The sequence below is a fragment of the Mesorhizobium sp. WSM4817 genome (assembly GCF_055811135.1).
In genome coordinates this window covers 117,200-163,424 of record NZ_JBVVQQ010000016.1, presented here as the reverse complement: position 1 = coordinate 163,424, position 46,225 = coordinate 117,200, and the positions used below count along the sequence as shown (strand labels likewise).

At 62.6% G+C, this 46,225-nt stretch carries 41 protein-coding genes and 1 pseudogene (1 of these 42 only partly in view); 18 read left to right on the top strand and 24 right to left on the bottom strand.

The window, feature by feature from the left end; all coding sequences use genetic code 11:
* Positions 1 to 73: 73 nt before the first annotated feature.
* Both gltA and gltX read right to left on the bottom strand, forming a co-directional pair.
* Positions 74 to 1,402: a citrate synthase gene (gltA, locus tag AC0L2K_RS21945; protein WP_031255684.1), complete on the bottom strand. Its 1,329-nt coding sequence runs from the start codon at positions 1,400 to 1,402 to the stop codon at positions 74 to 76.
* Positions 1,403 to 1,582: 180 nt separating this feature from the next.
* Positions 1,583 to 3,007 carry a glutamate--tRNA ligase gene (gene gltX, locus AC0L2K_RS21940; protein ID WP_128168159.1) on the bottom strand — a complete coding sequence of 475 codons (1,425 nt, stop codon included), beginning with the start codon at positions 3,005 to 3,007 and terminating at the stop codon, positions 1,583 to 1,585.
* Between the two features lie 101 nt (positions 3,008 to 3,108).
* Here gltX and AC0L2K_RS21935 point away from each other — a divergent pair, with 101 nt between their 5' ends.
* Positions 3,109 to 5,565, top strand: a complete 2,457-nt coding sequence (locus AC0L2K_RS21935; RefSeq protein WP_287173749.1) for a ComEC/Rec2 family competence protein — start codon at positions 3,109 to 3,111, stop codon at positions 5,563 to 5,565.
* On the opposite strand, the gene lexA is transcribed toward AC0L2K_RS21935, so the two are convergent.
* From lexA to AC0L2K_RS21905, 6 genes are all read right to left on the bottom strand, one after another.
* Positions 5,559 to 6,296 carry a transcriptional repressor LexA gene (gene lexA, locus AC0L2K_RS21930; RefSeq protein ID WP_128172416.1) on the bottom strand — a complete coding sequence of 246 codons (738 nt, stop codon included), beginning with the start codon at positions 6,294 to 6,296 and terminating at the stop codon, positions 5,559 to 5,561. The two genes, AC0L2K_RS21935 and lexA, sit on opposite strands and share 7 nt — an antisense overlap.
* Positions 6,297 to 6,400: 104 nt before the next feature.
* Positions 6,401 to 7,606 (bottom strand): molybdopterin molybdotransferase MoeA, encoded by a 1,206-nt coding sequence (locus tag AC0L2K_RS21925; RefSeq protein ID WP_287173747.1) that lies wholly within the window; start codon positions 7,604 to 7,606, stop codon positions 6,401 to 6,403.
* Positions 7,606 to 8,103, bottom strand: a complete 498-nt coding sequence (gene moaC, locus AC0L2K_RS21920) for a cyclic pyranopterin monophosphate synthase MoaC (protein ID WP_128172418.1) — start codon at positions 8,101 to 8,103, stop codon at positions 7,606 to 7,608. The genes AC0L2K_RS21925 and moaC overlap by 1 nt, the downstream gene beginning before the upstream one ends.
* 66 nt (positions 8,104 to 8,169) lie before the next feature.
* Positions 8,170 to 9,021 (bottom strand): indole-3-glycerol phosphate synthase TrpC, encoded by an 852-nt coding sequence (gene trpC, locus AC0L2K_RS21915; protein WP_128172419.1) that lies wholly within the window; start codon positions 9,019 to 9,021, stop codon positions 8,170 to 8,172.
* Positions 9,022 to 9,025: 4 nt separating this feature from the next.
* Positions 9,026 to 10,036 (bottom strand): anthranilate phosphoribosyltransferase, encoded by a 1,011-nt coding sequence (gene trpD / locus AC0L2K_RS21910; protein WP_023801239.1) that lies wholly within the window; start codon positions 10,034 to 10,036, stop codon positions 9,026 to 9,028.
* On the bottom strand, positions 10,033 to 11,925 hold the full coding sequence (locus AC0L2K_RS21905; RefSeq protein ID WP_287228156.1) for a SurA N-terminal domain-containing protein: 1,893 nt from the start codon (positions 11,923 to 11,925) through the stop codon (positions 10,033 to 10,035). Before AC0L2K_RS21905 ends, trpD begins: the two co-directional genes overlap by 4 nt.
* 146 nt (positions 11,926 to 12,071) lie before the next feature.
* Between AC0L2K_RS21905 and tpiA the strand changes: the two genes are divergently transcribed.
* From tpiA to AC0L2K_RS21865, 8 genes are all read left to right on the top strand, one after another.
* Positions 12,072 to 12,839 (top strand): triose-phosphate isomerase, encoded by a 768-nt coding sequence (tpiA, locus tag AC0L2K_RS21900; protein WP_091593810.1) that lies wholly within the window; start codon positions 12,072 to 12,074, stop codon positions 12,837 to 12,839.
* A gap of 306 nt (positions 12,840 to 13,145) precedes the next feature.
* On the top strand, positions 13,146 to 13,604 hold the full coding sequence (gene secG / locus AC0L2K_RS21895; RefSeq protein ID WP_023801242.1) for a preprotein translocase subunit SecG: 459 nt from the start codon (positions 13,146 to 13,148) through the stop codon (positions 13,602 to 13,604).
* Positions 13,605 to 13,815: 211 nt separating this feature from the next.
* Entirely contained in the window at positions 13,816 to 14,928 is a 1,113-nt protein-coding gene (locus AC0L2K_RS21890; RefSeq protein ID WP_128168166.1) for a L,D-transpeptidase, read from the top strand.
* Positions 14,929 to 15,065: 137 nt separating this feature from the next.
* Positions 15,066 to 16,703 (top strand): CTP synthase, encoded by a 1,638-nt coding sequence (locus AC0L2K_RS21885; RefSeq protein WP_084833810.1) that lies wholly within the window; start codon positions 15,066 to 15,068, stop codon positions 16,701 to 16,703.
* Between the two features lie 33 nt (positions 16,704 to 16,736).
* Positions 16,737 to 17,276: a DUF1697 domain-containing protein gene (locus AC0L2K_RS21880; RefSeq protein WP_128168167.1), complete on the top strand. Its 540-nt coding sequence runs from the start codon at positions 16,737 to 16,739 to the stop codon at positions 17,274 to 17,276.
* Between the two features lie 403 nt (positions 17,277 to 17,679).
* Entirely contained in the window at positions 17,680 to 17,931 is a 252-nt protein-coding gene (locus tag AC0L2K_RS21875; protein ID WP_023798583.1) for a type II toxin-antitoxin system Phd/YefM family antitoxin, read from the top strand.
* On the top strand, positions 17,928 to 18,362 hold the full coding sequence (locus AC0L2K_RS21870) for a type II toxin-antitoxin system VapC family toxin (RefSeq protein WP_128168168.1): 435 nt from the start codon (positions 17,928 to 17,930) through the stop codon (positions 18,360 to 18,362). The genes AC0L2K_RS21875 and AC0L2K_RS21870 overlap by 4 nt, the downstream gene beginning before the upstream one ends.
* A 296-nt stretch (positions 18,363 to 18,658) precedes the next feature.
* The gene (locus tag AC0L2K_RS21865; protein WP_473532299.1) at positions 18,659 to 18,961 is read left to right on the top strand and encodes a DUF982 domain-containing protein; all 303 of its coding nucleotides are present in this window, start codon (positions 18,659 to 18,661) and stop codon (positions 18,959 to 18,961) included.
* Between the two features lie 94 nt (positions 18,962 to 19,055).
* On the opposite strand, the pseudogene AC0L2K_RS21860 reads toward AC0L2K_RS21865, so the two are convergent.
* Positions 19,056 to 19,217: pseudogene (locus AC0L2K_RS21860) on the bottom strand (winged helix-turn-helix domain-containing protein); the annotation flags it as partial.
* Between the two features lie 83 nt (positions 19,218 to 19,300).
* A complete protein-coding gene (locus AC0L2K_RS21855; RefSeq protein ID WP_245277644.1) occupies positions 19,301 to 19,984 on the bottom strand; it encodes a TetR/AcrR family transcriptional regulator in 684 nt (227 codons plus the stop codon).
* A 131-nt stretch (positions 19,985 to 20,115) separates the two neighbouring features.
* Between AC0L2K_RS21855 and AC0L2K_RS21850 the strand changes: the two genes are divergently transcribed.
* The 3 genes from AC0L2K_RS21850 to AC0L2K_RS21840 are packed head-to-tail and all read left to right on the top strand — an operon-like array spanning position 20,116 to position 23,057.
* Positions 20,116 to 21,141, top strand: a complete 1,026-nt coding sequence (locus tag AC0L2K_RS21850; RefSeq protein ID WP_287173736.1) for an efflux RND transporter periplasmic adaptor subunit — start codon at positions 20,116 to 20,118, stop codon at positions 21,139 to 21,141.
* Positions 21,142 to 21,147: 6 nt separating this feature from the next.
* A complete protein-coding gene (locus tag AC0L2K_RS21845; RefSeq protein WP_287228155.1) occupies positions 21,148 to 22,389 on the top strand; it encodes an ABC transporter permease in 1,242 nt (413 codons plus the stop codon).
* Positions 22,386 to 23,057: an ABC transporter ATP-binding protein gene (locus tag AC0L2K_RS21840; protein WP_023798577.1), complete on the top strand. Its 672-nt coding sequence runs from the start codon at positions 22,386 to 22,388 to the stop codon at positions 23,055 to 23,057. Before AC0L2K_RS21845 ends, AC0L2K_RS21840 begins: the two co-directional genes overlap by 4 nt.
* A 69-nt stretch (positions 23,058 to 23,126) precedes the next feature.
* Here the strand turns inward: AC0L2K_RS21840 and otsB are convergent, their stop codons facing one another.
* The 4 genes from otsB to AC0L2K_RS21820 all read right to left on the bottom strand — a co-directional run bounded on the left by otsB (position 23,127) and on the right by AC0L2K_RS21820 (position 29,066).
* Positions 23,127 to 23,888, bottom strand: coding sequence for a trehalose-phosphatase (gene otsB / locus AC0L2K_RS21835; protein WP_023798576.1), 762 nt, complete (start codon positions 23,886 to 23,888; stop codon positions 23,127 to 23,129).
* Positions 23,885 to 25,645 carry an alpha,alpha-trehalose-phosphate synthase (UDP-forming) gene (locus tag AC0L2K_RS21830; protein WP_287228153.1) on the bottom strand — a complete coding sequence of 587 codons (1,761 nt, stop codon included), beginning with the start codon at positions 25,643 to 25,645 and terminating at the stop codon, positions 23,885 to 23,887. Before AC0L2K_RS21830 ends, otsB begins: the two co-directional genes overlap by 4 nt.
* A 152-nt stretch (positions 25,646 to 25,797) precedes the next feature.
* Positions 25,798 to 27,960 (bottom strand): amylo-alpha-1,6-glucosidase, encoded by a 2,163-nt coding sequence (locus AC0L2K_RS21825; RefSeq protein WP_473532298.1) that lies wholly within the window; start codon positions 27,958 to 27,960, stop codon positions 25,798 to 25,800.
* Positions 27,961 to 28,004: 44 nt separating this feature from the next.
* Complete coding sequence (locus AC0L2K_RS21820; RefSeq protein ID WP_473532297.1) at positions 28,005 to 29,066, bottom strand: glycosyltransferase family 4 protein; 1,062 nt, start codon at positions 29,064 to 29,066, stop codon at positions 28,005 to 28,007.
* 188 nt (positions 29,067 to 29,254) lie between these two features.
* Here AC0L2K_RS21820 and AC0L2K_RS21815 point away from each other — a divergent pair, with 188 nt between their 5' ends.
* On the top strand, positions 29,255 to 29,557 hold the full coding sequence (locus AC0L2K_RS21815; protein ID WP_473532296.1) for a DUF982 domain-containing protein: 303 nt from the start codon (positions 29,255 to 29,257) through the stop codon (positions 29,555 to 29,557).
* Positions 29,558 to 29,679: 122 nt separating this feature from the next.
* Here the strand turns inward: AC0L2K_RS21815 and AC0L2K_RS21810 are convergent, their stop codons facing one another.
* Positions 29,680 to 30,420: a helix-turn-helix transcriptional regulator gene (locus AC0L2K_RS21810; RefSeq protein ID WP_473532295.1), complete on the bottom strand. Its 741-nt coding sequence runs from the start codon at positions 30,418 to 30,420 to the stop codon at positions 29,680 to 29,682.
* 246 nt (positions 30,421 to 30,666) lie between these two features.
* Here AC0L2K_RS21810 and AC0L2K_RS21805 point away from each other — a divergent pair, with 246 nt between their 5' ends.
* On the top strand, positions 30,667 to 32,418 hold the full coding sequence (locus tag AC0L2K_RS21805; RefSeq protein ID WP_473532294.1) for a PAS domain S-box protein: 1,752 nt from the start codon (positions 30,667 to 30,669) through the stop codon (positions 32,416 to 32,418).
* Between the two features lie 57 nt (positions 32,419 to 32,475).
* Here AC0L2K_RS21805 and AC0L2K_RS21800 read toward each other — a convergent pair whose 3' ends face one another.
* The gene (locus AC0L2K_RS21800) at positions 32,476 to 33,150 is read right to left on the bottom strand and encodes a LuxR C-terminal-related transcriptional regulator (RefSeq protein ID WP_128244923.1); all 675 of its coding nucleotides are present in this window, start codon (positions 33,148 to 33,150) and stop codon (positions 32,476 to 32,478) included.
* Between the two features lie 373 nt (positions 33,151 to 33,523).
* Between AC0L2K_RS21800 and AC0L2K_RS21795 the strand changes: the two genes are divergently transcribed.
* Entirely contained in the window at positions 33,524 to 34,210 is a 687-nt protein-coding gene (locus AC0L2K_RS21795) for a N5-glutamine methyltransferase family protein (protein WP_473532293.1), read from the top strand.
* Positions 34,211 to 34,294: 84 nt separating this feature from the next.
* Here AC0L2K_RS21795 and AC0L2K_RS21790 read toward each other — a convergent pair whose 3' ends face one another.
* Both AC0L2K_RS21790 and AC0L2K_RS21785 read right to left on the bottom strand, forming a co-directional pair.
* The gene (locus AC0L2K_RS21790; RefSeq protein ID WP_198032602.1) at positions 34,295 to 34,570 is read right to left on the bottom strand and encodes a hypothetical protein; all 276 of its coding nucleotides are present in this window, start codon (positions 34,568 to 34,570) and stop codon (positions 34,295 to 34,297) included.
* Positions 34,571 to 34,682: 112 nt separating this feature from the next.
* Positions 34,683 to 35,540, bottom strand: a complete 858-nt coding sequence (locus tag AC0L2K_RS21785) for a beta-keto acid cleavage family enzyme (RefSeq protein WP_473532292.1) — start codon at positions 35,538 to 35,540, stop codon at positions 34,683 to 34,685.
* A gap of 95 nt (positions 35,541 to 35,635) precedes the next feature.
* Here AC0L2K_RS21785 and AC0L2K_RS21780 point away from each other — a divergent pair, with 95 nt between their 5' ends.
* On the top strand, positions 35,636 to 36,958 hold the full coding sequence (locus AC0L2K_RS21780; RefSeq protein WP_473532291.1) for an aspartate aminotransferase family protein: 1,323 nt from the start codon (positions 35,636 to 35,638) through the stop codon (positions 36,956 to 36,958).
* A gap of 12 nt (positions 36,959 to 36,970) precedes the next feature.
* On the opposite strand, the gene AC0L2K_RS21775 is transcribed toward AC0L2K_RS21780, so the two are convergent.
* The gene (locus tag AC0L2K_RS21775) at positions 36,971 to 37,843 is read right to left on the bottom strand and encodes a MurR/RpiR family transcriptional regulator (RefSeq protein WP_198032801.1); all 873 of its coding nucleotides are present in this window, start codon (positions 37,841 to 37,843) and stop codon (positions 36,971 to 36,973) included.
* 117 nt (positions 37,844 to 37,960) lie between these two features.
* On the opposite strand from AC0L2K_RS21775, the gene AC0L2K_RS21770 reads away from it, so the two are divergent.
* The gene (locus AC0L2K_RS21770; RefSeq protein WP_023798563.1) at positions 37,961 to 38,944 is read left to right on the top strand and encodes a TAXI family TRAP transporter solute-binding subunit; all 984 of its coding nucleotides are present in this window, start codon (positions 37,961 to 37,963) and stop codon (positions 38,942 to 38,944) included.
* A 72-nt stretch (positions 38,945 to 39,016) separates the two neighbouring features.
* Positions 39,017 to 41,620 (top strand): TRAP transporter permease, encoded by a 2,604-nt coding sequence (locus tag AC0L2K_RS21765; RefSeq protein ID WP_473532290.1) that lies wholly within the window; start codon positions 39,017 to 39,019, stop codon positions 41,618 to 41,620.
* A gap of 44 nt (positions 41,621 to 41,664) precedes the next feature.
* Here the strand turns inward: AC0L2K_RS21765 and AC0L2K_RS21760 are convergent, their stop codons facing one another.
* From AC0L2K_RS21760 to AC0L2K_RS21740, 5 genes are all read right to left on the bottom strand, one after another.
* Entirely contained in the window at positions 41,665 to 42,714 is a 1,050-nt protein-coding gene (locus AC0L2K_RS21760; protein WP_473532289.1) for an L-idonate 5-dehydrogenase, read from the bottom strand.
* Positions 42,711 to 44,117, bottom strand: coding sequence for a TRAP transporter large permease (locus tag AC0L2K_RS21755; RefSeq protein ID WP_473532288.1), 1,407 nt, complete (start codon positions 44,115 to 44,117; stop codon positions 42,711 to 42,713). The genes AC0L2K_RS21760 and AC0L2K_RS21755 overlap by 4 nt, the downstream gene beginning before the upstream one ends.
* Before the next feature lie 3 nt (positions 44,118 to 44,120).
* On the bottom strand, positions 44,121 to 44,693 hold the full coding sequence (locus tag AC0L2K_RS21750; RefSeq protein WP_473532287.1) for a TRAP transporter small permease: 573 nt from the start codon (positions 44,691 to 44,693) through the stop codon (positions 44,121 to 44,123).
* A gap of 79 nt (positions 44,694 to 44,772) precedes the next feature.
* Positions 44,773 to 45,747, bottom strand: coding sequence for a sialic acid TRAP transporter substrate-binding protein SiaP (locus tag AC0L2K_RS21745; protein WP_473532286.1), 975 nt, complete (start codon positions 45,745 to 45,747; stop codon positions 44,773 to 44,775).
* Between the two features lie 60 nt (positions 45,748 to 45,807).
* Positions 45,808 to 46,225 carry the 3' portion of a FadR/GntR family transcriptional regulator gene (locus AC0L2K_RS21740; RefSeq protein ID WP_473532285.1) on the bottom strand. 302 nt of this gene lie beyond the right edge of the window, so only the last 418 of its 720 coding nucleotides appear in the window; its start codon lies off the right edge, out of view; the stop codon is at positions 45,808 to 45,810.

Below are 46,225 nucleotides of genomic sequence, written 5' to 3'. Positions count from 1 at the left end.
TATTCACTATTCACTATTCACTATTCACTATTCACTATTCACTATTCACTATTCACTATTCACTATTCACTATTCACCGTTTAGCAATCGGCACGTAGTCGCGTTCCGGCGCACCTGTATAGAGCTGGCGCGGGCGGCCTATCTTCTGGTGCGGATCCTCGATCATCTCCTTCCACTGCGCGATCCAGCCGACGGTGCGGGCGACCGCGAACAGCACGGTGAACATGGTGGTGGGGAAGCCCAGCGCCTTCAGCGTGATGCCGGAATAGAAATCGACGTTCGGATAAAGCTTCTTCTCGATGAAATAGGAATCGGTCAGAGCAATCCTCTCCAGTTCCATGGCGATGTCGAGCAGCGGATCGTCCTTGATGCCGAGTTCGCCCAAAACCTCATGTGCGGTCTTCTGCATGATCTTGGCGCGTGGATCGTAGTTTTTGTAGACGCGATGGCCAAAGCCCATCAATCGGAACGGATCGTTCTTATCCTTGGCGCGGGCGATAAATTCCGGGATGTGGTCGACTTGGCCGATCTCACCCAGCATGTTCAAGGCTGCCTCGTTGGCGCCGCCATGGGCCGGTCCCCACAGGCAGGCGATGCCGGCGGCGATGCAGGCGAACGGATTGGCGCCGGACGAGCCGGCGAGGCGAACGGTCGAGGTCGAGGCGTTCTGCTCGTGATCGGCGTGCAGGATGAAAATGCGCTCCATCGCACGCGCCAGCACCGGGTTGATCTTGTATTCCTCGCACGGCACGGCAAAGCACATATGCAGGAAGTTGGCCGCGAAATTCAGCTCGTTCTTGGGGTAAATGAAGGGCTGGCCGATGTGGTATTTGTAAGCCATCGCCGCGATCGTCGGCATCTTGGCGATCAGCCGCATCGATGCGACCATGCGCTGGTAGGGGTCCGAGATGTCGGTGGAATCGTGATAGAAAGCTGACAGCGCACCGACCACGCCGCACATCACCGCCATCGGGTGGGCGTCGCGGCGAAAGCCGGTGAAGAAGCGCGACATCTGCTCGTGCACCATGGTGTGGCGCGTGACCCGGTAGTCGAAATCGTCCTTCTGCGCCTTGGTCGGCAGTTCGCCGTAGAGCAGGAGATAACAGACTTCGAGGAAGTCGCCGTGCTCGGCCAACTGGTCGATCGGATAACCGCGATGCAAAAGGATGCCGGCATCGCCATCGATGAAGGTGATTTCCGACTCGCAACTTGCCGTCGAGGTGAAGCCGGGATCGTAGGTGAAGGCCCCGGTGGTGCTGTAAAGCGCGCCGATATCGATGACGTCAGGTCCGACCGAGCCGCTTCGCACCTTGAGTTCGTGAGTTTTGCCGCCGAATTCAAGTTTCGCGGTCGACGCGTGGGTTTTGCCGCCAAATTCCATTTTTGTCGCAGCTTCGGACATTGCAAACTCCTTTTTGTTTTCTCATGTCGGCAAAGGCAAAATTTCTGCAACGCAAAACGTCGAAAGTATCGGAGTTCGCGCGTTTGCGCCCGCAATTGGATTGCGTGCCAAATTGGGCCAAGACCTAATGTTGCACTGCGAAACCCACCTTTCAATGCCAATCTTCTTGGGCCAGTTTTGCTAATCGATTTGATCCGCGACGCGCGCCAAGCTTTCCTCGCGGCCAAGCACGGCAAGCACGTCGAACACGCCGGGCGAGGTGCTTTTGCCGGTTAGCGCGGCGCGCAAGGGTTGGGCCACTGCGCCAAGCTTATGGCCGCCGGCGAGCGCATATTCGCGGATCGCCGCTTCCGCCGCTGCGGCCGTCCAATCCCCTGAAATCGCCTTCAGCGCCGCATGGGCGCCCCGCAGGATCTCGCGCGCCTCGCCGCCGAGCAGCGCCGCCGCCTTCTCGTCGATCGGCAGCGGCCGCTCGGCAAACAGGAAGGCGGCACCGTCGACCAGCTCGACCAGCGTCTTGGCGCGCTCCTTCAAGCCGGGCAGGGCGGCCAGCAACTGCGCCTTGCGTGTGTCGTCGAGGCGCGCTGCGATCGCCGGGCCGCCTTCGAGATAGGGCAAGGTGTTGATGAAGATATCGAGCAATTCGGGCTCGTTCATGCGCCGCATATGCACGCCGTTCAGCGCCTCGAGCTTGGCGAAGTCGAAGCGGGCGGCCCCCTTGTTGACATCGCCGATGTCGAACCACGCAATCATGTCGGTGATCGATATGACCTCGTCGTCGCCGTGGCTCCAGCCGAGCCGCGCCAGGTAGTTGAGCAGTGCCTCGGGCAGATAGCCCATGGCGCGATAGGCTTCAACGCCGAGGGCGCCGTGCCGCTTCGACAGCTTGGCGCCGTCGGCGCCATGGATCAGCGGGATATGCGCCATTGACGGCACCTCCCAGCCCAAGGCTCGATAGATCACCATTTGGCGGGCGGCATTGGTCAGATGGTCGTCGCCGCGGATGATGTGGGTGATGCCCATGTCGTGGTCGTCGACGACGACGGCATGCATATAGGTCGGGTTGCCGTCCGAGCGCAGGATGATGAAATCGTCGAGGTCCTTGTTGGGGAAGCGGACTCCGCCCTGCACGCGGTCATGTACCACCGTCTCGCCTTCGGCCGGCGCCTTGATGCGGATCGCGCCCCTGGCGCCAACCGGTGCCTCTGACGGGTCGCGGTCGCGCCAGCGGCCGTCATAGCGGGGAGGCAAGCCCTTGGCCCGCGCACTCTCGCGCATCGCCTCCAGCTCGGCCGGCGTCGCATAGCAGTAATAGGCTTTGCCGAGGCGCACCAGCTCCTCGGCAACCGCGCGGTGGCGCGGCGCGCGCTCGAACTGGGATACCGGTTCGCCGTCCCAGGTGAGGCCGAGCCAGGAGAGCCCATCGAGGATGGCAGCGGTTGCCGCATCGGTCGAACGCTCGCGATCGGTGTCCTCGATGCGCAGCAGCATCTTGCCGCCAGTGTGTTTCGCATACAGCCAATTGAACAGCGCCGTGCGCGCCCCGCCAATATGCAGGAATCCGGTGGGCGAAGGGGCAAAACGGGTGACGACCTTGTCGGACATGGAACTCCTGGGCAAGCGCAGAAAACGGATGTGGTGCGCGGACTTTCGCGCGTCGCGCGTTCATGTAGCATAGGAGGTCAAGGGCGCAAGGGGCGAACCCTATGGCTGGACCAGGCCGCGGCGTGGACGAGAGCGAGGGCGCGACCGCAAGCGTCAGCGAACGATCGCTGTTTGCCGACGTTCCTCGCACTGAGTCGCTACCCGTTTCGCTGCCTGCGTCGCCGCTGAGCATCCAACCTCTTTCGCCGGATCGCCCGGCGCCGATACCGGCTTCAGCACCCGGCCCTGTCATTCGTTTTCGCCGACAGCTCAGCCATCTTTCACCATCCGGTGTCCGCAACAGCGTGGCCGCGGCAGCCGGCCTGGAACTCGACCGGGGCGTCGCCTTCCTGCTGGTGCCGGTTTTCCTAGCATGCGGGGTGATCGTCTATTTTTCGCTTGCCGTCGAACCGGACTTTGCCCAGCCCATCGCCGTCGTGGTCCTTACGGCATTGTGTGCGGCCGTCACGCGCTCACGCCGCAAAACGCACCTGTGCTTCATGGCAGCGTTGCTGTGCGCGCTTGGTGTGCTCGCCGCCAAGGTTGAAACCTGGCGCGCCGGAACGAAGATGCTCGGTTCGGAAATCCAGACCCGGCTGACCGGCCGTGTCGTCAGGCTCGACCAGATGGCGAACGGCCGGATCAGGCTGACCATCGATGTGATGTCGACCGCCCGGCCGACACTGCGTTATGCACCCGAACGTGTCAGGGTGTCGGCACGCAAGATTCCCGCTGAGATGACCGCAGGCTCGGTGGCAACCGGCTATGTGAGGCTTCTGCCTCCGACTGGCCCGGTCAGACCGGACAGCTTTGACTTTTCCTTTGACAGCTATTTCGCCGGTATCGGTGCCAGTGGCTTTTTCCTCGGCAGTCCAAAGATCGTCGTCTCCGAAGATGCACCGTTAACCGCACGCCTTTCTTCGTCGATCGAGAAGGCGCGCGAATCCATCGCCGACCATATCAGGGACAGCATCGGTGGTGCCGAGGGGGAGATTGCCGCTGCGCTGATCGTCGGCGTGCGTGCCGGCATCCCCGAAGAGATAAACGAATCGATGCGGCGCACCGGCATCTACCACATCATCTCCATTTCCGGCCTGCATATGGCGCTTGTCGCCGGCACCGTCATGGGATTGCTGCGCGGCGCCTTTGCGCTGTTTCCCGACTTTTCGTCGCGCCGGCCGGTCAAAAAATATGCGGCTGCTGCCGCACTCGTCTCCATCGCTGCCTATCTGATCTTTTCCGGTATCGTGGTCGCGGCTGAACGCAGCTTCATCATGCTGGCAGTAATGCTTGTCGCCGTGCTGTTCGACCGGGCGGCACTCACCATGCGCAACCTGGCGATTTCGGCCATCGCCGTTATCGTCGTGTCGCCGCACGAGGTGGTCGGCGCAAGCTTCCAGATGTCGTTCGCCGCGACTGCGGCTCTCGTGGGCGCCTATGCCGGTTGGTCCGACTATCGTGCCGACAAGGCCAAGGCGCCGCGACAGCGACGGTCACCGGTCGCTTTCGTCACGCGCAAGCTCGTCGCCGGGGCAGGCACCATCGCAATGACCTCCATCATTGCCGGCAGCGCCACCGCGCTCTTCGCCATCTGGCACTTCCAGCGCGTCTCGCCGCTCAGCCTGTTCGCCAACCTGGCCGTCATGCCGATCGTCACGATCGTCATGTTCCTGGCGGTCCTCAGCGCCTTGGCAATGCCTTTCGGCCTCGACGGCCCTTTCCTCTACATGATGGGCAAGGGCCTGACGGCGATGATTGCAATTTCGGGATGGATCTCGGAGCGTTCGCCCGTCGATGCAGTCGGCCTGATTTCGTTGCAATCGGTTCTGCTGGTGACGGTCGCCTTAGTCATCGCCACGATGGCGACGACATGGCTGCGGCTTGCGGCACTTCCCTTTGCGCTCGCCGGCCTGCTGACGATTTCCGAGACGCGCACCCCCGACGTGCTGATCTCGGAGGATGCGCATCTGGTGGCGCTGCCGATCGGCGGCGGCGAACTTGCCGTCAACCGGATGCGTTCGAACGAATTCACCACCGACAACTGGAAACATGCGCTGGTTTCAACAACGATCGTCGAGCCGGAGACATTCGAAAAAGGAGATGTGCGGTTCGACATCGCCGATCCGGCCGACCTGCCGCCGGGAGCGCCTTTCACCTGCACTGCCGGCCTGTGCCTGGCCCGGCATCCGTCCGGCGCGCTCATCGCGCTCGCCGACAACCGCAAAACCGCGCGGCCGGCCTGTGCCTTTGCGGATTTGATCGTCATCGACGATGCCACAGCCTATTACAAACCCTGCCGCAACCCGCTGGTTCTCGTCGTCACCAAACGGCAGCTCGCTCGCATGGGCAGTGCCGCCGTCTTCTTCGATCCGCTATCGGCGACAACGCGCGCAGAAATCCGTTTTGCCGTCAGACAGCCATACAGGCCTTGGCATGAGCAGCGGCGATTTTCGCGCGAGGCGAGGGGCCTGCCGCCATACCGCAGGGCCGAGAAACCCAAGAAGCCTGCCGTTCAGTAACGCCGGATCAGTCCGACGAGCTTGCCCTGCACCTTGACCCGGTCCGGCCCGAAGATGCGCGTCTCGTAGGCCGGATTGGCGGCTTCCAGTGCGATCGAGGCACCTTTGCGGCGGAATCGCTTCAGCGTCGCCTCCTCCTCGTCGACCAGAGCGACAATGATCTCGCCAGGCTGGGCGGTTTCGGCGTTGCGGATGATGACCGTGTCGCCGTCGAAGATGCCGGCCTCGATCATCGAATCACCCTTGACCTCCAGCGCGTAGTGCGTGCCGCCGGTGATCATGTCCGGTGGCACCGAGATCGAATGCGTCTGGTGCTGGATGGCGTCGATCGGCACACCGGCAGCGATGCGGCCCATCACCGGTATGGAGACGGTGGCAACGACGTCGTCGTCATTGCCGGCAGCACGCATGCGCGAAGGCGCTGGCTTGATCTGGCGTCCGAGGCCGCCCTGGCCAAGGGAGCCTTGAATGACGCTCGGCGAGAATTTGCGCGCCGCATTGAGGCCCGGCGCGATCGAATCGGGCAGGCGCAGCACCTCCAGCGCGCGGGCGCGGTTGGGCAGGCGGCGAATGAAACCGCGTTCCTCCAGCGCCGTGATCAGCCGGTGGATCCCCGATTTGGAGGCGAGGTCGAGCGCTTCCTTCATCTCGTCGAACGAGGGCGGAATGCCGCTTTCCTTCAGCCGTTCGTGGATGAACATCAGCAGTTCATGTTGTTTGCGTGTCAGCATCGCGACCCCCAACAGAATCAGAAAAACAAACCCAGAACAAACACTATCTGTTCCAGTTGTGTTCCGCAACCATTTAAAGTTTAATGAATGTGTTGACGTTTTGTTCAGCGTAGCATCAGCACGCTGCAGGCGGCGCCCGCTGCGGCTGCGGGAGCGAATGGCTCGCGCACGACCAGTCCGTTGGCGTCGGCCAGCATTCTGAGCATCGAGGAATCCTGGATACTGAACGGCGTTGCCTCAAGCGTGCCAGCTTCTTCCTTCACCACCGCGCGTACATAGTCCTGCCTGAGATCGTTAGCCGGCATGGCGGCGCCGAGCCGCGCCTGACGCATGTCCTGGCGGAAGGCGCGGCCGCCGAGCCGCGCCAGCAGCGGCTTCAGAAAGAGCTGCGTGCAGACCAGGCTGGCCACCGGATTGCCAGGCAGGCCGATGCAGCGGATGGCGCCCAGCCGCCCGAACATCAGTGGCTTGCCGGGCCGCATGGCGATTTTCCAGAAATCGAGCGCCATGCCTTCGCCGGTCAGCACGTCATGGACGAGGTCATGGTCGCCGACCGAGGCGCCGCCCAGCGTGACGATGACGTCCGCGCCTGCGGCGACGGCTTTTGTCACCAGCGCGGCGATCGCGTCCTTGCGGTCGGCGGCGATGCCGAGATCGAGGGCGCTGGCGCCGACCGAGCGGGCCGCGGCGGCGACGCCATAGGCATTGGAGGAGATGATCTGGCCGGGGCCAAGGTCGCTGCCCGGCGGCAGCAATTCGTCGCCGGTGGCGATGATGGCGACCAGCGGCCGTTTCACCACGCGGACCTGCTGGTGGTTGGCCGACGCCGCCAGCGACAATGCCGCCGGATCAAACAGGCGGCCTTTCTCCAGCAGCATGTCGCCCTGCGAGAAATCGAGCCCGAGGCGGCGGATGTTGCGGCCTTCAACCGTCGGCGCGGTCACTTCGACCATGCCGCCGCCGAGGTCGCGGACATTCTCCTGGATGACGATGGTGTCGGCGCCTCCGGGAAGCGGCGCGCCGGTGAAGATGCGCACGGCCTGCGCCGGGCCGACTGTCCCGGCAAAGCCGCGTCCGGCCGGCGCCATGCCGATCACCGAAAGTCTCGCGGGCACGGAGGCGACATCGTCGGCCCGCACGGCATAGCCGTCCATGGCCGACGCGTTGAATGGCGGCTGGGTGCGGAGCGCGATGAGCGGCTCCGCCAGCACGCGGTCGGCGGCATCCATCAGGGCGACGCTTTCAGCCTGCAAGGGCGCAGCATCCGCAAGCAGGTGCTCGAGCGCCTCGGCGACCGCAAGCAGCGCCATTATTGGCCTGCCCCCTGGGCATCCGCCTTGTAGTCGCCGGATTTGCCGCCGGTCTTTTCCACCAGCCTGATGCCGGAGATGGCCATGCCGCGATCGACCGCCTTGGCCATATCATAGATGGTCAGGCAGGCGACCGAGACGGCGGTCAGCGCTTCCATCTCGACGCCGGTCTTGCCGGTGACGCGGGCCAGCGCCGTGACCTTCAGGCCGGGCAGCTTCGCGTCAGGTTCGATGTCTACCGATATCTTGGTCAACAGCAGCGGATGGCAGAGCGGGATCAGCTCATGCGTCCTCTTGGCCGCCATGATGCCGGCGATGCGCGCCGTACCCAGCACGTCGCCCTTCCTGGCATCGCCGTCGAGAATCATTTTCAGCGTTTCGGGCCGCATCGAGACAAGACCTTCGGCGATTGCCGTGCGGGTCGTCTCCGCCTTGTCGCCGACATCGACCATATTGGCTTCGCCTTCTGCGCCAAGATGGGTGAGGGCGGCCGACATCGTCAGGTCACCCTGGAGCGACGTGCGTCCGTTTGGACGCACAAACTACACTCTGACGCTTTGTATCTATGCATCATGCTCTCCGAACATCGATTCCGATTTTCGGGCAGATGCATTGGCGGGCGCCTTGCCCGTCAAAAGCAGGTGCGTCGCAGTGGCCACGTCCAGTTGCCGCATCAGGCTCTCGCCGACGAGGAAAGTGCCAATGTCGCTCCGTTCCAGCCTGCGGCAGTCCTGGTGCGAGAAAATACCGCTCTCGCTGACCAGCAGCCGGTCGGCCGGCACCATCGCCGCGAGCCGCTCCGATGTCTCGATGCTGGTTTCGAATGTCCGGAGATTGCGGTTGTTGATGCCGATCAGCCGCGACGACAGTTTCAGCGCGCGTTCCGTCTCGGCCTCGTCATGCACCTCGACCAGCGCGTCCATGCCGAGCTCGAAAGCCGTCGTTTCGAGTTCCCTGGCCACGGCGTCATCGACGCTCGCCATGATGATCAGGATGGCGTCCGCGCCCCACGCACGGGCCTCGAACACCTGATAGGGCTCGAACAGAAAATCCTTGCGCAAAGCCGGCAATGTCACGGCGCTGCGCGCATCGGTGAGGAATTCAGGCGCCCCTTGGAAAGACGGCGCATCGGTCAGCACCGACAGGCAGGCAGCCCCACCTTTGGCATAGGCCTGGGCCAGCGCCGGCGGATCGAAATCGGCGCGGATCAGGCCCTTGGACGGGCTCGCCTTCTTGATCTCGGCGATCAGCGCGAAACTGCCGGATTTGCGTTTGGCTTCAAGGGCCGAGAGAAAGCCGCGCGGTGCATCGGTAGCCCTCGCCCGTGCCTTGATTTCGGCAAACGGCACCCGTGCCTTCGCCGCCGCGATCTCGTCGCGCTTGTAGGCTTCGATCTTGCGCAGGATATCAGACACGGCGCTATCCGTTTGAAATCTCGACCAGCCGGTCAAGCACCTTTAGCGCCCGGCCGCTGTCGATGGCTTGCGCCGCCGTCGCCATGCCATCGGCAAGCGTCGTCGCCTTTCCCGCCACCACCAGTCCGGCGCCGGCGTTCATCAGCACCGTATCGCGAAAGGCGCCGGCAGCGCCGCCCAGCATGTCGCGCAGCGCCTGGGCGTTGTAGGCGGCATCGCCGCCGCGCAACTCGTCCTTGGTATGCCGCTTCAGCCCGACCGCTTCCGGGGTCAGCGTAAAGCTGCGGATCTCGCCGCCGACCAGTTCGGCGACTTGGGTTTCGCCGGTGGTGGTGATCTCGTCATAGCCGTCGCCATGGGCGACCCAGGCGTGGTCGGCGCCCAGTGCCTTCAACGTCTCGGCCACCGGCATGATCCATTCCGGCAAGAAGACGCCAACCATCTGCCTGACGACACCAGCCGGATTGGAGAGCGGGCCAAGCAGGTTGAAGATTGTGCGGGTGCCGAGCTCGGCGCGGATCGGGCCGACATGCTTCATCGCCGGATGATGCGCCGGTGCGAACATGAAGCCGACGCCTGCGTCGTGGATGCAGCGGCCGATCGTTTCCGGCGGGATGTCGAGCTTGACGCCAAGCGCGGTCAGCACGTCGGCGGCGCCGGTCTGCGAGGACAGTCCGCGATTGCCGTGCTTGGCCACCGGCACGCCGCAGGCGGCGATGACGAACGCGGATGCGGTCGAGATGTTGACGCTGTGCGAATTGTCGCCGCCGGTGCCGACGATGTCGATGGCGCCAGCCGGCGCGTCGACGCGCAGCATCTTGGCGCGCATGGTGGCGACGGCGCCGGAAATCTCGCTCACAGTCTCGCCGCGCACGCGCAGCGCCATCAGGAAGCCGCCGATCTGGCCGGGCGTAGCGTCGCCCGACATGATGATGTCGAAGGCATCGCGCGCTTCCTCGAAGGAAAGGGAGCTGCCAGCGGCGACCTTGGCGATATGGGTCTTGAGCGCGCTCATCTGGTCAGGGCTTGGGCAACGGCGGTTTGGTCGATGCGAACGTCATATTGCGTCTGCAGCTGCGCCACCAACTGGTCGAGAAGGTCGTCGGACATGCCGGCGGTGAACGATTTCTGCTCGTCGTCCGGCACCGAGCTGGCGTCGGCTCCGGCAGGCTCGAACACTTCGGCAATCCTGAACAGGATCTGTCCGTCGCCGGTGGGCGAGGGGATCAATCCGGTCCCGCCTTCGCCTTCGCCGAACATAGCAGCCGCCCCTTCCTTGCCGAAATCGGCGTCGTCCGCCCCGCGCTTGACGCCGCGCTTGGTCTGCTTCTCAAGCTTGAGCTCGCTCGCGATCACGTCGAGCGTAGTGCCGGCCTCGAGACGCTTTTCGAGCTCCTGCGCTTTTGCGGTGAGCCGCTTGGTCGTTTCCGCCGCCGTCCAGTCGGCCACCACCTTCTGGCGGACTTCATCCAGCGTGCGGTCGCGGGCCGGCGTGACCGAATCCACCTCGTAGAACACGAAGCCGTTGTTGGCAGTGGTGAGGTCGGGATTCTCGGTACCGGGTTCGGCATCGAACACCGCCTTGATCAGCTCCGGCGATTCCGGCAGATCCTTGACGATGGCGCCGTCCGGCCTCAGGCCGGTGCGATCGATCGCGTCGACGGTGACGACCTTCAGCTTCAGTTTTTCGGCCGCTTGCTCGAGCGTGCTGCCCGAAGCGCGGCTGTCTTCGTAACTGTCATGCACGTCGAGCAGAATGCGGCTTGCCTCGCCCAGCGCCAGGTCCTTGCGGATGTCGGCGGCCACTTCGGCCAGCGGCTTCACCACTTCGGGCTTGATCTCGGTGACGCGCAGCAGCACCGGACCGAAGGCGCCCTGAACGACCGGGCTGACTTCGTTGACGTTGAGCGCAAACGCCGCATCCGCCACCGCCTTGTCGGCGATCTTGTCCTTGGACAGCGTGCCGAGCAGCGTGTCGGCCTGCGTCTTGCCCTCGGCGGCGACGAGTTTGTCGAATGTCGCGCCGGTCTTGAGTGAATCGAGCGCGGCCTTCGCGGCATCGGGCGTTTTGAACACGAGCTGTTCGATGGTGCGCGTTTCCGCCGTGGTGTAGCGCCCCTTGTTCTTGTTGTAGTCGTCGTTGACCTGCTGGTCGGTCACGGCACTCACATCCATGATGTCTTCCGGCTCGAGCCTGACATAGGAGAATTTGCGGTATTCGGGCGCCGCATAGGTCTTCTTGTTTTCCTCGAAATACGCCGAAAGCGTAGTGTCGGATGGCGCTTCGATCGGCTCGACCAGCGATTTCGGCAAGGTCAAATAGTCGATGGTGCGGTCTTCGCCACGATAAAGCGCGACCGCCTTCAAGAACGTATTCGGGGCCTTGAGGCCGTCCGAAACCGCCTCGACGATCTGCTGGCGCACAGCCACCTGGGCGCGATTCCTGAGATAGTCTTCCGGCCGCATGCCGACCTGTTGCAGTATGTATTCGAAAGTCCTTCTGTCGAAGTTGCCGCCGGGACCCTTGAAGGCCGGGTCTTCATGCGTGAGTTGGGCCAGCCGGTCCTTGGACAGCCCAAGCCCGAGCTTGCGGGCCTGCTCATCGAGGACCGCGCCCGACACGAGTTGCGCCAGCACCTGGTTGTCGAGGCCGAGCGCCGTCGCCTGCTCGCGGCTGATGCGCTGGCCGAATTGCTGCGACATCACGCTGATCTGCCGGTCATAGGCCAGCCGATACTCGTTGATCGACACTTCGGTGCCGCCGGCCGTGACAACGGCGTCGTGGCCTGCAAAACCACCGACCATCTGTCCGGAAATGCCCCAGACGGCGAAGCTCAACACCAACAATATCAGCAGCGCTTTCGCGATCCAGGTCCCAGCCGCGCTTCTCAAGATACCAAGCATGGTCACTTCCGATTTTTTCGCGCATTTTCGCATGCGCCGAGTCTGAAACAAGCGCAATAGCGTCCTTCCGGCCCACTGTCGATTGCTTTGTGGGCTGAGTTTGGTAGTGAGGACGCAGCCGAATATTGCCCGGAGAAGCAAATCCCATGACGCCTGGAATCCGCCCGCTGGTCGCCGGCAACTGGAAAATGAACGGCACCAGCGCCTCACTCAACGAACTCAGGATGATCGGCAACGGCTTCATGAGCGGGCTCGATGCCGAGACCGAAGCGCTGGTCTGCGTTCCGGCGACGCTGCTTGCGCATGCCGCGGAGATCTTGTCGCGCACGCCGGTCCGGGCCGGGGGCGAGGATTGCCACAGCAAGGAGAGCGGCGCCCATACCGGCTGTATTTCGGCCGAGATGCTGAAAGATGCGGGCGCCAGTCACGTCATCGTCGGCCATTCCGAACGCCGCGCCGATCAAAACGAGGACGACGCCATTGTCCAGGCAAAGGCGTCCGCCGCGTGGCGCGCCGGGCTGGTTGCCATCATCTGCATCGGCGAGACGAGAGCCGAGCGCGAGGCGGGCGCCACGCTCGACGTGCTGTCGCGCCAGGTCGCCGGCTCGGTGCCGCCGAATGCAACGGCATCGAATACCGTCATCGCCTACGAGCCGGTATGGGCGATCGGCACGGGGCTGACGCCGACTGCCGCCGACGTTGCTGAGGCGCATGCGCATATTCGCGAAAAACTGTCGGAAAAGCTTGGCAGCGCAGCGGCAAAGATGCGCATCCTCTATGGCGGCTCGGTCAAGCCGTCGAACGCGGTCGAACTGCTGGGCGTAAAAAATGTCGACGGCGCGCTGGTCGGCGGCGCCAGCCTGAAGGCGGCGGACTTTCTCGGCATTGCCGAAGCCTATCGAAACATCTCCTAAAGCGCGTCGCGTTTGGCCGGCCTAATGCGACGCGCTTTAGGTTGTTGTTTTTACGCATGTCGTTATCGCAAAACCGCTGCACACCCTCGGGTCAGGCCCAAGGGCATGCTTTTGCGCGACATGCTTTAGCATCGAAAGGCTGTCGGGCACTTTGGATACTGTGCCGCAGCGGAAAATGTTGCAACGGCGGCATTGCTTCCCATATTCCGGCCACGGGCTTGGAATTGCCGTCAAAGCATTGTATTGAGCCCGCCTCCAAATCACCGGTCGTATCTACGGCCGCGCAAGGCTTTGCCAGGATAACTAATGGAAACCGTACTGATCGTCGTCCACCTCATGGTTGTGCTCGCTCTTGTCGGCGTGGTGCTGCTGCAGCGCTCCGAAGGCGGCGGCCTCGGCATCGGCGGCGGATCGGGCTTCATGACCGCGCGCGGCGCCGCCAACGCGCTGACGCGGGCGACGGCGATCTTGGCGGCGGCGTTCTTCGCCACCTCGCTGACCTTGTCGATCGTCGCCCGTTACGGCGAGAAGCCGATCGATATTCTCGATCGCGTGCCTGTGACGAACGGCGGGGGCGGCGTGCTCAACCAGTTGCCTGGCACCACGACGCCGACACCGCCGTCCGGCAATACGGCGCCAACGCCGCCTTCCGGCAATGATGCCGCAGCCCCGGCTCCCGCTGCACCGCCAGCGGCGGGAGCGACCACGCCGCCGGCCACAAACGGCGCCACCCAGCCAGTAACGCCGCAGGTTCCAAACCAGTAATCAGCAGACGTCCGGCGCCGCGATCTGTTGTTGTTTGAACACAGTCGCGGCAAATGCCGCACGATCGCGAGGATTCGACCGGGCGCGGCACGCCAGGGCGCTTGAGGCGTCTCCGATTAATCGATTATAGATTGCGCGCGGCACATTCGGGGTCCTTGGGGGACGCCGGGCAACGCCGTGGCAACAAGCATTGAACGATCGGATCTTCGCCATGCAGCTTCGCAGCTTCATTTTAGCCGGCCTTTGGGCCGTGCTCAGCCTTGGTGCGCCCGCTTACGCGGCCATGCCGGCGGGCAATTCGGCCCCTGCAATCACAACTGACGTCGCCAACGTCGCCGCCAAAAGCGATTCGGCGCAACTAAAACTCCTCAAGAAGAAAAAAGACCCGACCGCGGCAGATCTTGCCCAGATCAGGAAGATCGAAGCCAAGATCGCGGCTGGCAAGCAGGCTGCTCGAGTAAAGGCCATCGAGGCAAGGAAGCTGGCGATGCGCGAGGCGGCCAAAGCCAAGTCGGACGCGGAACGGCGGGCGTTTCTTGCCAAAAAGGGCCTCGTCAAGAAGGATAAGTCCGCTGGCCAAGCCAGGCTGGCCAATGCTAGGCCGGTCAAGATCATCGACCCTATGCAACCCATCGCAGCAATCCAGTCGGCCGAGGCCATTCCCGCCGAGGCCATGAACGTCGCGCTGACCGGCAACAACGGCGAATTGCGCAGCGAGCCGGTCGGACAGAAGCCGCAGCGCGTCGGGCTGTTCGCCGGCCTGTTCGGCGGCACGTCCTCGTCGATGTCGTTGCTGCCCGAGACCCGCGCCCTCGATGCCGCGCTCGCCAGCAAGGAAGCCAGGAAGCAGTTCAAGGTGAGGCCGGAGTTCGTGCCGCAAGAGGTCGAGTTCACCGGCTATAGCCCCGGCACCATCGTCATCGATACCAGTGCGCGCCGCCTCTATCTCGTCGAATCCTCCTGGACCGCCCGCCGTTATGCGATTGCGGTCGGTCGTGACGGCCTGCAGTTCAAGGGCACGGTCGCCGTCGGCGACAAGCAGGAATGGCCCCGCTGGATCCCGACGCTCGACATGCAGAAGCGTGAGCCGAAGAATTACGGCCGGTACAAGGATGGCATGCCCGGCGGCGGCGATAACCCGCTCGGCGCGCGCGCCATCTATCTCTACGACGGCAGGAAGGACACCCATCTGCGTATTCACGGCACCATTGCGCCGCAGTCGATCGGGACGAGCTCCTCCAACGGCTGTTTCCGCATGATCAACGAGCACGTCATGGACCTTTATCGCAGAGTGAAAGTGGGCACCAAGGTCGTCATCATCTGACGCCTTGACGGGTCAAACAAAAGGGCCGGCCTCGCCGGCCCTTTTGTTTTGGTTCGAGCATCACCAGGGCGCCTTCTTGGGAAAAAGCCTTCGCGGCGGTTTTTTCTCTGGCGGAATCAATTCGGCCGCGTTAAGCGATGACTCCCATGGCGCGATATGTATTCATCACAGGCGGCGTGGTTTCCTCACTCGGAAAAGGCATCGCTGCAGCGGCCCTTGGGGCTCTCTTGCAGGCGCGAGGCTATCGCGCGCGCATCAAGAAGCTTGATCCCTATCTCAATGTCGATCCCGGCACGATGTCGCCATACCAGCATGGCGAAGTCTTCGTGACGGATGACGGCGCCGAGACCGATCTCGATCTTGGCCATTATGAGCGCTTCACCGGCCGCTCGGCCAACCAGCAGGACAACATCACCACGGGTCGCATCTACAAGAACATCATCGAGCGGGAGCGACGCGGCGATTATCTTGGCGCCACCGTGCAGGTCATTCCGCATGTCACCGACGAGATCAAGAATTTCATTCTCAACGGCAATGACGACTATGACTTCGTCCTGTGCGAGATCGGCGGCACCGTCGGCGACATCGAGGCGATGCCGTTTCTGGAGGCGATCCGCCAACTTGGCAACGACCTGCCGCGCAACAACGCCGTCTACGTGCACCTGACGCTGATGCCCTATATTCCAACGGCGGGCGAATTGAAGACCAAGCCGACCCAGCATTCGGTCAAGGAATTGCGCGGCATCGGCATCGCGCCCGACATCCTGCTGGTCCGCGCCGACCGCCCCATCCCCAGGGAAGAGCGCCGCAAACTGTCGCTGTTCTGCAATGTGCGCGAGAGCGCCGTCATCCAGGCGCTCGACGTGCCGCACATCTACGACGTGCCGATGGCCTATCACAATGAAGGACTGGATTCGGAAGTGCTCGCCGCTTTCGGCATCGATCCGGCGCCGAAGCCGCGGATGGAGCCCTGGCAAGCGGTGTCCAAACGCATCCACAACCCGGAAGGCGAGGTGACCATCGCCGTCGTCGGCAAATATACCGGCCTCAAGGACGCCTACAAATCGCTGATCGAGGCGCTGTCGCATGGCGGTCTCGCCAACCGCGTCAAGGTCAAGCTCGACTGGATCGAGAGCGAGATATTCGAGAAGGAAGACCCGGCGCCGTGGCTGGAAAAGGTCCACGGCATTCTGGTCCCCGGCGGTTTTGGCGAGCGCGGCGCTGAAGGCAAGATCCTTGCGGCGAAGTTCGCCCGCGAGCGAAAAGTGCCGTATTTCGGCATCTGCTTCGGCATGCAGATGGCCTGCATCGAGGCAGCGCGTTCGCTGGCCGGCGTCAATCATGCCTCGTCGACCGAATTCGGTCCTACCGAGGAACCGGTCGTCGGCCTGATGACGGAATGGCTGAAAGGCAACATGCTGGAGAAGCGCAGGGAAACCGGCGACCTCGGCGGCACCATGCGGCTCGGTGCCTATCAGGCGGACCTCGCCAGGGGCTCGAAGATCGCCGAGATCTATGGCGACACGCAGATTTCCGAGCGCCACCGCCACCGCTACGAGGTCAATGTCGACTACAAGGAGCGGCTCGAGGATTGCGGCCTGGTTTTTGCCGGCATGTCGCCGGACGGCGTGCTGCCGGAAACGGTCGAATATCCCGACCATCCCTGGTTCATCGGCGTGCAATATCATCCCGAGTTGAAAAGCCGGCCGCTAGACCCGCACCCGCTGTTTGCCAGCTTCATCGAGGCGGCGGTGGAGCAGAGTCGCTTGGTCTAAATCGACAGGCTATCGTGAGATATCCGGGCTAGCATGCAAACCTACGTCGCTTTGCTTTACAGCATCGTCCTGGGCGAGGGGCGGCGTGTCGTCATGTCCGATCTCAGGGCCATGACAGAAGGCCTGGGCCTGAACAACCCGCGCACGCTGGTGGCGACCGGCAATCTGGTTTTCGAAACGAAAGAAACAGAGATTGCCGCGCTGGAGCGCCGATTGGAGACGGCGTTCCAAAAGACCTTCGGCCGCCATGTCGACATCATCGTACGCCGCGCAGATGACTGGTTGAAGCTTGCGGCCGGCAATCCGTTTCCCGCCGAATCGGCTGCCGCCGCGGATCGGGTAGCGGTGCGCGTGATGCGCAAGCCCGTTCCCGCTGAGGCCGTCGCGGCGCTGGAGGCCTATATCGGCAAGGATGAGCGGATGCAGGCCGTCGGCGGTGACATCTGGATCTTCTTTTCGCGCGAGACGCCAAGCTCGCGTCTTTTGCCGGCGATAAGCCATAAATGGCTCGGCATCGGCACCTCGCGCAACTGGAACACCGTGCGCAAGCTAGCCGAGATGGTCGGCGGATAGGGCTTCCCCTTCTCCCAGGGAGAGTATAGCGACGGGGAGAAAGACGCCTTGGCCAAAGATTTCGCCAATCTGCAGCGCTGCAGAAAGGGGCGCCGATGTTGCGGCCAGCCCCCTTCTCCCCGTCACTATACGGGGAGAAGGTGCCGGCAGGCGGATGAGGGGCGGCGCTGACATCGACACCCCAGGACAACTCCACCTCCGGGAAATCGCCTCAGGTGGCGCTGCCCCTCATTGCCCTGCCGGGCATTTCTCCCCGTATAGAGACGGGGAGAAAGACGCCTTCGCAAAAGATTTCGCCAATGATCGCGTTTCGGAATGGCCTGTTCTCCGGGAAGTGTCCACTTGTAATAGACGATGGATTTGCTAAATGTAGTTGCGTGCAACCACAAGGGAGGCAACAGCAGTGAAACACATCAACATTCGCGAAGCCAAGGCCACTTTGACGGCTCTCGTCGATGCCGCCGAGGCCGGCGAACCGATCACGATCACGAGGCACGGCAAGCCAGTGGCCGCTATCGTTCCGATCGAAGAAGCGAGGAAGATTTACCCCGAGAAGCCCAGCCTTGCGGAATACCTGCTGTCGTTCCCCGGTTGGCCCGAGGGCTTCGAACCGGAGCGCGACCGCACCCAGCAAAGCCGCGAGGTTAACCTTTGACCGCATACCTTTTCGACACCTCGGTGCTGTCTGCGACCGCGCCGGGAAAGCCTCCGCTGCCCCCGAATGCGGCAGCTTGGCTATTGCAGCAGACGGGCAACTTGTTTGTGCCTGCCTTTGCCCTCCACGAACTTCGGAGAGGCATCGCCAAGCTCGACCGCTCGGGAGCAACAGCGAAGGCTCTGACGCTAATGGCGTGGCTGCAGGGCATCACGACGGACTACAGCGCGGAAATCTTGCCGATCGATGCGGCGGTGGCGTTGGAGGCAGGCCTCATGGAAGACGCCGCCACAGCCGCAGGGAGTCATCCAGGGCTGGCTGACATTCTCATCGCCGCGACCGCTAAAGCGAACTCCTTGACGCTCCTGACTGGGAACCTGAGACACTTCCAGCCCTTAGGAGTTCCTTGCCTCGATCCACTGACGCTTTGACTGAGAAGAGATCCTGCTGCGGCTAGCCAAATCCGGCTGCGTAATCCGCATACCTCAAATGCGGGATGAGCGCGTCCAGGCTCCGTCTCGGGATAATTGAAGTCCCAGTGCGGCGGCGGGCAACGGTTCGTCACATGTTTGTCACGTTTGGTGATTCGATTTCGGTCGAGTGATGTGAAAGACTTCGTTTTTGGCCCGAGTTTTTTCATCATCGGGTTCTGTTTGCCGGAAACACATGGTCAGCAGCAAGTTCAAAAGGTTCGATCAGGCACATAACGATCGACCGGGAGGAAACAATGGATCGCCTGCAATTCTTTACGCCTGTGCGTATTTCGCGCGGGCAGGAAAGTCCTGCCGAAGAGATTTATAGCGTAGCCGAAGCGATGGAGTTCTTGCGTAGATGGCCAGTCGGCCGGCGTGGGCCAGTCTACCAATGCGCGGTGAATTGCTGCTCCGCGGCTCTGGCGGGCGGGATGTCGGCAGAGGAAGCAAGGAAGGCTTTTACCGGCTTCGCCCGCATCACGCGCTTGCTCGACGACGACATGGCTCTGCCGATAGGCGGCGGCAATGTTGATAGCGTGCATGCGCTGAGGCGATGAACGTTCCTGTTTGACCCCTGCCAGTAACTTGACCCTGCCAAGAACTCGGCAAAGTCACGGCACCTCGAAAGGTCACTGCACCTCGACCCCGGGTAGCGAAGACGTAGCCGGCGCCCCGCTCGGTGACAATGAGTTTCGGCTCGCTCGGGTTGACCTCGAGCTTGCGGCGCAGTCGCAATATCTGCACATCGATACTGCGGTCAAACACCTCTTCGTCGTGACTCCTGCTGGCGGCGAGAAGCTGCTCGCGGCTCATCTTTCACTGACCCCCTGATTTGGACTGCACCGGTATACGAGGCGCGGTGAATTTGCTGCTCCGCGGCTTGCGGACTCTGCGGCTCACGGGCCTGATTCGAGGAAAGCCCGGGCAAACCCGGGTTGCGCTGCTTCTATCGTTCCATCGGGCAGCTTCAAAAGCCGGTCGATCGCGATGCCGTAGAGCCGCAGCCGATCGTCGAGCAGCCGCGCCGCTTCGTCGATATTGCCCTGCTCGGCTTTCAGCAGGGCGCGGTGCATTACATCCCGAAAGATCAGCCGCAGCTGCAAGAACATCTCGGCGAAGGCTTCCGGGTCGGGCACGTCGAAGATGCCTTCGTCGCTGCCTTTCCTGAGCAGATCGGTGATTATCGGCATGGCCAATTCCCTGGCCGCCTGGTCGACCCGATGGAAGAGGGCAAGGTTCTCGGGCCGGAACAGGACGAAAAATGTCTTGCGCATTTGCGGGGCAAGCTCGACGTTCAGCCGCCGCGAGCCGGCAAACAGGGCATTGAGCCGGCCAAGCCCATCGAGTGAGGGATCGTTGAGCAAGGGCTGCAACTCGGTGAAGCTGTCGCGGGCGAGACGTGTGGCGAGCGCCTCCAGCAGGGCCTCTTTCGATGCGAAATAGTGGTAGAACGCGCCCTTCGACAGGCCGGCCTCGCGGATGATGTCGTTCACCGTCGTGTTGTCGTAGCCGCGCTCGAAGAAAAGCCGCTGGGCGCAGTCGAGGAGCTCGGCGGATCGTATCTCCGGCGGCTTTATCACTCGGGGCAAATCGAACCTCACAAAGTGCAGGTGGAGCAAGAGGAGCACGAACCGGAGCTTTATGCAACTTTTATAGACCGACGGTCGGTCTAGTGTTATTATCTGTCACCGCAGGACATTCGGATTCGATCATGAAGGAGAGTCTCTTGCGACGGATACGCTGGACGGCCAGCATCGTTGTTGTCGCGGCCGCGGCTGCTTTCGGCGCCTGGTATCTGTGGCAACCGGCCAAGGTTTCGCTGGTGACGCCACAACGCGGCGACGCGGCGGAAGTCGTTTACGCGAGTGGCTCCGTCGAGCCGCGAACCTGGGCCAAGGTAACTCCGGTGGTTCGCGAAAGGATCGTCGAGCAATGCAATTGCGAGGGATCGAGGGTTGCACAAGGCGACGTGCTCGCCAGGCTCGACGACAGCGAGGCCCGGGCCGTGCTTGGCGAACTCGAGGCGCGTCAAGCGCTTGCCCAGGAAGAGCTCCGGCGGCTCACGGTGCTTGCCGAAAGGCGTGCGGCGAGCCAGCAGGCTCTCGATCGTGCGCAGAGCGAGCTCGGCCAGATCGAAGCGCTGGTCGCCGGACAGAAGGCGCGACTTGACACCTACGTGTTACGCGCGCCGAGCGCCGGCGTCGTGCTCAGGCAGGACGGCGAGGTGGGTGAGGTCGCCGAACTCGGCACGGTGTTATTCTGGGTCGGCGAGCCGAAGCCGCTCCTGGTGGTCGCCGAGGTCAACGAGGAGGACATACCCCGGGTCGAGGTCGGCCAGCGCGCGTTGCTTAAATCCGACGCGTTCCGCCAGCAGAACCTGGAAGCGGTGGTCGACAGCATCACACCCAAGGGCGATCCGGTGACGAAGACCTATCGCGTCCGTTTCCGCCTGCCGGACGATACGCCGCTTCGTATCGGCATGTCGACCGACGTGAACATCGTCATCCGCGTTTCGAAAAACGCGCTGTTGATCCCATCCGTTGCTGTGGACGGGAATAAGGTGTTCGTCGTCGAAGGCGACAAGGCCTGGCAACGTGAAATCCGAACCGGCATTCGCGCCACCAATGGCATCGAGGTTCTCTCGAGTGTCGAGGAGAGGGCTCGCGTCATCTCGCCCTATCCCGCCGACCTCGCCAACGGCGCGCGCGTGAGCATCACCGGCGCCCAGGAGCGATGAAGCAGGATGCCGCTCATCTTCGACATCGCCCTCACGCACATTGCCGGCCGCGGTCGCCAGACGCTGGTTGCCGTGATCGGCGTTGCGGTCGGTGTCGGATTCTCCATTGCCATGGCGGCGCTGATGCAGGGTGGGCAGGACGATTTCGTCAGGCAACTCGTCGACACGATGCCGCATGTCGACATCACCGACGAGCAGCGCACAGCCCGCCGTCAACCGGCCGAGGATGCTTTTGCGACTGTCGCGATTTCCGGGCTCAGGCCGCGCGACGATCGCCGCGGCATCATCAACCCGACCGCCGCGACCTCCTGGCTGGAGAGCTGGATTCCCGGTCGGTTCGCGGCAAGCCTCAAAACGCAGGGTGTGATCCGCTTTTCCAGCCGCGAAGTCGGCGCGGCGATCATTGGCATCGAACCGGAGCGCGAGTCCGGCGTGTCGCCGATTGTCGGAAATTTCGTCGAAGGCAGCTTTTCGGCGCTTGCCGCGGGCGGCAACAACGTGCTCATCGGCGACACGATGGCGAGCCGGCTCGGCGCCGGGTTCGGCGACACGATAACGGCGGTTTCTTCCGAGGGACTGTCGCGCAACTTCAAGATCGCCGGCCTGTTCCACACCGGCACCACCGCGCGCGACGAAGGCGAGGCCTATGTGCTTCTGAAAAACGCGCAGATCCTCTCGGCGCGTCCGAACGCCATCAACGAGATCCGCATCAAGCTCGACGATCCTGACCGCGCTCCGGCGGTGGCGCAGCGTGCCGAGGCCGAACTGGGCTACAAGGCGGTGGCGTGGCAGGAGGCCAATGAATCGATCCTCGAAGCGCTCGTCGTACGCAACGTCATCATGTACACCGTTGTCGGCGCGATCATGCTGGTCGCTGGCTTCGGCATCTACAACATCATCTCCACCATCACGCACGAAAAGGCGCGCGACATCGCCATCATGAAGTCGCTTGGCTTCCCGGAGTCCGACATGCGCCGGCTCTTTCTGCTGGAAGGCGTCGCGATCGGCGCTGCCGGCTCCGTGCTCGGCGGGCTGCTCGGCGTCTCCATGACCTATGCGCTGTCGCTGGTGCGTTTCGAGATCGCCGCGACCGGCCAGGAGATGACCCGGCTGCCGATCGCCTGGAGCTTGATGCACTACGTCATCGCGTCGGCCTTCGCGCTGGGCTCGGCGGCAGTGGCCGGCTACCTGCCGGCGCGTCGTGCGGCGCGCCTGAACCCCGTCGAGATCATCAGAGGCGCGTCATGAGCGCACTCATCGAGACCGAGAAACTGACCCGCGTGTTGCCCGAGACGGTTCCCGTCACGCTGGTCAAGGACATCACGCTGGCGATCAACAAAAGGGAATTCGTCGCCGTCACCGGTCCCTCCGGCTCCGGAAAATCGTCATTGCTCTACCTGCTCGGTCTGCTCGACCGGCCGACCGCCGGGACGTTGACAATAGGCGGCCGCGATGCCGAGCCGATGAATGAAAGGGAGCGCGCGCGGACCAGGCTTTCGATGCTGGGCTTCGTGTTCCAGTTTCATTTTCTGCTGCCGGAGTTCACGGCGCGCGAAAATGTCGAAATCCCAATGCGCAAGCTTGGCCGGCTGGCGCGGCCTCAGATGCGGGAACGGGCCGGGGAACTGCTTTCATCCCTGGGGCTCGGCGAACATCTCGACAAGCGGCCCGACCAGCTCTCTGGCGGCCAGCGTCAGCGCGTCGCGGTGGCGCGCTCGCTCGCCAACGACCCGCCGCTTATCCTCGCCGATGAGCCGACGGGGAGCCTCGACAGCAAGAGCTCGGAGCAAGTCTTCGCAATTCTTGAGAATCTGGTGCGCGAGCGCGGCAAGACCGTCGTGGCAGTTACGCATGATCTCGACATGGCGGCGCGCATGGATCGCCGCATTCACATCGTGGACGGGAAGATCGGCTGAACCGGAACCAATCGGCGTTGATGGGATTAGCCATGGCGCGAGCCTGTCTGATGATCACCGGGATCGCGATCAGGACACCCACGCCGCGCCGAAATTGGCCTCGAGCCAGGCTATTGCCTGGGTCACGTCGTCCAGAACATAGCTTGCAGCCGTCGGTCCGCGCGCCTTCACGCGGATAGAGATGCCGTTGCCCTCGTTTATTGCCTCGAAACCGTTTTCGTCCGAAGTGTCATCTCCGAGGAATACGGGTCGCCGGCCGGCAAAGGGCTGGATTTCCATGAAACGCCGGATGGCAGCTCCTTTGACGGCTTCCAGCGGCATGAGTTCCACGCCAGCGTTTCCGGCAATCACGCGGTACCCCCGCGGAAGCTGCGTCAATGCTTGTTCGACAAGCTGCGTTGCCCGGGCAAGCAGTTGCGGCGCAGCGCGGGTATGGATGGCCAAGACTGGCCCCTTGCGCTCGACATAGACCTTGCGTCCACCCAGTTCGGCCTCAATCTCGTCGGCAAGAGCCGCGATATCCGCCGGAGCGTCGGCAAGGTCGACTTGACCGTCCGCCGTTAACCGATGCTCGAGGCCGTATAGCCCGGCAACGCGCAGTTTCAGGGGATGAAACAATCTGTCCGCGGCAGAGACCGAACGCCCGGTGATGAAGGCGAGGGCGCCGCCCAGCCTTCGCTCTATATTTCCGAGAAGCTGACGCAGTTCATCACCGACGAACACAGCGTCGGGATGAGCGGCATGTTCCAGCAAGGTGCCGTCGATATCGAGAAAAAGCGCCCATTGCCCTTCCGGCAGGTCGGGGGCCAGCGGCAGTCGTAGGTCCGTCACGACGCCGCCTTTCGTGCCCGCTCGAAGATGGAAACGACGTTGTTGCTGTTGGATGGCCGCTCGCCGTTGCCGGTCACCCCGCGTTTGCGAAGGCGCGCAGCGTCCAAGAGCATGCTGCCGGCCCAGCGATACACATTATTGTCGCGGATCATCTCGCGCATGGGCCGCATGCGCTCGCGCTGCTCGTCCGGCGTCATGGTCAGCGCCTGCAGCAGCGCCTCGCCCATCATGGTCGCATCATAGGGGTTGACGATCAGTGCCTCCAGCAGTTCGCGCGAAGCGCCGGCAAAGGTGCTGAGCAGCAGCACGCCCTGTTCGTCGTCGCGCGCCGCGACGAATTCCTTGGCCACCAGGTTCATGCCGTCATGCAGGCTGGTGACCATGCATATGTCGGCGGCGCGATAGATCTCGTAGACCTGCTCCTGCGAATGATGTTCGGCGAGCATCAGGACGGGACTGTAGTTGTCGCTGCCGTAGCGCTGGTTGAGCTCTTCGGCAGAGCGATGGCATTCGTCATGAAGTTGCTGGTAGGCCGGCAATGTGCCCCGGCTCGGCGCCGCGACCTGCAGGAAAACCACTTTGCCTACCCATTCGGGATATCGCGTGAACAATTCGTCCAAGGCGTGAAAGCGATCGGGAATGCCTTTGGTGTAGTCGAGGCGCTCGACGCCGACGCACAGTTTGACGTTCGCAGGCAGCCCGAATCTTTGGCGCACACGGGCACGGCATTCCTCGACGGCCGGCAATCTTGCCAGCAGTTCGGCCGGCCATTCTATGGAGATGGGGTAAGCGTGGACCAGAGTCGTTTGCCCGCCATAGGAGATCGCCGCGTCCGCCCGTTCTATCCGGCTTTCCAGGATGCGATCGACGCTCTCGGTGAAATTATTGGCATGAAACTGCGTATGGAAGCCGATGATGGAGCTGCCGAGCAAACCTTCCAGGATCCGTTCACGCCATGGACAGATGCTGTACACTTCCGAGTTCGGCCATGGGATATGCCAGAAAGTAATGATGATCGCCTCGGGCAGGCGCTCACGGATCATGCGCGGCAAGAGCGCGAAATGGTAGTCCTGGACCAGCACGATCGGCCGCTCGTTGCGCGCTTCGGCAACCACCGTGTCGGCGAACTTCCGGTTGGCGGCTTCATAGGCCTGCCAGTCCGACCCCCGAAAAATCGGGCGGGTGAAGGCGATATGACAAAGCGGCCACAGGCCTTCATTGGCGAAGCCTAGATAATAGGCCTGGTATTCTTCCTCGCTCAGCCAGACCCTGCGCAGCGTGTAGGACGGATTGCCGGGCGGCACTTCAACCCGGTCGTTCTCATCGACGGTAAGACGGTCCGCTGTTCCGCCGCCATACGCAATCCAGGTGCCGGCACAGGCGCGGGTGATCGGCTCAAGTGCCGAAACCAGCCCGCTGGCCGGCACCAGGAGCTCGATGCCATCATTCCTGGTGTTGTGGATGTAGGGCTCGCGGTTGGATACGACGATCACCTGCGTCTCCGGCAGATCGTCGGCCAGGATCTTGCGCAAGGTGTCGGGCGACCATGTGATCAGCGCTGCATCGGCCGAGTGGCCATTCTTTTCAAACTCCCGCAGCACCGTGCGAGCCGCTTCCGAAGCCAGGTCATCGCCTGGGGAGGATGCGGCCGCAGGTATGTGGCGCCGGCGGGATATCGAGAACACCAGGGCAACAGCGGAAAGGCCAAGGCTTGCAATGATTAGAACCCAGAGTACCTCTGTGCCAAAGTCTGACATGGGAACACGATCTTCTCCGGCCGGTCGGTGGCCCTTTTGATTGTTTTTCGAAACTCGCAGCCGCCAATCAGCTGCCGTGCGTCGGAACGCTCGGACGGGCCATCGGTTCCGCTAATTGCAGCCCGGCAGCTGGTTCCATGCGAAAAGCCAAACTAGGTCCGCACGATGAGCGGCACCAATCCCTCGTGCCGGTCGGCGAGAAAGGCGACCACCCTGTCGCCGACACGCTGGAATGTCAGATCCACCTTCCTGGTGCCAACGCCAAGATGCCTCAGCGTCAGCGTGTCGATGCCGATCGGCAGCCTGGGACGGGTGACGTGGATTTCGCCGTCCCAGCCATCGATCTCGAGGCCGAGGCAGGCCTGCATCAGCATGAAGGCAGACCCAGCCGACCATGCCTGCGGCAGGCAGGCGACGGGATAGGCGATCGGCGCCTCGCCCGGCGCGCGGGTAAAGCCGCAGAACAGTTCGGGCAACCGCATTTTGAAGTGGACCGCCGATTCGAAGGTGCTGCTCATCAGCCGGATCACGTGTTCACGCTCGCCAAAGCGTGCCAGACCGGCGCCGCAAATGGCGGTGTCATGCGGCCAGATCGAGCCGTTGTGGTATGACATCGGGTTGAAGAACACAGCATCGTCGGCGAGCGTCCTCAGCCCCCAGCCCGAATGGAAGGACGCCGAAAGCAGCTGGTCGGCGACCATCTGCGCCCGTGCCGGCGCGGGGAGGCCGACATAGAGAAGGTGCCCGACATTAGACGTCCGCACCTTGCAGGGCTCGCCGGCGCCGTCGATCGCCAAGGCATAGAAGCCGAGATCGTCCAGCCAGAAATGGCGTTCGACAGCGGCGCGCATGGCCTCGGCGCTGCTCTCCCAATGATCGGCCCTGTCGATCTCGCCGCGGCGACGGGCGAGCGCCGCCAACCCCCGGAACGCGGCAAAGGCATAGCCTTGCACCTCCACCAGGGCGATCGGTTCCTTGGGGATTCGGCCGTCGGCATGGAAGACGGAATCGCCACTGTCCTTCCATCCCTGGTTGGCTAGGCCGGACTCGGCGGCACGCTGATAGGTGACGAAGCCGGTCGGCCGGCTTGCCTCCTCGATCCATTCAGCCGCAGCGCAGAGCGACGGCCACAGGCTGTCGACGAACGCCATGTCACCGGTACGGTCCGCATAGGCGCAGGCGAGATGGATGTAGAGTGGCGTCGTGTCGACACCGCCATAGTAACGGCCGAAGGGGAGCTCCCGCAGCGCCGCCATTTCGCCTTTGCGGGTCTCGTGCATGATCTTGCCCGGCTGCGAATCGCTGAACGGCGATGTCTCAGTCGCCTGGTGCTGGGCAAGGAAGGCCAGCACGCCTCGCGCCAGGCCCGGGTTGAGCCACAGCATCTGCAAGGCGGAGATCACGCCGTCGCGGCCGAACGCCGTCGAAAACCAGGGGATGCCCGCATAGGGGTAGGGTCCGGTCGAAAGCTCGGTGGTCAGCAGCGCCACATCGGCGCGGGCACGCTCGACCCAATCGTTGAAGACGCGCCCGGAACTGTGCACCGTAGCACCGTGGCGGCGCTTGGCCCGCATGCCGAAGCGAGCCCGGGCCGCGGCGGCGCGGAAACGATCGCGGTTCGGCGTTTCCGCCACTTCGGGACCGACTTCGACATACAGCACCTTGCTGCTGCGCCTCGTCACGGCAATCAGGAAGTCGGCTCGGTCGCCCGTCAGCTGGTCTGGCGCCTGCGAGAATGATATCGCCGATATTCGCGCCAGCCCGTCCAGCCCGTCGTAGCGAAGCAGCACGCAGGTCGCATCCGTCTTGGCAGCATGGGCCATGCCGCGCTTCAGCCTTGTCGATCCGCGCACTTCGAACATGTCGCGGAAATCGGCGGCAAAATACAGCGAAACGCGGATGTTGGACTGTTCCTGGCTGTAGTTGGAAAGGGTGATGCGTTCAAACAGCCGGTCCTGCCAAAGCAGCTTGACGCGTTCGATATGGATCGCGCCCTGCGGAATGTCCCGGCCGCGGACGCTCTGCATCGGCAGATTGGTCAGGTTGGAGGTGAAGAGCACATTGTCCTGGCTGAGCGACGCACCGAGCAGCGATGTCTGCCGGTCGCCGACGGTCAGCCGGAATTCGGAAAGCACGCGCGTGTCGTCACGGAAGAAACCGTCGCCGGCGCCGCGGATATCGCCGTAGGCGTCGGACACGGCAAAACAATCGCCTTGCTTGAGGGCGAACAGCCGATGCGGCTCTCGAGGTGCGGTGGCGTCCAAGGACGCAAGTGCTACCGCGGGATCAAGCTGGCGCTCGTCGAGTTGGGCCATTCTCTACATATCCCTCTCGTTTCGCCCCCCTGAGGTAATGCCGCTCACGACGCTCTTGCCTCGGCCGAGGCACCGATCAGGCGCGCATAAGCGGAAACATAGTCGCGGGTCATTCTTTTGGCAGAAAACCGCCTTTCGAAGACAGTTCGCACCTTCCGCCTGTCGAGCCGCAGCAGGTCGGGCACCGACGCAACCGCGCCTTGCATGGAATCCACGATAAAACCGGTCACGCCTTGATCGACGATTTCCGGCAAGGCGCCGGATTTCCAGGCGATCACCGGCGTGCCGCAGGCCATCGCTTCTATGACGGCAAGACCGAACGGCTCCGGCCAGTCGATCGGGAATACGAGGCCGGCCGCGTTGCCGAGGAATTCCGCCTTCTTGTCTTCCTCGATCTCGCCGACATAGTCGACACGATCACCATCGACCAGCGGCTCGACCATGTTGCGGAAATAAGCCCGGTCGTCGTCGCCGATCTTTGCTGCAAGCTTCAGTTTCAGCCCCGAGCGCAGCGCGATCTCGATGGCACGATCCGGACGCTTGTCGCGCGACATCCGGCCAAGGAAGGCGAGGTAGGGCTCCCCTGGGCTCGGCTCGAAAACCGGCTTGTAGAGTTCGGTCGGCAGCCCGTGGTGGATCGTCGCCAGCCAGTTGGCGTCGGCCAGCCCCGTCCTTTGGCTGCCGGACACGGAGATCATCGGAAAGCGCGGAAAACGCTCATAGGCCGGTGCCAGATCGACGTAGTCGAGCCTGCCATGAGGCGTCGTCACCGTCCGCTCATGGATCTGCTCGAAGAAGGAAAAATGCAGGAAATGGCTGAGGTGGAAGTGAATGATATCAAATTCTTGAGCTCGTTTCCTCACCTCGGAAAGCATCGAAAGGTGCGCGGCTGTCTCGGATTTCAGCGGGCTTGGGTCAAGACGCAGCGCACGCTCGCGGCACGGCACTAACTTTGCCGAGGTCCTTGTATCGCCACTGGCGAACAAAGTTACGTCATGGCCTAGCTCCACCAACCCTTCAGTCAGATAGGAGACAATGCGCTCCGTGCCCCCATAGAGCCGAGGCGGCACGGATTCGTGGAGCGGCGCCACATGGGCTATTTTCATAGGCTGGCATTTCCCAGAAAGATCATCGCTGATGTCGAAATGCACCACTCCCCCGAACGTTCCTCAACGGCAAGAAGTCGGGCGATGACTGGCGATTCACCCAGCCGGCGTTTTTGCCGGGAACCAATTGGCTGGCCGTGAATTTAACTAGGTTCGATCGAACGCATCGCGATCGACGGGAGGAAAAGATGAATCGCCTGGAATTCTTTACGCCGGTGCGAATTGCGCGCGGGCACGGAGAGCCTGTGGAAGAAATCGACAATGTCAGCGAAGCGATGACGTTTTTGCGCCACTGGCCGAAGGGTAGGCGCGGCCCGGTGTATCAATGCGCGCTGAACTGCTGCGCTGCGGCACTGGCAGGCCGGATGTCTGCCGAGGAAGCAAGAAAGGCTTTTAAGGGCTTTGCCCGGATCACCCGGCTCCTGGATGACGACATAGCGCTGCCGATACGCGGCGAAAGGATGGACAGCGCATACACGCCGAGGCGATAGACGCCTGCGCTCCCAGGTGCCAGTTTGCCGACCGGCCCAGTTGGCGAGCAGCATTACCGCGACACCGGCGATCTGCGCGGTGCGCAGGATGCCCGGGCGCCGGATCCAGGCCGACCGCAAAATCATGGCAAGACCGAAATGCGCCCCAGAAGAGCCACCAGTTCCGCCTGACGTCTCGTTTCGGTCTTGGCGAACAGCGAGGCAAGCTGTGAGCGGATCGTGGTGCGGCTGAGCCGCCAGCTGCGGGCGATCTCCAACGGCGCATCGCCCTGAGCCAAACGCAGAGCCAGATGCGTTTCCGCGCTCGTCAGGCCAAACATCCTTTGCAGTGTCTGAGGGTTTGGCCCCGACCTGTTCACACGGCCAAGCAATGCCACGATGCTCGTTCCATCGGGGGCGATAAGACCGTTCTCTTTCAGTACCACCGGCCTGTCACCTGTGCTGCGGATCACCACCCAGGAAAGGGAGCCGGGCAGGAAAGGCGCCGGGACATTTGCGACCAGCCGCCTTAGGGCTGCCGAAAGCACACTGGCTGTATCAGCCGCTTCGCCTTTGTGCTCCAGAGTGGGGCGCTCCGGCGTGGGGCGCTCCAGCGTGGTTAGAGCGGCCGCGTTCCATTCGATTACTTTTCTGTCGCGGTCTAGTACGAGATAGCCACAGCCGAGGCGATCAAGCATGCCGGTGACGGATTCCAGGCTGCGTCTCCTTGGTTCGTCGCCCTCTGTCTCCGGCCGATCGGATGCACGAGCTGAAGGATAAGCATAGGAGGGCCGCGTCACCTGCGCGTCAGGGTTATACTTGGTTCCTGTCGTGATGTACCGGTCGCCCGCAACGGCATCACTGTATCTATCGATCATAGCCATTTTCCAACCTCCCCAAAGGTCCATCAGCCCGTAGTAACTTGCCCGGGATTTACGAACAGTCTTCTTGCGCAGGGCTCGCAAAAAATGCGCTCCCTGCTGTCTTGAAACTCGTTATATTCTGATGAGTTCTGTTCGCCCCTGTTTGATAAAATGCGCGCTGTGATAGTGGTATGGCAATCCCGCAGTCGGACTAGGTTGTACGTTTTTTGCTCTAGTCTCGATGGCCTAGTCAAAAGGTAGTAGTCTATGTCGATGAACTGGCAGTCGCGCAGGTCGGATGTGAACCCAACAGGCAGACTGCTAACTCACATTGCCTCCGCATCGGTGCTGGCTGCAACGCTGATATTTGAAACAAAAGCGTCAGCATACATCGGAGAAGGGTCGAGTTTCCTCGAATTTATTCCAGCTATTATTATCATTTCCTACCTTGAAGACCGTGGTCCTGCGCTTGCGGCGACGGTCCTGATGATGGCTGCCGGCTTGTGGACACGAAGCACCCTGCATGGTCAGATCTCCGGCGAAGATTGGGCGCGCGCCATTCTGCTTCTGATTTCCGGTGGCGTGATTGCCATGACATTCCATCGGCTGCGGCAGGACGTGCGTGAGCTGCTGGAGGTAGCCGAAGCCAGGCTCGCTGCCGTCGAAGCAACCGAAAGCCGCTATCGTTGGGCTTTCGAGCGCGCCGCCATGGGGTTCGCAAACATCAACGAGAAAGGTGAGTTGCTGCAATCCAACAGACGCCTCAGCGAGATGACAGGCTACGAGGAGGACGAGCTTGCCCAACTGCAGCTGGAGACACTCGTTCACCCGGACGACCGTGATGCCTTGGCGCAATTGCTGGCTGGCCTGGGCAAAGACTCTGCTTCGTTCGCTTCGGAGGTGCGTCTGTCAAGAAAGAACGGTTCGGCATTCTGGGCGCGGCTAACGCTGTCTTTGTCCGTGCCCGACGGGGTTCTCTCAGAGACCATTTTCGTGGTGGTCGACGATATCTCGGGACGACGAGCCGTGCACGAAGCGCTTCGGGCTCAGAAGGAGTGGCTGGATCTCGCTTTGTCTGCTGGACGCCTGGCCACGTGGCGGATCGACCTTAAAGACGGCATCGTCACCGGTTCGGGTGCGTTCTGGGACATTCTCGGACTGCCTCCGGCCGGCAGCCGCCGGTTGGAGGAACTGTCGGCCGTCGTTCATCCGGCGGACTGGCCAAAGCTGGCCGTATCGAGAAAGCTCGCATCGGTCACCAACTACGACGTCGAGATTCGCGTCCGACGACCGGACGGACATATCCGCTGGGTTGCTCTGCGCGGAAGGGAAGAGAAATACGATGATCGTCTACAGCGGCTCGGCGTGGCCGCCGACCTGACCGAGCGACGGCAAACCACGCTGCTGCGTGCCGCGGCAAAGAAGCGGGAGCGCATCATGCTCGAGCAACGCCACAGGTTCATCAACCTGTTCCCGGTGATCACGGCACTGGTGAACATGGTCAATGATCCCGAGAACAATCTCGCCAGGTACAAGGAGACGCTCATCGACAGGATTCGTTCGCTCGAGGCAACGCATCTGCTCCTTTCGGGCAACAGCAGCGGGTCGGGGATGCTTCACGATCTCGTTGTCCAGGAGCTGCAACCGTATATGGGGACACGCGAAATATCTGTCGGCGGTCCCTCGGTTACGATGTCGGGAGGCGCCGCCGAGAGCTTTGCGATGATTGTTCACGAGCTTGCGACCAATTCCTTGAAACATGGAGCGCTTGGCGATTCAAAAGGCCGGATCGAGGTAAATTGGACGTTCGCATCGGAAGATGCAGGCAGTGACATCGTGTTCGACTGGGTGGAATCAGGGCGGCGGCGGCGGCCTGCAAAAGTTGTCCGCCATGGTTTCGGTTCGATGATAATCGGAGTGGATGGGGCGCCGCTTGTCGGTCACTCTCCCAAGCTGGAGATGACGGATCACGGGCTGCGATATTCGCTGCGGCTGTCGCGCAAGGAAATCGGACCTTAAGGCCATCGGAAGCGTTTAACAGCGCCCCTTGCGTATCAAAAGAACGTGGTGCTCTAATTAATTGATATCCCTCGTTAACCACGTCTTCAGCATAACGGCAGCCTCCGTCCGATTCCGCACCCCAAGCTCACGCAAAACGGCAGCGGCATGGATTTTCGTCGTCGCTTCGGCAATCTCCAGATCGCGCGCGATTTCCTTGTTCGAATAGCCTTCCGCCATCAGCTTCAGGACCTCCTTTTGCCTCGAGGTCAGCCTGCCAAGATTGCCGGTGGTGGTGCGTCGGTGCGGGACAGGCTCGGCGGGAGCAGGTATGTGAGGTGTTGGCGCAGCACCGGGGCGCGACAGAAGTGCAGGGACGTAGATGCGGCCCGAGAGGATTTCGTTGACGGCCATAACGACCTCCTCGTCTTTTTGCGACTTTACGATATAGCCGTGGAGACCGATCGACAGAGCCGTGAGTATCTCCGAGCGTGAATCGTTTCCGGAAACGATGGCAAATCGCGTATCCGGATAAGCCGACAAAATGCCGCTGAGCACTTCCTGATTGAACAATCCCGGCATGTTCAAGTCCAGGATCGCAAGATCAACGGACGCCTGCTCGGCCAGCAGACTGAGCGCGGCGTCGAAACACGACGCCTCGAATATCTCCACACCTGGAATGCCTGCGCTGAGAGCCAAGCGCAGGCCACGACGATACAGGCCGTGATCGTCGGCGATGACGATTCGATACATTGAACTACCCCAACGAAACCTGAATGGATTGAACGGTCACGGGCCTTTGGAGTCGTGGCCAATTACTCGTCAATTCATCCAGTCAACGCCAGCGGTGCCCCAACACCGCAAGCCCAGCTTGCTAATATAATCCTAAAAGGCAGGTAAGGCTCCTCTTTTTTTGAACCCTGTCAACGGGAGCCGCTGAACACGTCGAATCTTCCGTTCCTATCCTCCAGGACCATGTGCCAACGCCTTTGAGACGATCCCGATAACTCGCGATCCCAAATGCCCTGGCGAGGCGTGTTTTTCGATTGCCGATCGGGAACTTAGTGATTTAACTTCCACTCAATTGTCGGGCACTGCGACCCGGCAAGACAGGGAGGGAGCTGTCGTGAGCGAAGAGATCAGTGTCGCCGAAGCCTACCGCAAAGGCCGCACCATCTTCATGGGGCTGGAGTTGCTCATCGCGCCCGGTGCGCTCGTTCCCCGGCCGGAGACGGAGTTGCTCGGCACGACAGCGCTTGATGTTCTGCGGCAAATGAACCTGTCGGCGCCGCGGGTTGTCGACATGTGCTGCGGGGCCGGCAATCTGGCCTGCGCCATTGCGCATTACGCCCCTGCCGCGCAGGTCTGGGCGAGCGATCTCACCGATGAATGCGTCGAGGTCGCGCGCCGCAACGTCGCCCATCACGACATGGCAGATCGCGTGTCGGTGCTGAGGGGTGACTTGTTCAGTGCTTTCTCGGGCTTGCAACTCGACAGCACGATCGACGTGATCGTCTGCAACCCGCCATACATTTCGGAAAAGCGGCTCGAGGGCGACCGCGCGCATCTGACCGAGCTCGAGCCTCGTGAAGCGTTTGCAGCCGGCCCCTACGGCCTGAGCATCCATATGCTTGTGATCAAGGACGCGCCGCGCTACTTGCGGCGCGGAGGCATCCTGCTCTTCGAGGTCGGTCTCGGCCAGGACCGGCAGGTCATGCGTTTGCTGGAGCGCTCCAAGTCCTTCGAGGGGATCCGGGCGGTCACGAACGAAGCCGGCGAGGGAAGGGTGGTTGTGGGACATACCACGCCGTGAGCGTCAGCCATGCCGCAACGGCTGGCTCAATTCCCGGTGTTCACGCTTCTGGCGCGCTCCAGCAAAAAGCAAAAAAGGTGGCGCTTACTCGCGTCCCTGATCAGCTTTTTGGGCTTTTCTTGATTTATTCGGTGCTATTACAAGCCCGCTGTTGTCTGGGTTTGCGTCGGAGACAAAGCTGTATGCAAAGATGTGTCCCCGGTTCTCGTCGGTCACTCGGATCCAATCCTTTTCCCACCTTCGCAGCGTAACATGTCGATCTGTCGACATGGCGGCGGCTTTGAAGGGGCTCGGCGCGTTGATGACACGCACCGTGATCACGTCATCGCCCTCCATTTGTTCGACGAGGTACGTCTGCATAAAGGCCTCCCCAGCGCCACTGCAACCCTAACGTCAGTCAAAAAGTTCGGTTGCAGCGTAGCAAAGAGATTTTCGACAAATGTGACGGACCGAAGAGGCGTGCGGGCGAGGGTTAGCCCTGGATCGACCAAGCGGCGCGCAGGTCGTTGGCTTGGGCGATCCTGACGCCACAAGCAGTCAGAGCGCCTCTGGTCGCTGTCACGAGCGCGGCATTGTCCTTGGCAGTCGTGCCGTCGGCCAGGGTAAAATTGTTCTCGAAGCCGACGCGGGCATGACCGCCCAGCAGCGCACCGGCCGTAACGCAAGCGCTTTCCTGCCGACCGAAGGCGCAGACCATCCAGTGCGCGAAGCGCGGGCGGTCCTGCGCAAGGAAGGGCAGCAGATCGGCCGGTCGCGAAACCTGTCCCGGCGTGTAGCGGCCGAGCACATAGAGCACCGGGATGTCGTTGAAAGGTACCAGCCCGCGCTGCTGCATGGCGGCCAGGGCCGACGCCTCTTCGGGCGTGTAAAGGATGATCTGAGGGGCGATCCGCTCGCTCTTCAACCACGCCAGGAACTGCGCGAAATCGGTCTCATGGGCAGCGTCCGGCACCAGTTCGCGCAGCGCCAGCGAAACCGCCTCAGGGCGGGCGGCGCGCACCACCGCCATCTGCTCGGCCGGCTGGTAGCGGCCGACCGCTTCGCTGGTGATCTGGATGATCAGCCGCTCGCCCACCGCATCACGTATCGCTTTCGTCGTCTCGCGATAGGCGTGCGCGTCAAGCAAATGGCCGCCCTCGCGGTCGCGGACATGGGTATGGATCATGGCGGCGCCCGCCTCGAGGCAGGCGGCGGCAGTCCGGGCCAATTCCCAGGGGCCGATCGGCAGGGCAGGGTGGTCTTGCTTGCCACGCCGTCCACCATTCGGTGCAACGGCGATTGCCGTCGGTGCGATAAGTCCGGGGCCCGTCGCGTCCCTGTCGGCGGTCATAAGCTCAGTCCAATTGTTTCAAGTATTGCGCAGTGTGTAACATATGTTGCATGATAGGTTCGCTGCAAATCGCGCCATCGTCAATCGGGGAAGGCATGACACACATCCTGCACCGCCAGATCCACGCGAGCCTGCCCGTCGCGGCTGGCGGCAAGGGCATCGAACTGTTCGACCGCGATGGCCGCGCCTATATCGACGCGTCAGGTGGCGCGGCGGTTTCCTGCCTCGGCCACGGCCATCCCGAGGTGACAGCCGCGCTCCATGCGCAGGCCGACAAGCTCGCCTATGCCCACACCAGCTTCTTCACCAACGAGCCGGCCGAGACATTGGCCGACAAGCTCGTCGCCGGCGCGCCACAAGGTATCAGCCACGCCTACTTCGTGTCCGGCGGCTCCGAAGCGGTGGAGGCGGCGCTCAAGATGGCCCGCCAGTTTTTCGTCGAGACCGGCAGGCCAGAGCGGCGAAACGTCATCGCCCGCCGCCAGAGCTATCACGGCAACACGCTCGGCGCTCTCGCTGCCGGGGGCAATGAGTGGCGCCGCGCCCAATTCCGCCCTTTGCTGATCGACACGCATCACATCGACCCATGCTATGCCTACCGCTACCAGAAAGCCGGTGAGAGCGAGGCGGCCTACGCACTGCGCGCCGCCCAGGCGCTCGAGGATAGAATTCTCGAACTCGGTCCGGACACTGTCATGGCCTTCGTCGCGGAACCTGTGGTCGGCGCGACAGCAGGAGCTGTGCCCGCGGTTCCCGGCTATTTCAGGCGCGTTCGCGAAATCTGCGACCGCTACGGTGTGCTCCTCATCCTCGATGAGGTGATGTGCGGCATGGGCCGCACCGGCACGCTGCACGCCTGCGAGCAGGACGGCGTCGCGCCCGACCTGATGACAATCGCCAAAGGGCTCGGTGGCGGCTACCAACCCATCGGTGCGGTGCTGCTTTCGCGCCGCATCTTCGACGCTTTCGCCGAAGGCTCCGGCTTCTTCCAGCATGGCCACACCTATATGTGCCACCCGATGGCCTGCGCGGCGGCGCTCGCCGTCCAGGAGGTGATTGCTCGCGACGATCTGCTTGCCAATGTCCGGGCGATGGGAGCGCATCTTTCGCGGCGACTGGGCGAACGGTTCGGCAACCATGCCCATATCGGCGACATTCGCGGGCGTGGCCTTTTCATGGGTGTAGAGTTGGTCGAGGATCGCTCGACCAAGGCGCCGTTCGAACCGAAGCGGAAGCTCAATGCGAAGATCAGGCGCGAGGCGATGGCGCGCGGCCTGCTGGTCTATCCCGGAGGGGGCACGATCGACGGCGTGCGCGGCGATCATGTGCTGCTGGCGCCGCCCTTCATCATAGACGCCGCGGCAATCGACGCGGTTGTCGAACGGCTCGGCGACGCGATAGACGCTGCAGTGGCATAGCGCCAGCGCTCTTCATTCCGGCAGATAGGCACCGAACGCCTGTAACTCCAGTTCCGTCTCCCTGACACGAGCCGCGGCTGCCGGCCCGCTGCGCGCCAGCATCGTTGCGGCCAGCGCTTCCACGATAGCCATGGCTGCGGCTACCGACGGGAAGAAGGACGGGCTGTCGGTAGAGAATCGCAAGACAACCTGCGCATGCCGCGCGATCGGAGCAGCCATGCTGTCGACGATCGCGACAATCGGAACGCTGTGTCGTTGCGCAGCCTCCACCACGGGCCCGAGTTCACGCGAATAGGGCGAAAAGCCGATCGCGACGACCGCTTCCTTCTTTCCAAGCGCTGCGAGTTCCGCCTCGATCGCACCGCCGTCGCCGCCGAGCAGCGTGATCTCGCGTCGAAACATCCGGCAGAGATAGACAAGCGCGTGGGCGGGCGCGCGGCAGCTTCGGAACCCGGCGACACGTATGCGCTGAGCCTTCTCCAGTATCGCGCAGGCCCTTGCGATTTCTTCGCTGCCGTTGACGGCTTCGGCCGTCGCCAGATTGGCCACCGTCGTCCTCAGCGATTCGGCGAAGATCGTCTCCGACCTGCGCCTGACAAGCGCATCGGCCCTTGCCGCGAAAGGCGCCTTGCCGGAGCGCAGCCGGTCTTCGAACGGCTTGCGCAGCGCCGCCCAGTCGCCAAAACCCAGTCGCCGCGCCAGTCGCACGAAGGTCGTCGGTGTCACCTCTGATCTCGAGGCCAGCACCCGCATGGACACCAGCGCCACCTCGTCGGGGTGATCGACCAGGAAACGCGCCGCCTTGCGCAGTTCCGAGCTCAATTTTGGGAGTTCGGTCAGTATGCGCGCCAAAAGCGCGTCGAAACCCATCTCCCGACTGTCCATTGTAACAAGCATTTCCCTTGATTGATAAAGCGCAACAATCGTAGCATGCATCGACGTGCCTTGACACCAAAACACCGGACGGCCGCGACGGCACGCAAAGTACCAAGGGAGAACCAGATGAAACATGCCCGGACTGCACGCCTCGGAGCGCAGATCGCCGCCTTGTCGGCGGCGCTGCTGTTTTCGGCCAGCGCAATGGCGCAGCAGAATTTCGTTACCATCGGGACCGGTGGCGTCACCGGCGTCTACTATGCCGCCGGCGGCGCTATCTGCCGGTTGCTCAACAAGGATCGCAAGACACACGGCATCCGCTGCTCGGTCGAATCGACCGGCGGATCGGCATTCAACGTGAACACGATCAAGGAAGGCGAACTCGACTTCGGCATGGCCCAGTCGGACGTCCAGTACAACGCCTACAAGGGACTGGAATCATTCAAGGACGGTGGCCCCCATACCGACCTGCGCGCGGTCTTCTCGATCCATCCGGAGCCGTTCACGGTGCTGGCGCATCCCAATGCCGGCGTGACGAAATTCGAGGATTTTAAGGGCAAGCGTTTCAACGTCGGCAATCCCGGTTCCGGGACGCGCGCTTCCATGGAGCGTCTGCTCGGTGCGATGGGCTGGACGTTGGCCGACTTTTCCCTCGCATCGGAGCTGAAGGCTGACGAGCACGGGCCGGCGCTCTGCGACGGCAAGATCGACGGGTTCTTCTACGGCGTCGGCCATCCTTCAGCGAACATCCAGGATCCGACGACCACCTGCGCCGCCAAGCTGGTGCCGTTGACTGGAGAAGTCGTGGACAAGCTTGTCGCCGAGAATCCGTACTACGCCAAGGCGATCATTCCGGGCGGACTCTACGCGAACAATCCCGACGATACCGGGACTTTCGGCGTGCTCGCCACGTTGGTCACTTCGGCCAAGGTTCCCGATGAGAGCGTCTATCAATTGACCAGGGCGGTGTTCGAGAACTTCGACGAGTTCAAGTCGCTGCATCCGGCCTTCGCCAATCTCGATCCCGCCAAGATGGTAGCGGAAGGAAATTCCGCGCCGCTGCATCCGGGCGCTGAAAAATACTTCAAGGAGAAGGGCTGGTTGAAGTAGGCTTCGTGACCTGACGACGGGCCGGCGGGTCCAGCTGATCCGCCGGGGCCATCCGCAACAGGAGACGACGTCATGAGCGAAGTGAAGGCACAACCGGCCGGCGTCGATCTCGAAGAGCTCGAACAACTTGTCGCGGAGGCCGACACGGGTGGCCGGCATCCGGCTGGAACGGTCGGGCGAATCCTGCTGTGGGTTGCAGTCGCGTGGTCGCTTTTCCAGCTCTGGTACGCTTCGCCTTTGCCGTTCGTGTTCGGCTTCGGCATCCTCAACGACACGGAAGCGCGCGCCATCCATCTCGGCTTTGCGCTGTTCTTGACCTTTCTCGCCTATCCGGCGCTAAGATCCTCGCCCCGCGATCACGTGCCGCTGCTCGACTGGGTGCTGGCCGTGGTCGGCGGATTTGCCGGCGCCTACCTTTTTCTCTTTTACGTCGTGCTTTCCGGACGGCCGGGCCAGCCGACCACGCTCGATCTGGTGACCGGCACCGTTGGCATCCTGTTGTTGCTCGAGGCGACGCGCCGTGCGCTCGGCCTGCCGATGGTTGTCGTGGCCTGTACCTTCATCTTCTACACCTTTGCCGGCCAGTACATGCCGGACGTGATTCAGCATCGCGGCGCATCGCTCACCAAGTTTCTCAACCATCAATGGCTGACGACCGAAGGCGTCTTCGGGATTGCACTTGGCGTGTCGACGAGTTTCGTCTTTCTGTTCGTCCTGTTCGGCACGCTTCTGGAAAAGGCAGGCGCCGGCAACTGGATGATGCAGATTTCCATCGCGCTGCTCGGCCACCTGCGCGGCGGCCCGGCGAAAGTCGCCGTGGTCTCATCGGCTCTCAACGGCGTCGTGTCCGGCTCGTCCGTCTCCAACGTGGTTTCAGGCGGCATCTTCACCATCCCGCTGATGAAGCGCACCGGCCTTTCCGGCGTCAAGGCGGGCGCCATCGAGGCTTCAGCCTCGATCAACGGCCAGATCATGCCGCCGGTCATGGGCGCGGCCGCCTTCCTGATGGTCGAATATGTCGGCATTCCCTATTCGGAGATCGTCAAGCACGCGCTGCTGCCGGCGGTCTTCTCCTATATCGCGCTGCTCTACATGGTTCATCTCGAAGCGATAAAGATGGGCCTGAAGACGATCCCGCAGCGTCCGACGCCGGCAAGAGAACGGATGCTGCGGATGGGACTGGGACTGTCGGGCAGCGTTCTCGCCGTCTGTATCGTCTATTACGGCATTGTTGCTATCCAGGCTGTCTTCGGTGGGGCCGCGCCGCCGGTGCTCGCAATCGCCGGCGTCGCTCTCTACGTCGCCTCGGTCTGGTATTCCTCGCGCTATCCGGATCTCGCGCTCGACGATCCGAACGCGCCAATCCTGGAACTGCCGCGCGCCTGGGACGTCACCCGGACCGGGCTCGACTTCCTCATCCCGATCGCGGTGCTTCTGTGGTGCCTGATGGTCGAGCAGATGTCGCCCGGCCTTTCGGCGTTCTGGGCGACCGTTTCAATCCTCGGGATCGTCGCCACCCGCAAGCCGCTGATGGCGGTGTTCCGTAAAGAAAATCTCGCCGCCTCAGTGCGGGCTGCCTGGGACGATCTGATCGACGGGCTGGCGCTCGGCGCCCGCAACATGATCGGCATCGGTATCGCCACGGCCACCGCCGGCATCGTCGTCGGCACGATCACGCTGACCGGTCTCGGCCTGATGATGACGGAACTCGTCGAGTTCATCTCCGGCGGCAATGTCATCCTGATGCTGATCCTCATCGCCGCGATCAGCCTTGTGCTCGGCATGGGCATCCCGACCACGGCAAACTACATTCTGGTCGCCACGCTGATGGCCCCGGTCGTGGTCGATCTCGGCGCGCAGGCCGGACTGCCAATCCCACTGATCGCGGTCCACCTGTTCGTCTTCTACTTCGGCATCATGGCCGACATCACCCCGCCCGTCGGGCTGGCAGCGTTTGCGGCGGCGGCGATTTCCAAGGAGGATCCGATCGCCACCGGTTTCCAGGGCGCGCTCTATTCGCTGCGCACTGCGATCCTGCCGTTTGTTTTCATCTTCAATCCGGCGATCCTGCTGATCGGAGTCGACACCTGGCCGCAGACGATCTGGGTGGCAACGGTCTCGTTGATCGCCATCCTGCTGTTTTCGGCCGCGACCATGAACTGGTTCGTGACCAAAAGCCGCCTGTGGGAAAGTGCGGCGCTGCTGCTCATCTGCTTCACGCTGTTTCGGCCGGACTGGTGGCTCAACCAGGTGTCGCCGCCTTACGAGGAGTTGCCGGCGAGCGAGTTCCTGTCGGCGGTGGCTCAGACGCCGGCCGATGGCCGCATCAATTTCGTCGTCGAGGGTGTCGACCTCATGGGCGAGGATGTCCGCAAGACGGTCAACGTGCCGCTTGGCGAGCCGGGCGAGCCGCTGGAGCGGCTGCGCGGCATCGGCCTTACCATCACGCAAGCGGGCGACGCGCTGATGATCAGCAATGTCGATTTCGGATCCTACGCCAAGCGCATCGGGCTGGATGTCGGGTATGACGTGGTGGCGGTGCTCAGAAAGGCCGACCAGCCCTCGAGCCTCATTCCGATCGGCCTGGCGCTCGCTGCGACGGCCGGCGTCGCCGGGCTGCAGTTTGCGCGGGCGCGCAAGCAGGCCGACAGGAAGGAAACCGGGCCGGCAGGCTGAGACTGGAACGGTTGATACAGTTGGGAGGCGCCGGGAAAAACGCCTCAGTCGGCGGTCAGCACCACCTTGACGCTCTGCGTGCGGTCGGCGGCCAGGGCAAACGCATCGTAGGCCGTGGAGAGGGGGCGTTCGGCGGTCACCAGCTTCAGGACATCTATATCCCCGCTGACGATGAGGTCGACCGCCTCGTTGAATTCCGCGCCGAAACGAAACGTGCCGTTCAGATTGATTTCCTTGGCCATCACCGCATTGGCGGCCACCGGGATCTGACCACCCGGCAGATTGCCGACCTGAACGACCGTGCCGCCGCGCCGGACGCTGGCGATTGCCGCTGCGAGACCCGCGGCGGTGCCTGAAATCTCGAACGCGACATCGATCATCTTGTCGGCCGCGAGCGCCTTGAGTTCGTCGTCGCCGCCGAACAGGTTGATCGTCCTGTTTGCTCCAAGTTTGCTGGCGAAGGCGAGCGGCGCCTCGGCTATGTCGGCGACGGTGAGCTCGCCACAACCCTTGAGCCTGGCGGCGAGCATGGTCAGGAGCCCGATGGGGCCGGCGCCGATCAGGATGACGTTGCGGCCGGCAATGTCGCCGGCCCGCGCCACGGCATGCAGGCTGACGGCGAGCGGTTCGGCGAGCGCCGCCGCCTTGTAGGCGACCGCATGCGGAACCTTGACACATTGCGCCGGCGTGGCATCGAACACGCTGGCAAAACCGCCTTGCATGTGCGGCGTTTTCGACGCCGAGCCCATGAAATAGATGTTTTCACAGAGATTGGCGCGGCCCTCTGCGCATCGGGCGCATTGTCCGCACCAGCGCGACGGGTTGACCGCCACGCGATCACCGACGGCAAGTCCTGGCGCGTCCGCGTTGATTTCGACGATCTCTCCGGCGACCTCGTGACCGAGCACGAGCGGCGATGTGACGACAAAATCGCCGGTCCGCGCATGGCGGAAATAGTGCAGGTCGGAACCGCAGATGCCGCCGGCGCCGAAGCGCACGCGCACCATTCCGGGCGCGAGGGGGCCGAGCGGATGCTCGACGACGCGCAGATCCTCAGGGCCAAAAAGCGTTGCGGCGATTGGACTGTCGATCAACGGATCAGCCCCATTTGCGTCGGCAGCCACAGCGTGATGGCGGGGACGAAGGTGATCAGGATCAGCGCGACGATCAGCGGCACGAGCCACGGCAGAATTGCCATGGTGGTACGCTCGACCGACAGTTTTGCGACCCGCGAGAGGACGAACAGCACCATGCCGAGCGGCGGATGGAGCAGACCGATCATCAGATTGAGCGTCATGATCAGACCGAAATGCACCGGATCGATGCCGTAGAGAACCACGATCGGCAGGAGGATCGGCACAAGGATCGTGATGGCGGCGATCGTGTCGAGAAAACAACCGACGACCAGCATCAGGACGTTGACCAGGATCAGGAACACCCATTTGTTTTCGGTCAGCGATGTGATGAAGACCGAGAACAGCTGCGCCGCCTGGCTGACCGTGAGCAACCAAGCGAAGATCGACGCTGCGGTGACGATGAAAAGGACCGACGCCGTCGTCTCGATCGTGTCGAAACTGGCCTTGGCGAGGGCTGAAAGTGTCATCGTCCGATAACGCACAAGCCCGAGAAACAACGACCAGATGACGGCGGCCATGGCCGCTTCGGTCGGGGTGAACCAGCCCATGGTCATGCCGCCGATCAGGATGATCGGCGTCATCAGCGCCATGACGGCGGAAAAGTCGAAATACCAGTCGCAGGCGATCAGGACGACGAGCGCGATGCCAACGGCGATGTTGAGCGACAGTCCCATCTGGACAAGGACATAGACGGCCAGCGGAAAGCAGCACACGACGGCGACCTCGATCGAGGCGGCGGCGAGCCGGTTCAGTTTGAACGGTGTGTCCGAACCCCAGCCCCGGCGGTGGGCGAAGATCGCGACCGTCACCATCATCAGCGCCGTCATGACGACGCCGGGCAGGATGCCGGCCATGAACAGCGCGCCGATCGAGACGTTGGCCATCATGCCGTAGATGACGAAGGGCAGCGACGGCGGGAAGATCGGGCCGAGCGTCGAGGAGGCGGCGGTGACGCCGACCGCGGCCTCCACGGGATAACCATGGTCGCGCATGGCCTTGATCTCGATGGTGCCGATGCCGGCGGCATCGGCAAGGGCAGCCCCCGACATGCCGGCGAAGACCACCGATCCGATGATGTTCACCTGCGCGAGGCCGCCCTTCATCCAGCCGACAAGCGCCAGCGCGAAGGAATAGATCCGCCCGGTGACACCGGCAATGTTCATGAGGTTGCCGGCGAAGATGAAGAACGGCACGGCAAGCAGCGGAAAGCTCTCGACACCGGCGATCATGCGCTGCGCGGCGATGATGTCGGGCGCCACGCCATAGAAGACGAGATAGAGCAGCGACGACACCGCCATCGACACAGCGACAGGAACGCCGACCAGCATCAGGACGAGAAAGGCTCCGATCAGAAGCAGCATGGCCTATTCCCCCAATCCGTCGAATGCGGCGGGGCGCTCCAGCGCCGAGTAGCCGCGGCGAATGTTGCCGATGAAGACCTGGATGGCGCGCAGCATCATCAGCACGAAACCGGCGAAGACGGCGTCGAAGACGACGTTGCGCGGCAGGTTGATGGTGACCATCCGTTCGCGGTGGACGATCCCGACATAGCGCCAGAGGAGCCAGGACATGTAGGCGAAGAAGCAAATGGTAATCACATTGACCGCGAGCGCCAGGTAGCGCCCCGCCCCAGCGGGGAGATAGTGATAGAGCACGTCGACGTGGATGTGGCGCGTGGTGCGCGTGCACATCACCGAGCCCAGGAAGACCACGACGACGAGGCAGTTGATGGCGATCTCCTCGGTCCAGGCAAAACTGTTGTTCATGACGTAGCGCGTGAAGAACTGCAGGAACACGCAGAACGACATGCCCCAGAACACGGCGAGCGTGACCCAGTCCTCCACCGCGTATCGCGACAGATCGATGGGCGGCGCTTCTTCCTCGAAGGCATGCGCCAGTTCTTCTGCTGTAACCTGGGTGTGGACCTCTTGGGTCATCGGCAAGCTCCGGGCACTGTTGGACAGCGGGCTCGACAGACCCGACGCGCTTGCCGCGCCGGGCCCGGATCGATGCGGGTTACTTGACGGCGCGGATCGCCTCCCAATCCTCCTTGCGGTAGCCGAACTCGTCGAACGTCACCTTCTCCATCACGTTCTTTTCGAAATCGGCGCGATCGACTTCGGTGACGGTGAGACCGCGCTCCTTGAAGATTTCAACCAGAGCCTTCTCGCGATCGACGATGATCTTGGTCGCTCGCGCGGCGGCTTCCTGCATCACCTCGGTGAAGATCGCCTTGTCCTCGTCCGACAATTGCGACCAGCGCGATTGCGACACGAGCGTGTTGAGATGATCGACGATGTGCCCGGTCAGGATAATGTGCTTTTGCACTTCGTAGAATTTTTTGGCGTCGATCGTCGTCAGCGGGTTTTCCTGCGCTTCCACCGTACCCTGCTGCAAGGCGAGATAGACCTCGGCGAAGGCGATCGGCGCGGTGTTGGCGCCGCAGGCGCGCGGCATGGCGAGATAGGCCGGCACATCAGGCACGCGGATCTTCAGGCCCTGCATGTCGGCGCATTTCTCGATGGGCCGGTTGGAGGTCGTGTGACGCGTGCCGTAGTAGGTGGTCGCGGTGATGTGATGGCCGGAGGCCTCTTCGAAGCCGGCGGTCAACTCCTTGTATTTGTCGCTCTTGGTGTAAGCGAGCAGGTGATCCGCGTCGCGGAAAGTGAACGGGAAGTAGGTCACGCCGATCGGCGGGTATTCGCGGGCGGCGAAGCTCGATCCGGAGATGATGATGTCGACCGTGCCGAGGGTCAGCCCCTGGTTGATGTCGGCTTCCTTGCCGAGCTGCGAGGCCGGGAAGACGTCGATCGTATAGCGGCCGTCGGTGCGCTTCTTGATCTCTTCCGCCGCCCACACCGACTCCGTGTGGAAGGGTTCGGACGTTTCGTAGACATGGGCCCATTTCAGCGCGGTTTGTGCAGAGGCCGAAGCCATGGGCAGAGCGATTGCGGCGATCGTGCCGAGCAGAACGGCGTATTTCCTCAACATCATATTCCTCCCTGTGAATGGATTGACGGTGCCGACAGGACCCTCCCGGTCGGCTGACTCCTATCCCGCGACCTCCCTGGCCGCGGATTTCTCACCGAAATTGCGTGAGAATCTCAGTTGCGACTGACGCAGATGTTCTTGCATGGCGGCCTTTGCCCGTTCAGGGTCGCGCGCCGCGATCGCCTCGCGCACCGCGCGATGCTCCTCCGCGGCGGCCCGCCAGGACTCCCTGTTCTCGAAATAGCTCGACAGGCGTTCGAAATATGGGTTCATGCGCTGGTCGAAGAGCTCGCCAATGCAGCGCACCAGCACGGCGTTTCCGAGAATGCCCGCCACCATCGTATGGAACTCGCGGTCGAGCGCGATCGTCATCCTGGTCGGGCGAGGTATGTCCTCCATGCGGCGCAGCACGTCGTCCATATGTTCGATGTCGATCGGCCGAGCATGGAGGGCGGCTTCGGCGGCGATCGCCCCTTCG

Bases quoted from the DNA above. Each gene is read 5' to 3' on its own strand.
- AC0L2K_RS21755 (WP_473532288.1), bottom strand. From the start codon at position 44,117: ATGCTGCTTCTGATCGGAGCCTTTCTCGTCCTGATGCTGGTCGGCGTT.
- lexA (WP_128172416.1), bottom strand. From the start codon at position 6,296: ATGCTGACACGCAAACAACATGAACTGCTGATGTTCATCCACGAACGG.
- AC0L2K_RS21765 (WP_473532290.1), top strand. From the start codon at position 39,017: ATGAGCGAAGTGAAGGCACAACCGGCCGGCGTCGATCTCGAAGAGCTC.
- AC0L2K_RS21800 (WP_128244923.1), bottom strand. From the start codon at position 33,150: ATGTATCGAATCGTCATCGCCGACGATCACGGCCTGTATCGTCGTGGC.
- AC0L2K_RS21780 (WP_473532291.1), top strand. From the start codon at position 35,636: ATGACACACATCCTGCACCGCCAGATCCACGCGAGCCTGCCCGTCGCG.
- AC0L2K_RS21905 (WP_287228156.1), bottom strand. From the start codon at position 11,925: ATGCTTGGTATCTTGAGAAGCGCGGCTGGGACCTGGATCGCGAAAGCG.
- AC0L2K_RS21850 (WP_287173736.1), top strand. From the start codon at position 20,116: ATGAAGGAGAGTCTCTTGCGACGGATACGCTGGACGGCCAGCATCGTT.
- secG (WP_023801242.1), top strand. From the start codon at position 13,146: ATGGAAACCGTACTGATCGTCGTCCACCTCATGGTTGTGCTCGCTCTT.
- gltA (WP_031255684.1), bottom strand. From the start codon at position 1,402: ATGTCCGAAGCTGCGACAAAAATGGAATTTGGCGGCAAAACCCACGCG.
- AC0L2K_RS21825 (WP_473532298.1), bottom strand. From the start codon at position 27,960: ATGGCCCAACTCGACGAGCGCCAGCTTGATCCCGCGGTAGCACTTGCG.
- AC0L2K_RS21805 (WP_473532294.1), top strand. From the start codon at position 30,667: ATGTCGATGAACTGGCAGTCGCGCAGGTCGGATGTGAACCCAACAGGC.
- moaC (WP_128172418.1), bottom strand. From the start codon at position 8,103: ATGTCGGCCGCCCTCACCCATCTTGGCGCAGAAGGCGAAGCCAATATG.
- AC0L2K_RS21750 (WP_473532287.1), bottom strand. From the start codon at position 44,693: ATGACCCAAGAGGTCCACACCCAGGTTACAGCAGAAGAACTGGCGCAT.
- AC0L2K_RS21840 (WP_023798577.1), top strand. From the start codon at position 22,386: ATGAGCGCACTCATCGAGACCGAGAAACTGACCCGCGTGTTGCCCGAG.
- AC0L2K_RS21885 (WP_084833810.1), top strand. From the start codon at position 15,066: ATGACTCCCATGGCGCGATATGTATTCATCACAGGCGGCGTGGTTTCC.
- AC0L2K_RS21810 (WP_473532295.1), bottom strand. From the start codon at position 30,420: ATGGCTATGATCGATAGATACAGTGATGCCGTTGCGGGCGACCGGTAC.
- AC0L2K_RS21865 (WP_473532299.1), top strand. From the start codon at position 18,659: ATGGATCGCCTGCAATTCTTTACGCCTGTGCGTATTTCGCGCGGGCAG.
- AC0L2K_RS21745 (WP_473532286.1), bottom strand. From the start codon at position 45,747: ATGTTGAGGAAATACGCCGTTCTGCTCGGCACGATCGCCGCAATCGCT.
- AC0L2K_RS21790 (WP_198032602.1), bottom strand. From the start codon at position 34,570: ATGCAGACGTACCTCGTCGAACAAATGGAGGGCGATGACGTGATCACG.
- trpD (WP_023801239.1), bottom strand. From the start codon at position 10,036: ATGAGCGCGCTCAAGACCCATATCGCCAAGGTCGCCGCTGGCAGCTCC.
- AC0L2K_RS21830 (WP_287228153.1), bottom strand. From the start codon at position 25,645: ATGTCAGACTTTGGCACAGAGGTACTCTGGGTTCTAATCATTGCAAGC.
- AC0L2K_RS21820 (WP_473532297.1), bottom strand. From the start codon at position 29,066: ATGAAAATAGCCCATGTGGCGCCGCTCCACGAATCCGTGCCGCCTCGG.
- gltX (WP_128168159.1), bottom strand. From the start codon at position 3,007: ATGTCCGACAAGGTCGTCACCCGTTTTGCCCCTTCGCCCACCGGATTC.
- AC0L2K_RS21890 (WP_128168166.1), top strand. From the start codon at position 13,816: ATGCAGCTTCGCAGCTTCATTTTAGCCGGCCTTTGGGCCGTGCTCAGC.
- AC0L2K_RS21925 (WP_287173747.1), bottom strand. From the start codon at position 7,606: ATGGCGCTGCTTGCGGTCGCCGAGGCGCTCGAGCACCTGCTTGCGGAT.
- AC0L2K_RS21785 (WP_473532292.1), bottom strand. From the start codon at position 35,540: ATGACCGCCGACAGGGACGCGACGGGCCCCGGACTTATCGCACCGACG.
- AC0L2K_RS21880 (WP_128168167.1), top strand. From the start codon at position 16,737: ATGCAAACCTACGTCGCTTTGCTTTACAGCATCGTCCTGGGCGAGGGG.
- AC0L2K_RS21935 (WP_287173749.1), top strand. From the start codon at position 3,109: ATGGCTGGACCAGGCCGCGGCGTGGACGAGAGCGAGGGCGCGACCGCA.
- AC0L2K_RS21845 (WP_287228155.1), top strand. From the start codon at position 21,148: ATGCCGCTCATCTTCGACATCGCCCTCACGCACATTGCCGGCCGCGGT.
- AC0L2K_RS21770 (WP_023798563.1), top strand. From the start codon at position 37,961: ATGAAACATGCCCGGACTGCACGCCTCGGAGCGCAGATCGCCGCCTTG.
- AC0L2K_RS21815 (WP_473532296.1), top strand. From the start codon at position 29,255: ATGAATCGCCTGGAATTCTTTACGCCGGTGCGAATTGCGCGCGGGCAC.
- AC0L2K_RS21775 (WP_198032801.1), bottom strand. From the start codon at position 37,843: ATGGACAGTCGGGAGATGGGTTTCGACGCGCTTTTGGCGCGCATACTG.
- tpiA (WP_091593810.1), top strand. From the start codon at position 12,072: ATGACGCCTGGAATCCGCCCGCTGGTCGCCGGCAACTGGAAAATGAAC.